At 65.6% G+C, this 42,988-nt stretch carries 36 protein-coding genes, 4 pseudogenes and 1 riboswitch (1 of these 41 only partly in view); of the genes and pseudogenes, 24 read left to right on the forward strand and 16 right to left on the reverse strand.

The features are described 5' to 3' along the window. The 16 genes and pseudogenes from ALC15_RS31355 to ALC15_RS31435 form a co-directional block, all read left to right on the forward strand. Nucleotides 1-3,629, forward strand: partial view of a beta strand repeat-containing protein gene (locus ALC15_RS31355; protein WP_430649210.1) — the 3' portion only. It extends 7 nt beyond the left edge of the window; 3,629 of the gene's 3,636 nt are visible here — the last part of the coding sequence; the start codon falls outside the window, past its left edge; the stop codon is at nt 3,627-3,629. Next, nucleotides 3,626-4,204 (forward strand): invasion associated locus B family protein, encoded by a 579-nt coding sequence (locus ALC15_RS31360; RefSeq protein WP_095732478.1) that lies wholly within the window; start codon nt 3,626-3,628, stop codon nt 4,202-4,204. Before ALC15_RS31355 ends, ALC15_RS31360 begins: the two co-directional genes overlap by 4 nt. A gap of 79 nt (nt 4,205-4,283) precedes the next feature. Further along, nucleotides 4,284-4,976 (forward strand): hypothetical protein, encoded by a 693-nt coding sequence (locus ALC15_RS31365; RefSeq protein WP_128089635.1) that lies wholly within the window; start codon nt 4,284-4,286, stop codon nt 4,974-4,976. A 167-nt stretch (nt 4,977-5,143) separates the two neighbouring features. After that, on the forward strand, nt 5,144-6,016 hold the full coding sequence (locus ALC15_RS31370) for an AraC family transcriptional regulator (RefSeq protein ID WP_050630633.1): 873 nt from the start codon (nt 5,144-5,146) through the stop codon (nt 6,014-6,016). Nucleotides 6,017-6,135: 119 nt separating this feature from the next. Further along, a complete protein-coding gene (locus tag ALC15_RS31375; RefSeq protein ID WP_050630634.1) occupies nt 6,136-7,332 on the forward strand; it encodes a CaiB/BaiF CoA transferase family protein in 1,197 nt (398 codons plus the stop codon). A 64-nt stretch (nt 7,333-7,396) separates the two neighbouring features. Further along, a complete protein-coding gene (locus tag ALC15_RS31380; RefSeq protein WP_050630635.1) occupies nt 7,397-8,137 on the forward strand; it encodes an SDR family NAD(P)-dependent oxidoreductase in 741 nt (246 codons plus the stop codon). 4 nt (nt 8,138-8,141) lie between these two features. Next, a complete protein-coding gene (locus ALC15_RS31385; protein WP_050630636.1) occupies nt 8,142-8,786 on the forward strand; it encodes a glutathione S-transferase family protein in 645 nt (214 codons plus the stop codon). Nucleotides 8,787-9,084: 298 nt separating this feature from the next. Continuing rightward, nucleotides 9,085-9,195, forward strand: a riboswitch (guanidine-I (ykkC/yxkD leader). A gap of 78 nt (nt 9,196-9,273) precedes the next feature. Further along, nucleotides 9,274-10,344 (forward strand): annotated as a pseudogene (locus ALC15_RS31395) (putative urea ABC transporter substrate-binding protein). A 34-nt stretch (nt 10,345-10,378) separates the two neighbouring features. Continuing rightward, entirely contained in the window at nt 10,379-11,197 is an 819-nt protein-coding gene (locus ALC15_RS31400) for an ABC transporter permease (RefSeq protein ID WP_050630638.1), read from the forward strand. Beyond that, complete coding sequence (locus ALC15_RS31405; protein WP_050630639.1) at nt 11,194-12,027, forward strand: ABC transporter ATP-binding protein; 834 nt, start codon at nt 11,194-11,196, stop codon at nt 12,025-12,027. Before ALC15_RS31400 ends, ALC15_RS31405 begins: the two co-directional genes overlap by 4 nt. Next, complete coding sequence (locus ALC15_RS31410; RefSeq protein WP_050630640.1) at nt 12,024-12,869, forward strand: urea amidolyase associated protein UAAP1; 846 nt, start codon at nt 12,024-12,026, stop codon at nt 12,867-12,869. Before ALC15_RS31405 ends, ALC15_RS31410 begins: the two co-directional genes overlap by 4 nt. Next, nucleotides 12,866-13,504 (forward strand): urea amidolyase associated protein UAAP2, encoded by a 639-nt coding sequence (locus ALC15_RS31415; RefSeq protein WP_050630641.1) that lies wholly within the window; start codon nt 12,866-12,868, stop codon nt 13,502-13,504. Before ALC15_RS31410 ends, ALC15_RS31415 begins: the two co-directional genes overlap by 4 nt. Nucleotides 13,505-13,507: 3 nt before the next feature. Further along, a complete protein-coding gene (uca, locus tag ALC15_RS31420; protein WP_050630642.1) occupies nt 13,508-17,050 on the forward strand; it encodes an urea carboxylase in 3,543 nt (1,180 codons plus the stop codon). Between the two features lie 252 nt (nt 17,051-17,302). Continuing rightward, a pseudogene (locus ALC15_RS31425) lies at nt 17,303-18,347 on the forward strand (chemotaxis protein CheB). Next, a complete protein-coding gene (locus ALC15_RS42325; protein WP_050630643.1) occupies nt 18,344-18,571 on the forward strand; it encodes a hypothetical protein in 228 nt (75 codons plus the stop codon). The pseudogene ALC15_RS31425 and the gene ALC15_RS42325 overlap by 4 nt, the downstream one beginning before the upstream one ends. A gap of 197 nt (nt 18,572-18,768) precedes the next feature. Continuing rightward, nucleotides 18,769-21,320, forward strand: a pseudogene (locus ALC15_RS31435) (CheR family methyltransferase); the annotation flags it as partial. Between the two features lie 14 nt (nt 21,321-21,334). On the opposite strand, the gene ALC15_RS46655 reads toward ALC15_RS31435, so the two are convergent. The 10 genes from ALC15_RS46655 to ALC15_RS31485 all read right to left on the reverse strand — a co-directional run bounded on the left by ALC15_RS46655 (nt 21,335) and on the right by ALC15_RS31485 (nt 30,912). After that, nucleotides 21,335-21,673 (reverse strand): hypothetical protein, encoded by a 339-nt coding sequence (locus tag ALC15_RS46655; protein WP_244486336.1) that lies wholly within the window; start codon nt 21,671-21,673, stop codon nt 21,335-21,337. 376 nt (nt 21,674-22,049) lie between these two features. Then, entirely contained in the window at nt 22,050-22,580 is a 531-nt protein-coding gene (locus tag ALC15_RS31445; RefSeq protein ID WP_050630645.1) for a hypothetical protein, read from the reverse strand. A gap of 190 nt (nt 22,581-22,770) precedes the next feature. After that, nucleotides 22,771-23,007 carry a hypothetical protein gene (locus ALC15_RS31450; RefSeq protein ID WP_050630646.1) on the reverse strand — a complete coding sequence of 79 codons (237 nt, stop codon included), beginning with the start codon at nt 23,005-23,007 and terminating at the stop codon, nt 22,771-22,773. A gap of 118 nt (nt 23,008-23,125) precedes the next feature. Beyond that, a complete protein-coding gene (locus tag ALC15_RS31455) occupies nt 23,126-23,821 on the reverse strand; it encodes an ABC transporter ATP-binding protein (protein ID WP_021078467.1) in 696 nt (231 codons plus the stop codon). Continuing rightward, nucleotides 23,821-24,570, reverse strand: coding sequence for an ABC transporter ATP-binding protein (locus ALC15_RS31460; protein ID WP_050423451.1), 750 nt, complete (start codon nt 24,568-24,570; stop codon nt 23,821-23,823). Before ALC15_RS31460 ends, ALC15_RS31455 begins: the two co-directional genes overlap by 1 nt. Further along, nucleotides 24,567-25,859: a branched-chain amino acid ABC transporter permease gene (locus ALC15_RS31465; protein WP_050630647.1), complete on the reverse strand. Its 1,293-nt coding sequence runs from the start codon at nt 25,857-25,859 to the stop codon at nt 24,567-24,569. Before ALC15_RS31465 ends, ALC15_RS31460 begins: the two co-directional genes overlap by 4 nt. Further along, the gene (locus ALC15_RS31470) at nt 25,856-26,803 is read right to left on the reverse strand and encodes a branched-chain amino acid ABC transporter permease (RefSeq protein ID WP_050630648.1); all 948 of its coding nucleotides are present in this window, start codon (nt 26,801-26,803) and stop codon (nt 25,856-25,858) included. Before ALC15_RS31470 ends, ALC15_RS31465 begins: the two co-directional genes overlap by 4 nt. 137 nt (nt 26,804-26,940) lie before the next feature. Then, a complete protein-coding gene (locus ALC15_RS31475) occupies nt 26,941-28,179 on the reverse strand; it encodes a branched-chain amino acid ABC transporter substrate-binding protein (protein WP_050630649.1) in 1,239 nt (412 codons plus the stop codon). Nucleotides 28,180-28,479: 300 nt separating this feature from the next. Continuing rightward, on the reverse strand, nt 28,480-29,703 hold the full coding sequence (locus ALC15_RS31480) for a TetR/AcrR family transcriptional regulator (RefSeq protein WP_162240527.1): 1,224 nt from the start codon (nt 29,701-29,703) through the stop codon (nt 28,480-28,482). Between the two features lie 141 nt (nt 29,704-29,844). Further along, nucleotides 29,845-30,912, reverse strand: coding sequence for an alpha/beta hydrolase family protein (locus ALC15_RS31485; RefSeq protein WP_128089636.1), 1,068 nt, complete (start codon nt 30,910-30,912; stop codon nt 29,845-29,847). 94 nt (nt 30,913-31,006) lie between these two features. On the opposite strand from ALC15_RS31485, the gene ALC15_RS31490 reads away from it, so the two are divergent. The 3 genes from ALC15_RS31490 to ALC15_RS31500 all read left to right on the forward strand — a co-directional run bounded on the left by ALC15_RS31490 (nt 31,007) and on the right by ALC15_RS31500 (nt 33,339). Continuing rightward, nucleotides 31,007-31,816, forward strand: coding sequence for a LytTR family DNA-binding domain-containing protein (locus ALC15_RS31490; protein WP_050630651.1), 810 nt, complete (start codon nt 31,007-31,009; stop codon nt 31,814-31,816). A 125-nt stretch (nt 31,817-31,941) separates the two neighbouring features. After that, a complete protein-coding gene (locus ALC15_RS31495; RefSeq protein WP_050630652.1) occupies nt 31,942-33,006 on the forward strand; it encodes a ketopantoate reductase family protein in 1,065 nt (354 codons plus the stop codon). Between the two features lie 138 nt (nt 33,007-33,144). Beyond that, a complete protein-coding gene (locus tag ALC15_RS31500) occupies nt 33,145-33,339 on the forward strand; it encodes a hypothetical protein (RefSeq protein ID WP_050630653.1) in 195 nt (64 codons plus the stop codon). A gap of 93 nt (nt 33,340-33,432) precedes the next feature. On the opposite strand, the gene rnk is transcribed toward ALC15_RS31500, so the two are convergent. From rnk to ALC15_RS31515, 3 genes are all read right to left on the reverse strand, one after another. Continuing rightward, nucleotides 33,433-33,930 carry a nucleoside diphosphate kinase regulator gene (gene rnk / locus ALC15_RS31505; protein ID WP_244486337.1) on the reverse strand — a complete coding sequence of 166 codons (498 nt, stop codon included), beginning with the start codon at nt 33,928-33,930 and terminating at the stop codon, nt 33,433-33,435. 286 nt (nt 33,931-34,216) lie between these two features. Further along, nucleotides 34,217-34,747, reverse strand: coding sequence for a chromate transporter (locus ALC15_RS31510; protein ID WP_050630654.1), 531 nt, complete (start codon nt 34,745-34,747; stop codon nt 34,217-34,219). Further along, a complete protein-coding gene (locus tag ALC15_RS31515) occupies nt 34,744-35,310 on the reverse strand; it encodes a chromate transporter (RefSeq protein ID WP_050630655.1) in 567 nt (188 codons plus the stop codon). Before ALC15_RS31515 ends, ALC15_RS31510 begins: the two co-directional genes overlap by 4 nt. A 117-nt stretch (nt 35,311-35,427) precedes the next feature. Here ALC15_RS31515 and ALC15_RS31520 point away from each other — a divergent pair. Continuing rightward, a pseudogene (locus tag ALC15_RS31520) lies at nt 35,428-36,341 on the forward strand (LysR family transcriptional regulator). Between the two features lie 36 nt (nt 36,342-36,377). Here the strand turns inward: ALC15_RS31520 and ALC15_RS31525 are convergent. Next, nucleotides 36,378-37,382 (reverse strand): hypothetical protein, encoded by a 1,005-nt coding sequence (locus ALC15_RS31525; RefSeq protein ID WP_157860956.1) that lies wholly within the window; start codon nt 37,380-37,382, stop codon nt 36,378-36,380. A gap of 162 nt (nt 37,383-37,544) precedes the next feature. Here ALC15_RS31525 and ALC15_RS31530 point away from each other — a divergent pair, with 162 nt between their 5' ends. Further along, a complete protein-coding gene (locus ALC15_RS31530) occupies nt 37,545-38,093 on the forward strand; it encodes a carboxymuconolactone decarboxylase family protein (protein WP_050630657.1) in 549 nt (182 codons plus the stop codon). A 38-nt stretch (nt 38,094-38,131) separates the two neighbouring features. On the opposite strand, the gene ALC15_RS31535 is transcribed toward ALC15_RS31530, so the two are convergent. Further along, nucleotides 38,132-39,082 (reverse strand): GlxA family transcriptional regulator, encoded by a 951-nt coding sequence (locus ALC15_RS31535; protein ID WP_430649211.1) that lies wholly within the window; start codon nt 39,080-39,082, stop codon nt 38,132-38,134. A gap of 98 nt (nt 39,083-39,180) precedes the next feature. On the opposite strand from ALC15_RS31535, the gene ALC15_RS31540 reads away from it, so the two are divergent. Further along, complete coding sequence (locus ALC15_RS31540) at nt 39,181-39,906, forward strand: DJ-1/PfpI family protein (protein WP_050630658.1); 726 nt, start codon at nt 39,181-39,183, stop codon at nt 39,904-39,906. On the opposite strand, the gene ALC15_RS31545 is transcribed toward ALC15_RS31540, so the two are convergent. Further along, nucleotides 39,903-40,382 carry a hypothetical protein gene (locus ALC15_RS31545; RefSeq protein WP_050630659.1) on the reverse strand — a complete coding sequence of 160 codons (480 nt, stop codon included), beginning with the start codon at nt 40,380-40,382 and terminating at the stop codon, nt 39,903-39,905. The genes ALC15_RS31540 and ALC15_RS31545 overlap by 4 nt on opposite strands. A 234-nt stretch (nt 40,383-40,616) precedes the next feature. Here ALC15_RS31545 and ALC15_RS31550 point away from each other — a divergent pair, with 234 nt between their 5' ends. Together ALC15_RS31550 and ALC15_RS31555 are read left to right on the forward strand one after the other, a co-directional pair. Further along, the gene (locus tag ALC15_RS31550) at nt 40,617-41,681 is read left to right on the forward strand and encodes an amidohydrolase family protein (protein WP_050630660.1); all 1,065 of its coding nucleotides are present in this window, start codon (nt 40,617-40,619) and stop codon (nt 41,679-41,681) included. Between the two features lie 68 nt (nt 41,682-41,749). Further along, on the forward strand, nt 41,750-42,862 hold the full coding sequence (locus tag ALC15_RS31555) for an amidohydrolase family protein (protein ID WP_050630661.1): 1,113 nt from the start codon (nt 41,750-41,752) through the stop codon (nt 42,860-42,862). Nucleotides 42,863-42,988 lie beyond the last annotated feature (126 nt).

Here is a 42,988-nt window from a genome sequence, read left to right on the forward strand (position 1 = left end):
AGGCCACCGGCACCAGCTCGCTGGCCGCTGGCAACCTCGCAAAAGCGAGCGCGGATTTCAGCGTTGCATTGGGCAATCAGGCGCAGGCGCTGAGCACCGGGGGCTCGGTCGCGATTGGATCAGGCGCCATCGTCAACAGTGCGGCGACAGGCGGCATCGCGATCGGCAACAATGCGGCATCCGCCGGTATCAATTCGCTCGCGACCGGCGTTGGGGCAAGCGCCGCCGGCACAAGTTCGCTGGCGATCGGCACCGCCTCAAATGCGAGTGCCGCCGCCAGCACTGCGGTCGGCAACACGGCCGTTGCCAGCGGCCAAAATGCCTCCTCATTCGGATCTGGAGCGAAGGCGACGGGAGACAATTCTCTCGCGGCCGGCGTCAGCGCCAGCGCCAGCGGAATCGGCAGCACCGCGCTCGGCATCGGCGCCAATGCGTCGGCCACGAGCGCCATCGCTGTCGGTAACAATGCGGCGGCCAGCTCCTCCAATGCGGTCGCCCTGGGCACCAATTCGACGGCCTCCGGCGGGCAGGCCGTCTCGATCGGCGCGAACAACACCGCTTACGGCAACGGCGCGGTTTCGATCGGCGATCCCAGCTATGCCAGCGGCACCGGCGCATTCACCGGCGGCGCCAATAACATCGCCAACAGCGACGGCACGGCCAGCGCCACCGCCGCCAACCAAGCCAACGGTGCGGTCGCGATCGGCAACAACAACAAGGCGATCGGGCAGGGCTCGGTGGCGCTCGGCAACGGCTCCACCGCGGGTGCCGCCGGTCTTGCCGGCAATATCGCATTGGGCGATGGCGCCACGGCGGCGGCAAAATCCGGCGATGTCGCGCTCGGCTCCGGCAGCGTCACCGCTGCCGCGGTCGGCACGCCAAATGCCGTCGTCAACGGCATCACGTTTGGCAACTTCGCCGGCACCACGCCCGGGTCCACGATCAGCGTCGGCGCGGTCGGCGCCGAGCGCACCATCACCAACGTCGCGGCAGGCCGGGTCACGCAGACCTCGACCGATGCCATCAACGGCTCGCAGCTCTATAGCGTCGCCAATACGCTCTCGAGCCAGATCACAGCCGGCGCGATCCACGACTACAGCGTCAACAGCACGACGCCGGGAACGGACACCAACTACAACAACGCCGGAGCCACCGGCGCCAACGCGCTCGCGGCTGGCGTCAGTGCGAGTGCCGCCGGCGTGAGCAGTGTCGCGGTTGGCACTGGCGCCGCGGCACGGGCATCATCCGACACGGCAATCGGTTCGGGCGCGCTTGCCTCGTCGCTCAGCAATCAGCCGCTGACCGGCGCGATTGCCGTCGGTGCGGGGCAGGCAACGAATGATGGCGCTATCGCGATCGGCGACGCCTTTGGTGGCGGTCCGAAGGCATCCGGTCGCGATTCAATTGCTCTCGGCACTCAGACCACCGCGTCGGGCTCGGCATCCACCGCGGTCGGCGCCAGCGCGACGGCATCGGGCGCCAGCTCGTTTGCCGGCGGTACGTCCGCGACGGCCAGCCAGGCCAATTCGCTTGCGCTCGGCGCCAACGCCACGGCGAGCAACGCCGGCGCTGTCGCGCTCGGCTCCGGCAGCCAGACCGCCGCGGCGGTTCAAACCGCCAGCATCGTCATTGGCGGCAATACCTACGGCTTCGCCGGCACGACACCGCTCTCGACGGTCAGCGTCGGCTCGGTCGGCAACGAGCGCACCATCACCAATGTCGCCGCGGGACGCATCAGCAACGGCTCGACCGACGCCATCAACGGCTCGCAGCTGTTTGCCGCGACGTCCGCGATCGACAGCCTCTCGACCATCGTCAACAACGGCCTGACACATTATTACAGCTACAACGACGGCGGCACCCAGCAGGCCAACTACAACAACAACGGCGCGACCGGCACCAACTCGATGGCAGCCGGCGTCGCAGCATCGGCGACCGCGGCGAACTCCACCGCGCTCGGCTTCAACACCCAGGCCACGGTTGCCGACGGCGTCGCGATCGGCTCGGGGTCGATCTCAAATCGCGCCGTCGCGCCGGCTTCCGGCATCATCGGCGGCACCATCATCCCCTACAACACCACCGATCTCACGCTGCTCGGGGCGGTGTCGGTCGGCAATGCGACGAGCTATCGGCAGATCACCAACGTCGCCGACGGCACCCAGTCGAGCGACGCCGTCACCGTGCGGCAGCTGACCGGCGCGCTGTCGTCGTTCGCGACCACGACCACGAAATACTTCCACGCCAACTCGACGCTCGCCGACTCGCTCGCGGTCGGCAACAACTCGGTCGCGGTCGGACCGCAGACCGTGGTCAATGGCGACAACGGTATCGGCATGGGATTTGGCGCAACCGTGGCGCAGACCGCGCCCGGCGGCATCGCCATCGGCCAGAACTCGGTGTCCAACTTCGCCGATTCGATTGCGTTCGGCACCAACGCCCAGGCGAGCGGCATCCAGTCGGTGTCGATCGGCGCCGGATCCCAGACCACCAACCCGACCAGTGTCGCGCTCGGCCCGAATGCCAAGGCGACCGCGCAGGCCGGCGACGTCGCGCTCGGCGCCAACTCGACCACACAGGCGGTGGTCAAGACCGCCAACACCACGATCGCCGGCACCACCTACGACTTCGCCGGCACCAATCCAACCTCGACGGTCAGCGTCGGCAGCGCCGGGGCCGAGCGCACCATCACCAACGTCGCCGCGGGCCAGATCAACGCGACCTCGACGGATGCGATAAACGGTTCGCAGCTCTGGGCCACCAACACCTCGCTCGCCGCGCTCTACACCACGGTCAACAACATCTCGACCGGCGGTGGCGGCGTGAAATATTTCCACGCCAATTCGACCGCGGCGGATTCCATCGCGACCGGCGCGGAGAGTGTCGCGATCGGGCCGAAGTCGGTCGCAAGCGGGGCGAACGCGATCTCGATGGGCAACGGCTCGGCCGCTTCGGGCGACAATTCGGTCGCGATCGGCGCCGGCGCCAAGGCGACTTCTGCCAACTCGCTCGCGCTCGGCGCGAACGCGACCACCACGGCCAATCTGAGCGATGCGGCCTACACGCCGGTGGTCGGCAAGAGCGTCGCGGGGGTCGCGACCGGCGAAGTGTCGGTCGGCTCGTCCGGCGCCGAGCGCCGCGTCACCAATGTCGCTGCCGGCTCGGCCGCGACCGATGCGGTCAATGTCAGCCAGCTCCAGGCGGTTGCCTCGAGCTCGATCCGTTACGACACCGATGCTTCCGGCAACACCACGAACAAGGTGACGCTGAACAGCGGCAACGGCGGGCCGGTAACCATCAGCAACGTCGCGGCGGGCGTCGCCGGAACCGATGCGGTCAATGTCAACCAGCTCAACAGTGCGTTCCAGCAGCTTAACGGCCAGATCGGCGAGGTGCGGCAGGACGCCTGGCGCGCGGCGGCGATCGGCATGGCGGCGGCATCGCTGCGCTATGACGACCGGCCCGGCAAGATCAGCGCGTCGGCCGGCGGTGGCGTCTGGCGCAGCCAGGGCGCGCTCGCCTTCGGCATCGGCTACACCAGCGAGAACGGCCGGCTGCGCACCAACGCCGCGGCGACGACCGCCGGTGGCGACTGGGGTGTCAGCGCCGGCTTGAGCCTGACGCTCAATTGACCCTGACCTCGACGAGGCGGCTGGCGTGTCTGGCGTTGGCGATCTGGCTCGCGGCGGCGGCAGGCGCGGCCGCGCAGTCGGCGTCGCCTCCCGCCTACACCGTGAAGCCGTCGGACGTCATGGTGCCGGAAGGCGAGACGCTCGGCGAGTTCAGGCGGATGATCCAGCCGTTCAAGAACTGGACCTTGATCTGCGACGAGAGCCTGAAATCGAAGCGCCGGGTCTGCAACGTCACGCAGTCGATCGTCAACGCGCAAGGCGCGGTCGCCTTCAACTGGTCGCTGATCGCGACCGCCGACGGCAAGCCGCTGATGGCGATGCGGATTCCGGCAGTCGCCGGGGTCGGCGCGCAGATCGAGCTTGCGATGGGCGACAGCCCCGACCGCATCGTCGCGCAGACCGATCGCTGCGACACCAATTTCTGCTTCGCCACGATCGCGATCGGCAACGTGCTGCGGCGGCACATCCGCGCGGCGACGCCGTGCCTCGTGTCCTATCCGCTTCCGCAGGGCGGGCCGATCACGCTGGAGGCGCCGCTGGACGGATTGTCCGGCGTGCTGGCGAAACTCAAATGAAGCGAGATCGGACATGCGGATGTGGAATTCCCGGATCCGGCTCGAGACTGAAGCGCAAAGTGAAAAGGACGGATGGCCGATGCGGCGCACCCTTGGATTGATCTTTGTTGCGGTCGTCGTGGCCGCGCTCGGTGCCGCCGGCGTCGTGGTCTATGCGCAGCAGGCGCAGCCGGTACCATTGCAGCCGGCTGCACCGGCTCCGGCCAAGAAGCCCGCCGCAGCCAAGCCGCAGCCGCATAAGTCGCGTGCGCCGGAAGCGCAGACACCGCCCGCTGCCGCCGCAGCAGTTCCGCCGCAGCAGGCGGGGCAGCAACCGACGGTGTTCGATGATCAGGCGCGGCAGGCCAACATCGTGACCTGCGCCAATCTGTTCGGGACGCTCGGCCGTGGAATTGCGATGAACTCCACCTACACCGCGCAGTCACAATGGGACGCCAAGGCCGGCAATGCCCATTCGGTGCAGTCGTTGGTCGCGCTCGCACCGAACCAAGCCCCGCAGGGCAATCAGGCCCCGCAGGGCAGTGCCAGCCAACAGGCCGCCGGGGTTGTGTTTGCCGCGCCGGTCGGGTCGTCCTGCGAGGGCAATCTGGTGCGGGTGACACCGCGGACCGAGAGCTGCCCGACGGTTGCCGCCGAACTCGCCAAGCTCAACGGGCAGAACGGCGCGCTCGGGGAACTCGCGACGTCGGCGTTGCCGAACGGCGCGCAGGTGGTGCTGATTCCGTTCGGCAATGCCTGCGTCGCCGTGACCGCGCTGCGGATCGCGGGGTAGTTCGGCGCGAGCTGCGCCTCCTCGCATACAGCCCTCCTTGGCCAGGCTCCTCTGCAGCTGCCCGCTAACATCTTGGCGATCAGCCGAGAAAGGGCTGGATTTCCTGCTCCGGATCGTCAATTCTGATTTGGAACTTACCATCCGTGCCGAACGCGGAGGAGATGTCCATGGAGGAAGCGCGTCGGGGCCAGTTTGTGCGCCAGGTCGGCGGTGAGCTTGTGTCGTCCGTCATCGCGCGGTCGAAGCCGATCAGGGTCGAGCTGCTCAGCCGAACCTCGCGCCCCCGCATGAACTGGCACTTCCGCCAGCCCGAGCTGACCCTGTTCTGGTTCCGCAACGGCTGCTCGCGGTTGCGGGCCACGATCGACGGCCGGCCCGTCGAGTACGATTTTTCCGAGGCGGCAAATCTCGCGCTGTTTCCCGCCGGCACCGAGATCGAGGGCGAATGGTCGGTCGGGCCCGCATTCGACTATGTCGTCGTGTTCCTCGATCCAACGTTCGTGCAGAGCCGCCTGAACGGCGTCATCGAACGGCCGGCGATTGCGTTCGGGCACGCCCAGCTCTGCCGCGGCCTTGCCGAACTCAGCGAGGAAGCCGCGACGCCCGACAACCTGTTCGACCTGTTCGCCGAGGGCTGGGCCAGCCAGGCGCTGGCCCACATGGCGCGGCTGTCGTGCGGCGCGGCACCGCCGAAGCCGCTGAGCCGCGGCGGATTGCCGGCGCTGAAGCTGCGGAAGATCGAGGAGTTCGTCCGCGACAATCTCGGCGAGACGATCTCGCTGTCGGCGCTGTCGGATGTCGCAGGCTTGAGCAAGCGGCATTTCCTGCGCGCCTTCCAGGAGAGCACCGGCACCAGCCCGCACCGCTATGTGCTCGGTCTGCGCATTGAATCGGCCAAGCGCCGCCTCGGCGAGACCGACGAGAGCCTCACCAGCATCGCGCTGGCGTCGGGCTTCAGCCACGCCCAGCATTTCTCGTCGGCGTTCCGGCAGGCGACGGGCGTAAGCCCATCCACATTCCGGCAGCAGCGCCGCGCCTGAGTTTCGGCGCTTTTCTGCAAGTCGCGGCGATTTCCCGCAAGCGGGCGCGGATGCGCTGGCGTAAGCCGAAGTTGCGCGCGGGGCTGGTCGCCTCAGCACATCTGAGAAGGAAACCAAGCATGCCAGGGCCATTGGCGGGAGTTCGCGTACTTGATCTGACCGGTGTCGTTTCTGGCCCGTTCGCGACGATGTTCCTGGCCGATCAGGGCGCGGATGTCCTGAAGGTCGAACCGATTGGCGGCGACATCACCCGCCGCAGCCGGGCCAATGTCGACAAGACCGGCGAGTTCTCGGCATTATTCATCTCGTCGAACCGCGGCAAGCGGTCGCTCTCGATCGACATGAAGACCGATGCCGGCCGGGACGTGCTGGGCAAGCTGGTGCTGCAGGCCGACGTGCTGGTGCAGAATTTCCGGCCAGGCACGATGGAACGTCTCGGGCTCGGTCCGGACGAGGTGCGCAGCAAGAATCCGCGGTTGATCTATGTCTCGATCAGCGGCGTCGGCGAGGACGGGCCTTATGCCAAGAAGCGCGTCTATGACCCGATCGTTCAGGCGCTGTCGGGCTTCTGCGATATCCAGGCGCAGCCGGTGACCAACCGTCCGCAGATGATCCGGACCATCGTGGCCGACAAGACGACGGCGGTCTATGCCGCGCAGGCAATCACGGCGGCGCTGTACGCCCGGGAAAAATCCGGCAGCGGCCAGCATATCCAGGTGGCGATGCTCGACGCGATGGTCGCCTATCTCTGGCCGGAGGGCATGATGCAATACACCGTGGTCGGCCGGGAGCAGACCACCTCGGATCCGAACGATCGTCCCGATCTCGTGTTTCAGACCTCGGACGGCTATCTCACCTGCGGGACGATCTCCGATTCGGAATGGCAGGGCTTCTGCAAGGCGACCGGCGATCCCGCGCTTGCCGCCGACGAGCGTTTCGCCACGCCGGCGTCGCGCTCGGTCAATGCGACCGCGCGCATCAACAAGATGCAGGACTATATCGGCAAGCACACCACCGCCGAATGGCTGACACGGCTCGATGCGGCCGACGTGCCCTGCGCGCCGATCCTGCGGCGCGGCGAGATCATCGCCAACGAGCAGGTGGTTGCGCGCGGGCTGATCGCCGAGCTGGAGCAGCCCGGGGTCGGCACCGTGCGGCAGCCGAAGCCTGCGGCGCGGTTCGAGGTCGATGCCGCCGCGATCGGCGGCCCGGCCCCGCGCATCGGCCAGCATACAAGGCAGGTGCTGTCCGACCTCGGATATGGCGAAGCCGCCATCGCGGAGATGATCGCGCAGAAAGCCGTGCGCGCGGTCTGAGCGACCGCACCGCGCAACGTATCCATTCCCGAACTGAACAACCGCCGTCGGTGGGAGATGTCCTATGGCCGAGATGAACAAGACTGCTTTGCTGGTTGGCGCGGGCGATGCGATCGGCGCCGCGGTGGCGCGGCGGTTCGCCGCCGGCGGCTACTCCGTCTGCATCGCACGGCGTGACCCGGCGAAATCGAGCGCGCTGGTCGCGGAGCTGACCGGCGCCGGAAGCAAGGTGCACGCGTTCGCCGTCGACGCGCGGCGCGAGACCGAGGTGCAGGAGCTTTGCGAGCGGGTCGAGCGCGAGATCGGGCCGATCGAGGTCTGCCTGTTCAATGCGGGCTCGAACGTGAAGAAAGACCTGCACGAGACCAGCGAGAAGCTGTTCTTCAAGGCCTGGGAGCTCGCCTGCATGGCCGGATTCCTGGTCGGACGCGAGGCGACGCGGCATATGCTGCGGCATGGTCGCGGCACCATGCTGTTCACCGGCGCAACCGCGAGCGTGCGCGGCAGCAGCGGCTTTGCGGCATTCGCATCCGCCAAGTTCGGCCTGCGCGCGGTCGCCCAGGCGATGGCGCGCGAGCTCGGACCGCAGAACATCCATGTCGCGCATCTGCTGATCGATGCCGGCGTCGACAGTCCGGCCATTCACCAGCGGATGGCCGATCGGGGTATCGGGGCATCAGAGATCCCGCCGGATTCCCTGACGAAGACGTCCTCCATCGCCGAGGCCTACTGGTTCGTGCACCAGCAAAGCCGCGACGGCTGGAGCCACGAGCTCGACCTGCGGCCGTCGGTCGAGAAATGGTGATGCCATGCCGGAAACGCTGACGCTGTGGGGCGTGGGGACATCGCGGACGATCCGGGCCCATTGGGCATTGCATGAACTGGGCCTGGACTATCGCTGCCGGCCGATCCTGCCGCGCTCGGGCGAGACCAAGACTCCCGAATACACGGAGCTGAACCCGCGCCAGAAGATACCGCTGCTGCAGGATGGTGACTTCACGATCGGGGAGAGCGCCGCGATCGTCGCCTATCTGGCACGCACCTATTCCAATCCCGATGTTGCGTTGGTGCCGGTCGCGGCGCGCGATTTCGCGCGCTGGCTGGAATGGTGCTTCTTCATCGTGGCCGAGCTGGACTCGACCAGCCTCTACGTGATGCGCCGCCACGGCCTCCAGGGTCTTGCGCATATCTACGGCCACGCGCCCGACGTGGTCGGCAAGGCCGCGGAATATTTCCGCCAGCAGCTCAGGCACGTGGAAGTGGCGCTGTCCGATGGCCGCCAATATCTGATGGGCGATCAATTCACCAGCGCGGACATCCTGCTGACGACCTGCCTGGTGTGGGCCATCGATTACGGCGTCGGGGTCTGCGATGTCGCGACGCCCTATCTCGACCGGGTCACTGCGCGGCCGGCCTACAAGGAGAGCGTCGCGGTCAACACCGTGAAGAACTGACCGGTCCTACGGCCTGTCTGCTCCGCCGATATCGCATGTCGGTGTTAGGCCGTAACGGCCGTGCAGCCCGCGCCAGAGGCCGGCGCACAGGACACCCAAGAGCTTGCGCATCGAACATCCCCCTCGACGGTCGCAGTGATGTCATCGTGCTGATGTCGCCGGCAAAATGACAGAGCCATTTCTGGGCACGCCTGCGTAGTTTTTGAGCAGAGCGTCATTGCGGTCGTGCCAAGCGCACCGGAAAATCTCATGAGATTCAAATACCGGTGCCGTGGCACGCCTCCTGCATCAAAGGCCCTGAGTTGGCCGCTAGGGTTCCGATCTTGCCAGGCAAGATGCTGGTCCGAGAGCAGCCGCTTGCGGGGGAGACATCCCCGCAGGTGCACGGCGGGATAAAAGCCCGGGAGACCTCGTTAGCCAAGGGATTGGCGGAGCGATGGTCTTTTCGCCAGTCCCTTTTTGTGAAGTTTCGCAAGAGGGATCGGCAATGAACAAGTTCTCTTTCTTCCTTCGCTCTGTTGTCGTCGGCTGCGCAATTGCGCTCGCGGCCGCGCCCGCCGCCGACGCTGCCCCGAAGAAGAATTTCAAGGTCGCCTGGTCGATCTATGTCGGGTGGATGCCGTGGGGCTATGCGGCCGACACCGGCATCGTCAAGAAGTGGGCTGACAAATACGGCATCACGATCGAGGTCAAGCAGTTCAACGATTACGTCGAATCGATCAACCAATACACCGCCGGCGGCTATGATGCCGTTACCATCACCAACATGGATGCGCTGTCGATTCCGGCGGCTGGCGGCGTCGACACGACCGCGGTCGTGATGGGTGACTTCTCCAACGGCAATGACGCCGTGATCCTGAAGAACAAGTCCGACCTCGCCGCGATCAAGGGACAGACCGTCAATCTGGTCGAGTTCTCGGTGTCGCATTATCTGCTGGCACGCGCGCTCGAGACCAGCAAGCTGAGCGAGAAGGACGTCAAGGTCGTCAACACCTCGGATGCCGACATCGCCGCCGCCTACAAGACGCCTGATGTCAATGCGGTCGTGACCTGGAATCCGATCGTGACCGAAATCCTCGGATCGCCCGACGCCAAGAAGGTGTTCGATTCCTCGCAGATCCCCGGCGAGATCATGGACCTGATGGTGGTGAACACCGCGGTTGCCAAGGACAATCCGGATTTCGCCAAGGCGTTGGTCGGCATCTGGTACGAGACGCTGTCCAGGATGACCGCGAACGATCCCGCCGCGAAGGCCGCCAAGGAGGCGATGGCCAAGCTCCGGCACCGACCTCGCCGGCTTCGACAGCCAGCTCTCGACCACCAAACTGTTCGACAAGGCAACCGACGCCGAAGCCTTCACGCGCAGCAAGACCGTCGGAGCGACCATGGATCGGGTCCGCAAGTTCCTGTTCGAGAAGGACCTGCTCGGCAAGGGCGCTAAATCGGCCGACGCGTCGGCATCGAGCTCGCCGACAAGTCGGTGCTGGGCGACAAGGCGAACGTCAAGCTGCGCTTCGACCCGACCTATATGGCCGAAGCCGCCAAAGGCAAGCTCTGACGCGCTCAACGCCGTCCTCAGACAGGAGCCGACGATGCGACTTGTGAACATACGGCCGGGACGGCAGACGCGATTCTATCTGCTCGCGCTGCCGTTCCTGTTGGTCGCAATCGCCTACTTCGCCGGCTCCAGCGCGCGGCTCGCGCAGAACCCGAACGACAAGCTGCTGCCGGCGCTGCCGAGCATGGTGCAGGCGGTCAAGCAGATGGCGTTCGAGGTCGACCCGCGCACCGGCAGCTATCTGATGGCGTCCGACACCGTCGCCAGCCTCGGGCGGCTGGGGTCGGCGCTGGCGATCTCGACGGTGGCCGCGCTGGTGCTCGGCATCGTGATCGGGCTGCTGCCGGGCGCCAATGCATTGCTAGGGCCGTTCGTGTCGGTGACCTCGATGGTGCCGCCGCTGGCATTGTTGCCGATCCTGTTCATCGTGATGGGGCTAGGGGAGAATTCCAAGATCGCGCTGATCGTGATCGGCACGCTGCCCTGCATGGTCCGCGACCTTGCCATGAAGGTGCAGGAGCTGCCGCGCGAGCAGATCGTCAAGGCGCAGACGCTCGGCGCCTCGACCTGGCAGATCGCGCTGCGCGTCGCGATGCCGCAAACCCTGCCGCGGCTGATCGACGTGCTGCGGCTGCAGCTCGGCCCGGCGTGGCTGTTCCTGATCGCGGCCGAGGCGATCGCCTCGGATTCCGGGCTCGGCTACCGGATCTTCCTGGTGCGCCGCTATCTCGCGATGGACGTCATCATCCCCTACGTCGCCTGGATCACGCTGCTGGCGTTCCTGATCGATGTCGGCCTGCGCGTCCTGCAACGCAAGGCGTTTCCCTGGTTTGCCTCGGTGAGGGCGGAATGAGCGCGATCCGGTTTGACGACGTCTGGAAGGAATACGGCGACCACATCGTGCTCGAGCGCATCACGATGGAGGTCGAGCCGCGCGCCTTCATCGCGCTGGTCGGCCCGTCCGGTTGCGGCAAGACTACGCTGCTGCGGATGCTGCTCGGAGAGGAGCAGCCGACGCGCGGCCAAATCCTGGTTGACGGCAAACCGTTGCCGGGCGAGCCAGACGCCGACCGCGGCGTGGTGTTCCAGCGCTACTCGGTGTTTCCGCATCTCACCGTGCTGCAGAACGTCATGCTCGGCCGCGAGTTGCGCGACGCCAGGTTCACCGGCCGGTTGTTCGGCGCTGCGCGGCGCGCCGCCGCCGACGATGCCATGAGTCTGCTCGCCGAAGTCGGCCTCGCCGGTCAGGAGAGCAAATACCCGTCGGCGCTGTCGGGCGGCATGCAGCAGCGCCTCGCGCTGGCGCAGGCGATCATGCGCGGTCCGAAGATTCTCTTGCTCGACGAGCCATTCGGCGCACTCGATCCGGGTATCCGCGCCGATATCCATGTCCTGATGAAGCGGCTGTGGAACGAGACCCACCTGACGGTCGTGATGGTGACGCATGATCTCAGCGAAGCATTCGGGCTCGCGACGCGTGTGATCGCGCTGGAGCGTTCGCGCAACCGGCCCGAGGAGCGCGAGCGCTACGGCGCCACGGTGTCGCGCGATCTCGAGATTTTCCCGCGCCGCAGCGCCGAGCCGCGCGCGATCGTTCAATCAGCTCCGGCCGGGACGACCCGGTCAGGCAAGGAGCATCAGCCGGGACGGCCCGGCGCTCTCGTCTTGAAGGAGCAACCATGATCCTCACAGAGGAACAGAAGGCCGAGGTCGCGGCGCACACGCGGCGCTACAACGAGCTGAAGGCAGCGGGGCAGGAGCATGCGCCGCGCGCGCTGCCGGTGCCGACGTCGCGGGACGCCGCGCCGATCGCTGCCGACGCGATCATTCACCGGGAGGTTATTCCGGCCGGCTGGTACTGGACCGCGCGGCTCAACCGTGGCGATGCGCTGCGCATCGTCAACACGGCGGGGACATCCACGGTCAGCCTGCTGGCCTGGAATGCGTCCGATCCCAGTGAACGGCTGAACCACGCCGACACCATCAAGGTGCAGTGGGCGGCGCGGCTGCAGAAGGGACGCGTCCTGCTGTCCGACATGGGGCGGGCGCTGCTCGGCATCACCGAGGACACCAGCGCCGCACATGATGCTGTGGTCGGCGGCTCGACCACTGCCACCAACCAGGCGAAATACGGCGACGGAAATTTTCGCAACACGCGCGACAACTTCATTCTCGCAGCAAGCAAGCTCGGGCTCGACCGCCGCGACGTGCATCCCTGCGTCAGCTTCTTTGCGCCGGTCGCGATCGACGCGGATGGAAGATTTGTCTGGTCGGCGCCGCGCCGCGCCAAGGGCGACTTCGTCGATCTGCGCGCCGAGATGGATCTGTTGATCGCGCTGTCGAACTGTCCGCATCCGCTCGATCCCGCTTCGAGGTACCCGCAGGCGAGCGTGGAGATCGTGCGCTATCGCGCCAAGGGGCCTGCGGCCGATGATCTGTGTCGCACCGCGACTGCGGAGGCAATCCGCGCCTTCGAGAACAATGCACTGTACTTCGGCGAGACCAGCGAAGGAGCGATGCAATGACCGTGCAATCCGCTCAGGCCAACGGCCGTATTGTTCTCGACGTTGAGATTGCCGCGCGAAAGCCGTGGTCGGCGATCATCCGCAAGGGGCAGACCCTGCGCATCACCGATACCCATGGCCAGCAGGCGGTCGATACGCTGTTCTATTGCGCCAGCGATTTCGGCGAGCGCTACAGCGGGCAGGATACGCTGCGCGCGCAGGGCTCGGCCTATGTCGGGCTCGGCACACGGATCATGTCCAATGAAGGCCGCGTGATGCTGCGCGTCACGGCGGACAGTTGCGGCCTGCATGATACGTCGGCAGGTGCCTGTTCCTGCGAGAGCAACACCGTGCGGTTCGGGCACCAGACCCGCTACCAGCACGCCTGCCGCGAGAACTTCGTGATCGAGGCCGCGAAATACGGGTTGTCGAAGCGCGACATCGTGCCGAACCTGAACTTCTTCATGAACGTGCCGATCGACCCCGCCGGCAATTTCACCGTGGTCGACGGTGTCTCGAAGCCCGGCGACGCCATCGAGCTGGTCGCCGAGATGGACGTGCTGTGCCTGATCTCGAACTGCCCGCAGATCAACAATCCCTGCAACGGCTTCTTCCCGACGCCGGTGCAAGTCACGATCTTCGAGCCGGAGGCGTGAGGCATGTTCAGCAAGGTCCTGATTGCCAACCGCGGCGAGATCGCCGGGCGGATCGGCAGAACATTGCGCCATATGGGCATCGCTTCGGTCGCGGTCTATTCCGATGCCGACCGCTTCACCCGGCCGGTGCTCGAGGCTGACGAGGCCGTGCGCATCGGCCCGGCGCCCGCCGCCGAGAGCTATCTCGACGTCGATGCGATCATGGCGGCGTGCCTCGCGACCGGTGCGCAGGCGGTGCATCCCGGCTACGGCTTCCTGTCGGAGAACCGCCGCTTTGCGGAGCGGCTCGCCGAGCACGGCATCAGCTTCATCGGGCCGCGGCCGGAGCATCTCGACGCTTTCGGTCTCAAGCACAAGGCACGTGAGATCGCCGAGCGGAGCGGCGTGCCGCTGCTGCCGGGCTCTGGCCTGCTGGAGACCATCGACGAGGCGGTGCGCGAGGCTGAGCGGATCGGCTTTCCGGTGATGCTGAAGAGCACGGCGGGCGGCGGCGGCATCGGCATGCAGCTCTGCCACGATATGGCGACACTGCGCGAAAGATTCGAATCGGTACAGCGCACGGCGCGAGCGAGTTTTGGCGATGCGAGGGTCTATCTCGAGCGCTTCGTCGCCCAGGCGCGCCACATCGAGGTGCAGATCTTCGGCAACGGCAAGGGCGACGTGATCGCGCTCGGCGAGCGCGACTGCTCCTTGCAGCGGCGCAACCAGAAGGTCTTTGAGGAGACGCCCGCGCCGGGGCTCACCGCGGAGACCCGCCGACGGCTGCATGCGGCCGCGGTGGCGCTCGGCAAAGCCGTTGCTTACGAATCCGCCGGCACCGTGGAATTCATCTACGACGTCGCGCGCGAGGATTTCTACTTCCTCGAGGTCAATACCCGCCTCCAGGTCGAGCATCCCATCACCGAGCAGGTCACGGGCGTCGACCTGGTCGAATGGATGATCCGGCAGGCGGCAGGCGAGGACGTGCTGGGGCATGCGGGCACGCTGACGCCGAAGGGCGCGGCGATCGAGGTGCGGCTCTATGCCGAGAATCCGGGCGCCGGCTTTCGCCCGAGCGCGGGCCGGTTGACGCAGGTGACGTTCTCGCCGGACGCGCGGATCGACGGCTGGATCGAGACCGGCAGCGAAGTGACGCCGTTCTACGATCCGATGCTGGCCAAGATCATCGTTGCCGCCGAGACGCGCGAGGCCGCGATCGCAAAGCTGACGCAGGCGCTCGGGGATACGGTCGTCGCCGGCATCGAGACCAATCTCGACTATCTGCGTGCGATCGCCACGTCCGACGCGTTCCGCAGCGGGCAGGTCGCGACCAGCGTGCTGGGCGCATTCGCCTATCGTCCGCGCACCATCGATGTCGTCGCGCCCGGCGCGCAGAGCGGGGTGCAGGAATTGCCAGGCCGGCTGCACCTCTGGCATGTCGGCGTGCCGCCGAGCGGTCCGATGGACGAGCGGTCGTTTCGCCTTGCCAACCGCGTGGTCGGAAACCCGGAAACAACGACCGCGCTGGAGCTGACCGTCAACGGACCAACCTTGCGCTTCAACTCCGATGCGATCGTCGCGCTCGCTGGTGCCCGCATGAAGGCATCGCTCGATGGTGCCGAGATTGCCTACGACGAGCCGGTCGCGGTACGTGCCGGCCAGACACTGGTCATCGGCAGCATCAAGGGGCCGGGGCAGCGCAGCTATCTCGCCGTGCGCGGCGGCATCGACGTGCCCGAGATCCTTGGCTCGCGTGCGGTGTTCGCGCTCGGTGCCTTCGGCGGCCATGCGACGGGCGCGCTGAAGGCCGGCGACGTCCTGCATTTCGGTGCCGAGACGCGGGGCCTTGCTGCGCCTCGCCGCGCAACGGAGGACGAGCGACCGCAGCTCACGTCGGCGTGGCAGATCGGCGTGGTCTATGGCCCGCATGGCGCACCGGATTTTTTCCTCGAGGAGGACATCGAGACGCTGTTCGCGTCTGATTACGAGGTGCACTTCAACAGCGCGCGCACCGGCGTGCGGCTGATCGGGCCGAAGCCGCGCTGGGCGCGTGCCGATGGCGGCGAGGCCGGGCTGCATCCGTCCAATATCCATGACAACGCCTATGCGGTCGGCTCGATCGATTTCACCGGCGACATGCCGATCATTCTCGGGCCCGACGGGCCGAGCCTCGGCGGCTTCGTCTGCCCGGCGGTGGTCGCGCGCGACGAGCTCTGGAAGGTCGGACAGCTTCGACCCGGCGACACCGTTCGCTTCGTTCCGGTGAAACGCGACGATCCGGTGGCCGGGCCCACGGTGCTGCGCGCGCCCGAGCTCGGTTCGGCGATCGTCGGCCGCAACGAAGACGGCCCGATCCCGGTGGTGTACCGCCGCGCCGGCGACGACAATCTCTTGGTTGAGTATGGCCCGATGGAGCTCGACATCGCGCTGCGGCTGCGCGTGCATGTGCTGGCGCAGGCGCTGGAAGAAGCCAAGCTCGGTGGCCTGATCGATCTGACGCCCGGCATCCGCTCGCTCCAGATTCACTACGACGGCACGGCGCTGTCGCGCGGAAAACTGCTCGACGTGCTGCGCAGGATCGAGCGCGAATTGCCAGCTGTCGACGCGATGCGGGTGCCGAGCCGCACCGTGCATCTGCCGCTGTCATGGCGCGATCCGCAGGCCGAGCTCGCGATGCGCAAATATCAGGAGCTGGTGCGCGCGGATGCGCCGTGGTGTCCGTCGAACGTCGAGTTCATCCGCCGCATCAACGGGCTCGGTAGCGAGGACGATGTCCGCCGCATCGTGTTCGATGCCGACTATTTCGTGCTCGGTCTCGGCGACGTCTATCTCGGTGCGCCGGTGGCGACGCCGCTCGACCCGAGGCATCGGCTGGTGACCACGAAATACAATCCGGCGCGGACCTGGACGCCGGAGAACGCGGTCGGGATCGGCGGCGCCTATATGTGCATCTACGGCATGGAAGGGCCGGGCGGCTATCAGCTGTTCGGCCGCACCATCCAGGTCTGGAACAGCTGGCGCACGACGAAAGTGTTCGAGCCGGGTCATCCCTGGCTGCTGCGGTTCTTCGACAAGATCCGCTTCTTCCCGGTCGATGCCGACGAACTGCTCGACGCCCGCGCCGCGTTCCCGCACGGCCAGTACGACATCAGGATCGAGCAGGACGAATTCTCCTACGCCGACTATGCGAAGCAGTTGGCCGCGACGCAGCCGTCGATCGCTGCGTTCAAGGCGACGCAGCAGGCCGCGTTCGATGCCGAACGCCAGCGCTGGCGCGAGATGAAGCTCGACGAAGCGCCGGCGGAATCGATCGAGACTGCCGCAGTTGCGACCGGAATTCCCGACGGCCAGGTCGGCGCGTTCTCGGAAGTGCCGGGCAACATCTGGAAGATCCTGGTCGAGGAGGGCGCCGAGGTCGCGGCCGGCGACGTGCTGGCCATCATCGAGTCCATGAAGATGGAGATCTCGGTGCTCTCGCCCGCCGCGGGCCGCATCGCGTCGGTCCCGGTGAAGCCGGGGCAGACGTTGCGGTCGGGCGATGTCGTGGCGTTGATACGGCCAGGGTAAGACACGATCGGGAATAGCGCGGAACGGTTCTCCGAGAGGATCACGCGCAAACACGCGAGGTCCGCGAACTCTGCCATCGCTCGCGCCGGCCGCGGCTGGCGGTGAACGCGATCGGCATGCTGCGCGTTCGCAACTCGGCAGCCGGCGAGGAGACGGGCTTTCAAAATCCGCCCGGTGCGATGTGATCGCAAGGCTGGAACATAGTGCGCAAGTGCGCTTTGTTCCGGATGACGTCTGCAAAGGCAGGTTCCCATGCCCAATCGCGACATCATCGTGATCGGCGGCTCGGCAGGGGCGGTACCGGCGTTGAAGGACATCCTCCGACGGTTGCCGGCTGATCTTCCGGCCGCAATCTGCATCGTATTGCACATCCCGGCCCAGGGCGTCGGCATCCTCTCCACAGTCGCAACCGCCGCCGGCCAGCTACCGGTCCGGCGGGCAGAAAGCGGCATGGCGATCGAGAACGGCCACGTCTATCTGGCCGTACCGGATCACCATCTCTTGATTGACGATGGGCACCTCGTGCTTGGCCGCGGACCGCGCGAGAACCTGACCCGGCCGGCAATCGACCCGTTGTTTCGCTCGGCCGCACTGCACTACGGCCCCCGCGTGATCGGTGTCGTGCTCAGCGGCATGTTGTCCGACGGCGCGGCAGGCCTCGGCGCGATCAAGCGGTGCGGCGGGATCGCGCTGGTTCAGGACCCGCAGGACGCCATGTCCGGCGAAATGCCGCTCCGGGCGCTGGAGGCGACCACGGTCGATCTCTGCATGCCCGGCGCCCGGATGGGCGATGTGTTGCCAAATCTGGTTCGGGAGCGGCCGGGCGCGGTCCTGCCGATCCCGCCCCAAATCGCGCTTGAAGTGAAGATCGCGGCGGGCGAACGGATCAGCAGCGATGCGCTGGCCGATGTTGCCGATCCCGCGCCGTTGACTTGCCCGGCATGCGGGAGCGTGCTTTCCGGGTCCGACATGGGACACGTTGTTCGATTCCGCCATCAGCTCGGCGCCCATACCGCCGACATAGCCTCCAAGCAACCGGAGGACAGCACGGACGAGGCGCTTCGGTTCGCGCTTCGCATCATCGAGCAGCACGCCGAACGCGTAAATCGAAGCGGGTGGCCGACGATTGCGCGAATGTACGACGCGCGCCGGCGAATATCGCGAATATGCCGACACGATTCGCCGCGTCATGCTAGGATCGGCTGCTCCGGAGCACCGGACGCTGAAGGAGCCGCGATGGACGACGCCGATTGTGCGAACTGGGCGCATCAGTTGCGGTCCGAGCGACGGCTCTTGACCAAGGCGGAATTCGATATCGAGCAGGGCAGGCGGCGTCTTCGCAAACAGCAAGACCTGCTGGAAAGGCTGCAACGAGCCGGCCACGACACCAGGCAGGCCGAGCATCTGGCCGGTTCGCTCGAACGGACTCTGGTCGAATGGGAGCGTCACCGCGGCCTGATTGAACAGCGGATTGACTATCTCGAGCGGCACGTGGCGCCCCACGAATCGCGGGCAGGATAGTCAGCGCGCTGGCATGCCGCGAAGCAACGGCCGTCGGCCGGGCTGATACGCCATTGGCGTCCCCGATCTCGATGGCGACCACCGCCTAACCCGGATTCCCAAGGGGGCGGGATCAATTTCTTGCGTTGGGTCGGGAACAAACTCTGGTATCACTATTGCTGGCGAGACGCCGCAGGAGAATGAGAGTCAGAGCACTTATGGATGAAAAAACGGAAGGCGGAGGAGACAACCGCCAATCCAAGGCACCGCTGATTATAGGGATTGGTGCCTCCGGCGGCGCGCTGGATAGTATCGAGCGCTTTTTCTCCAGGTTAAGTCTGCATCCGGACCAGGCCATCGTGCTTGCGTTGCAACATCGGGACGGTGACGACACGGCCCTGCGCGACGTGGTGCAACGATCGCTGGGAGCCACGCTGTCCGAAATCAATGACGGCCAGCTCGCCGAGGGAGGCACGATCTACCTTTGTCCGCCGGACATGATCACAACGGTCCACGGCGACCGGCTGCTGGTCCGGCGCACCGAGCAGACGCGCGGCGAGCGGGCGACCATCGACAGCTTCCTGATCTCGCTGGCTGAGGAGCGGGCCGAGCTGTCCATCGGCATCGTGCTTGCGGGCACCGGCGCTGACGGCACGCTGGGGGTCGCCACCCTGAAGCATCACGGCGGCCTGGCAATCGCCGAACGCATCGGCGATGGCGCCGATGGCCAATCCGGACCGCATGAGGAAGACAGCTCGGCCGCGGCGATCGCCGATTTTGTGCTGCCGCCCGAGGAGATCGCCGAGCACGTCGCCGTCTACGCCCGCCATCTGCGCCGCCTCGAGGAGAAGCTGGGCTTCGACGAGGTGCTGGCCGGGGCGGCAACTTCGCTGGCGCGCATTGCCGACATCCTTCGCAGCAAGACCGGCAACGACTTCCACGGCTACAAGCAGAAGACCTTCCTGCGCCGCGTCCAACGCCGCATGCAGGTGGTGCAGATCGGCGACATCTCTGACTATGTCGATTTCCTGAGAAACGACAAGGACGAGGCGCAGCACCTGTTCAACGACCTCCTGATCGGCGTGACGGAATTCTTTCGCGACAAGAAAGAGTTCGATGTCCTCGAAAAACAGATCATCCCGAAGATCTTTGAGGGGAGGAGCGCGGGCCAGCAGGTCCGCGTCTGGGTGCTCGGGTGCTCTACGGGCGAGGAGGCCTATTCCATCGGTATTCTGCTGCGCGAACATATGGCGCATCTCGACTCGACACCTCAGGTGCAGATATTCGCGACCGACATCGATGGACGTGCGCTGGCCACTGCGCGGGTCGGGCGCTATCGCACCAGTATCGAGGGCGACATATCGCCGGAAAGGTTGGCGCGCTGGTTCGTGCGTGAAGGCGAAACCTATTGCGTCGTCAAAGAGCTGCGCGAGATGTGCATCTTCTCCCAGCACAATCTGATCAAGGACGCGCCGTTCTCGAAGATCGATCTGGTCTCCTGCCGCAATCTCCTGATCTATCTCAACACCGAACTGCAGAACCGCGTGATCCCGCTGTTCCACTTCGCGCTGCTGCCGGAACGGTTCCTGTTCCTCGGCAACTCCGAGAACGTCACGCGGCATCTCAATCTGTTTGCACCGGTCGACCGCCGCGCGCGCATTTTCAGGAGGCTGGAGACCGGGACACGGCTGCCGCCGGAATTCCCCATCACGACGGCGGCCGGGCGGACTGCGGTCGACGTGCCGCCGTTGCGCTCCCCTGGCCCGGATATCGGGCTCGAGCGCCGCGCCCAGCGCATCACCGAACGCCACGCGCCGGCCTATGTGATCACCGACGAAAATTTCCACATCCTGCATTTCTCAGGCCGCACCGGCCGCTATATCGAGCCGACGGCAGGCACGGCGTCGCTCGACTTGCTGCAACTGGTCCATCGCGATCTCAGGCTCGAGCTGCGCGCCGCGCTCGGCCGTGCAGCCGAAACCAATGAAGCGGAGCATGCCGAACAGGTCGAACTCGGCGCCAACGGACATCGCATACCGGTCGATATCACGGTCGAGCCGATGCAGGACGGCCCCAACGGCCGCCGCAATTTCGTCGTCCTGTTCAAAGACGGGCCGATCCGACCCGTCGACCGCACCGATGGCAAGCCCAACGTTCGGGTCAGGAGCGAACATGTCGAGCGGCTGGAAAGCGAACTACGCGCCACTCGTGAGCGGCTGCAAGCCACGATCGAGGAGCTCGAAAGCACCAACGAGGAGCTGAAGTCCTCCAACGAAGAGTATCAGTCCCTCAATGAGGAATTGCAATCCGCCAACGAAGAACTGGAGACTTCGCGGGAGGAGTTGCAATCCGTCAACGAAGAGCTGACCACCGTCAACGGCGAGCTGGCGCTCCGCGTGCAGGATCTCACCCGGGCTTCCAGCGACCTGAGAAATTTCCTCGAGAGCACGCAGATTGCAACCGTGTTCCTCGACAATGATCTGAAGGTGATGAACTTCACGCCGGCGATCACCCAGTTGCTGCATCTGGTCGAGACCGACGTCGCCGGCCGATCGCCCACATCAAGGCGCGCATCCCGATCGAGGATCTCTATGATGACGCACGGCGTGTGCTACGGACGCTGGCGAGTGCCGAGCGCGAGCTGATCGCGCCCGACGGCGGCACCCGCTACGCCGTGCGCATTCTGCCCTACCGAAGCATCGACAATTTCATCGCCGGTGTCGTGATCACGTTCGTCGACGTCACGGCGATCGCGCGGTTGGAGGATCGTTAGCCGACCCGATCTCAAAGCGAGTTGTCGTTCAGGCGGTGGCGCATCTGCAAACATGCGCTTTCGACCAGGCTCGCGATCGCCTCGAAATGGTCTAGCAGCCGTTCGGCCTGGATTCGTTCGCTGGTACCGGGGACGAATGCATCGGTTAGGCGTCGTTGCCGGTCCGCATTCTCGCGGCAGGTTGTCGCTCTGCTTTCGGCAAACTCGAGGTGCTCTTGTTCGCGACCCAACTTGTTCTCTTCGTCGAGCAGCAGCTTGGTGATCGTCGATCGGGTGCCGGCCGGAACGTCCGGTCCCTTCAACAGGTCCAGATAGTGATCGATGTTCGCACGTGCGATGAACCCATCCATGTAGGTGCCTCCAGCAAGTCGCAGTCCCGACCGGCGAGGCCCGGCCGGAACGGAATGAACAACCCCACGACCATCCGTCGAATGCGAAGAGGAATGGCCACCCAGGACGCGCTCGACCTCCGCTAGGAGATGGCGCAGATCATCGGTCGAAAACGCCCGGAGAGCCTGCTGGACTCGTTTCCGAAGGCTTCCGATATCCCCGTTGTCTTCTCCCATTAGGCCCGCCGGCGGAAATGAGCGCGGAGCGCAGGGTTCCAATCCTAACACAGCGTGGTAGGGCGCTGGACCCTACTATCGCAGCAAATTCCCGTAATAATACGGGGGCGGATCGAGGGGCCGGGCCCCGCGGCCCGCGCCAAGCCAAAGCTCCGCACGCTCACTGGCCCTCATCCGGTCCGAGACGAGAGACCGCGCGCTTGACGATGGGTGGAAGGGGATAGTTCAAGATCGCCCGGGACAGCCGTAAACGCTCTTCGGTTCGAGCAAGCATCGTGCGCGTAAATTGGTTGCCGCGTTGCAGGTGGACTTGGCGCTCGGTGAGCCACTCCCGGGCGGCTTCTATCGGCGTCTGGTTGATGCGCGCAGCAAAAGCCGATTGGGGATTTTCCGATAGCACCGGTCCGGCCGCGTCCTGAAGAGCGGGTCGATGGCGTCCGTTCGTCCGTCCGATCGCGCGCAGGCGTTCGCGCCGGGTCGTCGCGCACAGCTTGCCGGCGGTGACCGCAAATCCATGATCGGCGATCCAGCAATCGATCGCGGGCCTTGAGACACTGATGTCGTGCTGGGGCGGTTCGGCCGGCGGCGGATGCCTGGAGATGACAGCAAGCCGGGCCTTGATCGCGGTTTCGGTTCGCCCGAGCGCGTCGGCCAGCAATCGTGGATGGATTCCGAAGGCCCGCAGCTTCAAGAGCTCTCGGTCCTCATCGCCGGACCATCGGGTGAATTTCCTGCTCTTTGAAATCGGCTTTCCCCGCACAGAGATCGGCCGTCAACAAAGTGACACCGCCCATATTTAAACCTGAGCCGACCCGTCGCGGTCAAGTCCGAGTTGTTCTTCCATGACGTGTTCGGAAGACCACGGCTGCGAAGGATACCGTCTATTCGGGCGGTGCGGCGATTTCGGCGCGTTTGATCAACTTTCGAAACAATATCCGCCCGTCGACAAAACTCGCCACGCAGTCGTGGCTCTTCGCAAAATTGCGAAGTCGTCTCACAGCCACATCGTTCTCACCGAATAGCCGTTCGTAGTCATGCCGCATTATCGCGTGGACGGCCCCTTCCAGAAGGCCACCCAGGCGTTCTTCAAGCTCGGGAAGTGTGAAATTCCGGCGCATCCGACAACCCTTTCGGCATCCGGATACGGATATCCGGTGGTCGGGAATGCGTGTTGATGTGGGTCAATCGGCCCGGCGCCCGCGAAGCAAAGCTCCTGATCGGGTCGCGTCGCCCGCCTCACACCTCGAGCCATTCCTCGCGAATGGCGGCGTTGTTCTTCAGCTGCTCCGGGGTGCCTTCGAACACCACGCGGCCATGGCCCATGATGTAGACCCGGTTCGAGATCTTCATCGCGATCGACAGCTTCTGCTCAACCAGCAGGATGGCGACGCCGGCCTTCGCGATCCGCGCGATCAGCTCGCCGACCTGCTGCACGATCAGCGGCGCCAGGCCTTCGGTCGGCTCGTCGATCATCATCAGCTCGGGATCGCCGAGCAGGGTGCGGCAGGTGGTCAGCATCTGCTTCTCGCCGCCCGACAGCACGCCGGCCGGCGTGTCGGCGCGGCGGGCGAGGTTCGGGAACATGTCGAGCATCTCCTGCAGCCGCCACTTGCCGGGGCGGCGCGGATCCTTGATGCCGAGGATCAGGTTCTGGCGAACCGTCAGGCTCGGGAAGATGTCGCGATGCTCGGGCACATAGCCGAGCCCGAGGCGGGCGATCTTGTGGCTCGGCAGGCCCGCGATGTCCTGGCCCTTGAAGCGGATGGTGCCCTGCGGCGGCACTTCGCCCATGATCGCCTTGACGGTGGTCGAGCGGCCGACGCCGTTGCGGCCGAGCAGGCTGACCACCTCGCCGGCGGCGATGTCGAGATCGACGCCCTGCAGGATGTGGCTCTTGCCGTAATAGGCGTGAAGATTCCTGACCTCGAGCATCAGTCGACCTCCTCGCCGAGATAGGCTTCCTTGACCTTCGGATTGCCGCGGATCTCCTCGGGCGTGCCGGAGGCGATGATGTGGCCGTAGACCAAAACCGAAATGCGGTCGGCGAGGCCGAACACCACGCTCATATCGTGCTCGACGATGACGAGCGTGCGGCCTTCGGTGAGGCGGCGGATCAGCGCGACCGCGCGCTCGGTCTCCGCATGGCTCATGCCCGCGGTCGGCTCGTCCAGCATGATGACGCTGGCGCCGCCGGCGATCGTGATGCCGATCTCGAGCTCGCGCTGCTCGGCATAGGTGAGCAGGCCCGCCGGCACGTCGCGGCGATGGCTGAGATGGATGTCGTCGAGGATCTGCGCGGTGCGCTGCTTCACCTCGGGCAGACTGTCGACGTTCTTCCAGAACGCGTAGCGATGTCCGGTCGCCCACAGCACGGCGCAGCGCACGTTCTCCCATACCGTCATGCGGGCGAACACGTTGGTGACCTGGAACGAGCGCGACAGCCCGCGCCGGTTGATCTCGAATGGCCGCAGGCCCGAGGTCACTTCGCCGTTGAGGCGGATCTCGCCCGAGGTCGGCTTGATGTGGCCAGAGATCAGGTTGAACGTCGTCGACTTGCCGGCGCCGTTCGGCCCGATGATGGCGTGACGCTCGCCCTTGGCGACGCTCAGATTGAGGTCGCGGATGATCTGGACATTGCCGAAGCTCTTCTCGACGGCGTTGACTTGAATGGCAGCGGTCATGCCAGATACCCCCGATCACGGGCCACCGTCGCGGCGCGATCCCAGGCTTCCGCGACGCGCCGCCAGGTGATGCGCGCAACCAGGAAGCCGCCGACCACCAGAACCGCGGCAGCCGCCCAGGTCGTTGGCGCCGTGGCAACAAACGGGATGCCGAGCAGATTGATCACGTCGCCGCCCGAGAAGCGCGCGACCGTCTCGATGGTCAGGATGATGCCGAGCGCAAACGCCAGCGTCGGGATCGCCGCGACCAGGTAGGACGGGATCACCGTGCCGAGCGTTCCGGCGCGGATCAGCGGACGGTGCTTCATCAGAATGCCCGCGATGCCGCCCGGCGCGAACATCACGATGCCGATGAAGATGACGCCGAAATAGAGCTGCCAGACCGAGGTGACGCTGGTCAGCCCGAGTTGCAGATAGGTCACCAGGATGGCGCCGAGGATCGGGCCGAAGAAATAGGCGGTGCCGCCGATGAAGGCGGAGAACAGCACGAGGCCCGATTGCGTCGCGCCGAGATAGGCGGAGTTGGCGATCTCGAAATTGATCGCGGTCAGGCCGCCGGCGATGCCGGCGAAGAAGCCGGCGAACATGTAGGCGAGATAGCGCACCACATGCGGATCGTAACCGATGAACTCAACGCGCTCCGGATTGTCGCGCACCGCGTTGCAGATGCGGCCCAAGGGCGTGCGGGTCAGCGCGTACATCGCGATCGCCGAAATCAGCACCCAGAACGCGATCAGGTAGTAGACCTGGATCTGCGGCCCGAAGGTCCAGCCGAACATCGGCATCAACGAAGTGCGGTCGGTGGTGATGCCGGATTCGCCGCCGAACACGCTGCGCAGGATCAGCGACGACGAGGCCACCAGCTCGCCGATGCCGAGCGAGATCATCGCAAACACGGTGCCGGCGCGCTTGGTCATGACCCAGCCGACCAGGAGCGCGAATGCCATGCCGCCGATGCCGCCGATCAGCGGGATCACCGGCAGCGGGATCGGCCAGTTGTGGTTCGCCACCGCGTTCATGACGTGCACGGCGAGGAAGCCGCCGAGGCCGTATTGCACGGCGTGACCGAACGACAGCAGGCCGGTCTGGCCGAGCAGGATATTGTAGGACAGCGCGAAGATGATCGCGATGCCGATCAGGCAGAACGAGGTCAGCGAGCCGCCGGAGGAGAAGATCAGCGGCAGCACGACGAGCGCTACGGCTGCGAGCACCCAGACGCCATAGAAGCCGAGGGCGCCGCCGGACTCCTGCTTGGCCGCGGCGAGGGTGGGCGTGGGAGCGTTCGTCATGATTCGCGCGTCCCGAGCAGGCCCATCGGGCGGAAAATCAGCACCAGCACCAGCAGCAAGTAAGGCAGGATCGGCGCGATCTGCGCGATCGTGACGTTCCAGATGTCGGTGAGCGGCGAGGGGCCGAGGCTCGGATCGAGCGGGCCGAACACGCTGGCGAGCGAGCCGTTCAGCGCCACCGCAAAGGTCTGGATCAGCCCGATCAGCAGCGAGGCGATGAAGGCGCCGGGCAGCGAGCCGAGGCCGCCGAACACGATGACGACGAACAGAATCGGCCCGAGCAGCGCCGCCATGTCGGACTGCGTCACCAGCGAGGGACCGGCGATGACGCCGGCAAGACCGGCGAGCCCGCTGCCGACACCGAACACCAGCATGAAGACGCGGCCGACATTGTGGCCGAGATGGCCGACCATGCTCGGATGGGTCAGCGCGGCCTGCACGATGAGGCCGACCCGGGTCCGCTTCAGCGTCACCAGCAGCGCGATGAAGATCACGACCGAGACCACCAGCATGAAGATCTTGTAGGCGGGGTAGTTGGTCGAGAACACGGTGAAGGCCGGAAAGTCGAGCGCCGCCGGGACCCGATAGTCCACCGGGCTCTTGCCCCAGATCATCGAGACGATCTCTTCGATCGCGAAAGCCAAACCGAAGGTCAAAAGCAGCTCGGCGACATGGCCGTGCTTGTGGGTGTTGCGCAGGCCGTAGCGCTCGACGCCCATGCCGACCACGCCGACCAATAGCGGCGCGATCACCAGCGCCGGCCAGAAGCCGATCCAGCGCGTGAGCTGAAAGCCGAAGAACGCGCCCAGCATGTAGAAGCTCGCATGCGCGAAGTTGAGCACGCCCATCATACTGAAGATGACGGTGAGTCCGCTGGACAGCAGAAACAACAGCATGCCGAACAGGACGCCGTTAAGCGTCGAGATGACGATGAGCTCAGCCACGGCGCACTCGCATGAGACTGGAACGGTTCACGTGATCAAAGACCTGTCGGTGAAATGAACTCCGGCGCCACCATGCGGCCGGATGACGAACGCCTCCGCAACCCGGCGGTCGCGGAGGCGCATTCCAAGGCGGTCGATCAGGGCCGCTTCATGTTGCAGGTGGTCGGAAGCATCGTCTGGGCGGTATCGATCTTGGAGACGATGTGCCAGCCCCAACCGGTGTTTTCCTCGTCGAACGGCTCCTTGGTCTTGTCGGCCAGCGAGCCGAACGAGGAGATGTAGATCGGCTGGAAGAACTGGTGGTCGTCCTTGCGCATGAAGCCCTCGCCGCCGTCGAACACGTCGAACTTCATGCCTTCGAGCGCGGCCGCGACCTTCACCGGGTCGATCGAGTTGGCCTTTTCCGCTGCTGCCTTGAACATCCGCATCTCATTGACCGCGCGCGGATACCACACGGAAATGCCGGTCTTGGCGCGGAAGTCCTTCTCGAAATCCATCGCCGCCTTGTTGCCGGAGTTCGGCACGCCTTCGCTGATCTGGAACACCTGGCCCTCGAGGCCAGTCTGCTTGATCGCGGTCGGTCCGCCGGCGCCGCCGGCATAATAGGTGTACCAGTTGACCTTGAGGCCGGCATCGGCAGCTGCCTTCAGCAGCAGCGCGAAGTCCTGACCCCAGTTGCCGGTCACGACGGTGTCGGCACCCGACGCCTTGATCTTGGCGATATAGGGCGAGAAGTCGGTGACCTTCAGCATCGGGTGCAGCTCGTCGCCGACGACCTGGATATCCGGCCGCTTTTCGCCCAGCATCTTGCGCGCGGCAGTGCGCACCGACTGGCCGAACGAGTAATCCATGTTGATCAGGTAGACCTTCTTGATGGTCGGCTGGCCCTTCATGTAGTTGGTCAGCGCTTCCATCTTGATGTCCGAGTTCGCATCCCAGCGGAAATGCCAGTAGCTGCACTTCTCGTTGGTCATGCTCGGATCGACCGCGGCGTAGTTGAAGTAGAGCACTTCCTTGCCGGGGTTGCGCGAATTGTGCTTGGTGACGAAATCTTCCAGCGCAGCGCCGACCGACGAGCCGTTGCCCTGGGTGATGTAGTGGACGCCGGCGTCGACCGCCTTCTGCGCCTGCACTAGGCTTTCCTGCGGGTTGGTCTTGTTGTCGAGCGGAACGATCTCGACCTTGTGGCCGAGGATGCCGCCCTTGGCGTTCAACTCGTCGGCGAGGTACTGGAACGTCTTCAGACCGCCTTCGCCAACGCTGGCGCCGCCGCCGGAGAGCGGATCGATATAGCCGATCTTGATGGATTCCTGCGCGGACGCCGCGCCTCCCAACACCGTCAGTGCTGCCGTGGCAGCAACGATCAGCCTACGCATCCTGCTTTCTCCCTTTGCTCATGTTTCTTGATCTTCAGCGATCGAAGCCGTCTCATAACCTCAATTGCCGAGCCTTCGCAACTTTCGCTTTGAATACTGCGTCAAGTTTTAGCAGGCGGTATTATGATGTTATAGGCTATAAACCCTTCGAGAGGCCGCGGGATCCGGCAAGGATTTGAACCGCAAGTAAACTTTTGAATGAGGCGTTCCCGGTTCGCGATCGGGAGCCGACGTCGTTCGGGGCCCCTAAGGCGAGCCCGCGTCCGCAAGCATTATAGCGGCAGGATACGAATTGGCGATTCAAGCCGGATGCCGGCGCTGCTTGAGGCCCGACAGGAATAGTCGCGCGAAATGATCTGCGACCTGCGCCGGAGGCCAGTCACGCCTGGTCTTGAACCAGATCGGATACCAATGGACCATTCCGGTTAGAATACGCTCGGCGAAATATGTATCGATGCGGCGGATGCGACCCTCGTCGATCCAGCTCTGGTAGCTGCTCTGGCTTTGCCGGATCGAGGCCAGGACCTGTCCGACATAGGCTTTCCGGTCAGCGTCGTTGAGATAGTTGATGTTGTGGTAGGTCGCCTTCGGGCCGCAGGGCGTGTCGTGCAGCATCAGCAGCAGGCGGATCCTCTGCACGGTGTGCTCGAACGCTCCAAGGCTGTGCTCTTGCAGGTGCTCGCGAATGGCGATCTCGCCGGCGAGCCCGCGCCGCAGGCAGGCCAGCAGCAGGTTTTCCTTTTCACTGAAGTGATAGTAGATCCCGGCGCGGGTGATGCCCGCATCCGCGGCGATGCTCTCGAGCGACGTGCCCGACGCGCCCCTGCGGTTGAAGCTGTCGGAGGCGATCGACAGCATCCTGTCGAACTTGGCGGCCCGCTTGTTCAAGCTCGCGCGAGCCTCCAGGAACGGCGCAAGGCTGAGCGGTTCGGGCATCTCGGGAACCGCGATCTCGCGCCGGTACACGCCGTGCGTGATGATGTCGTCGATGGCATCGATCGCCTGCTGGCGCGTGTAGTAGTCGCGTTCGGACAGCCAGAACGGCACCCAGTCCAGCATGGAGATCAGCGCCACCGCCGTGAGCAGCGGCTCGTCGCAGGCGATTGAGCCGTCCGCCACGCCCCGCTGCAGGATATCCGCCAGCCGCGCGGCGTTCTGCCAGCGCTTGGCATGGACTTCGCTGCCGTAGGGCGCGGCGAGCGCGTCGATATCGGTGAACAGGATCATGCGCTGGCCTTCGGGCCGCAGCCTGCCGCGCACGAAGCGCCTGACGATCTCGAGCCCGTCGATGCCGGGCTCCGCCGCTGCCTCCATCTCGCGCCTGTAGATGGCGAGGCCGCGCAGATAGCAATGAAAGATCAGGTCTTCCTTGTCGCGAAAGTGATGATAGAGCGCGCCCGGCACGGCCTGTACTGTCGCCGCAACCTGTTCCATCGTGACATTGGCATAGGAGTGGCGGGCAAACAGCCGGGATGCAGCGACCAGAATCGCTTCAGCTCGATCTGTCAGCGCAGCAACTTGCAAGCTCCGATGCCCCTTCCGATTGCGGGATGCCGATCCGGACGGGAGATAATCCTCTCGGCACGGAACTTTCAATCGCCGATTTGGTCCGACGAAAGTCCCGTTGCGTGAGCGCGATGGCGGCATCGTCTGCCGCGTCGCAGTCTACTCCTGCGCAAATGCCTTGTCGAAGAAGGCGGGCAATTCGTTGCGCAACTGCGCGAGCAGCGCCTCGCGATCGAAGCCGGGCGGATCGGCCGCGGCGTCGCCATCCAGGGTTTCGATCGGCGTGCCGGGGCGATCCATGAATGCGAAGTGCCATGCGTTGGGGATCATGTGAAACTCGGCGTGCGGCACATTCTGTGCGATCCACTCGGCATGGAAGCGCGGCACCAGCCAGCGGTCGCGTTCGGCTGCGTAGACCGCGGTCGGTAGCTTGATGGCGGCGAGCGATGCGGCGGTGAAGAACACGCCGGCCGGTGCCATCGCGATTACTGCGCGCACCCGCGGATCGGTTGCGTCCGGCAGCAATGTCGTGGCCGGCGGTGACTTGGAGCTGCCCCCCATGCTGCAGAACAGTGGATCGTCCTTGCGATCGGTCTCGCAATGCGCGCCGATGCGGGACAGGTCGACCTGGCCGCCGGCCAGTGCGATCACGGTGTAGCCGCCGGCGGAGTGTCCGACTGCCCCGATCCGCGGACCTTGCGCATCGGTCGCGATCTTGTCCTTCCACTCGGGGTCGGCCAGCAGCGCATCGATCACCCGTGATACCTGGCGCGGCCGTTCGGTGAAGAACGTCCCCGGCGGCTGCTGCCAGATCGAATGATCCTGCCAATTGTCGCCGGGATGCCGCAGGGCCGCGACCAGGTAGCCGTGCCGGGCCAGTGCCTCCGCCAGGCTGGAGTGCCCGATTTCGGAGCCGCCCGTTCCGTGGCTGACGATGATCAGGCCCTTGAATTTTGGATCCGGCGGCGCCCCGATCGCCGCCCGGACTGTGAACGAGCCCATCGGGATGGCGCGGGCCGGTGTTTGGGTGGGGTAATAAAGTGCGACAGGAATTGCCGCCGGATTGGAGGGGGAGACCGGGATCGTAATCTGGCGCCAGCCCGCCTCGGTGGCCTCGGCCGCGGAGGGCGGCACCAGCACCGGGAGGGCCAGCAGGCCAAGACAGGACAGGCCAAGACAGGACCAGAGCCGCCGCAGGCGAGCCGCCGGAACCAACGAAAATTTCATGAGTGCGTCCTCGAATGATCGACCGTTGGGCTGCTATAGGAGGAGGCGGTCTCGGGTCCACGTCCACTTCGTGAACGGCATTTCTTATACGCCAATGACCATCACCGAATTTTTCCGCCAGGATTCAATGGCCCTGCCGCGGCGCCACGCCGCGCTGCTGCTGCCGGTGGTGACCGGCATCGCGCTCGCGATCGTGGGCGCGTTCGGCACCTATGTCGGTATGAGCTTGCTGACGCGGCTGCTGCACTTCGTTACGGGGGCGCTGCTGATCACCGCGCTGGTCATCGCTGTCACGGCGTTGGTGCGACGCTATCTGTTCTCCGGTGCCGAGCCGCTCTGGGCCGCCATCGGCGTCGCGGTGGCGGTTGCGCCGATCGGCGGTTGGATCGTCCACCAGTTGTTATGGCTGCTGGCGCCCCGAGTGCTTCCCTTTGTGACCTATCGCGACCTCGCCCTGCAGGTGTTGTCCATCAACCTGTTCCTCGGCCCGCTGATCTGGGCCATCCGGCGGATGCCTGCCGAAGCCACTGATCTTGCCATCGACCCGGCACAGCCGGCGTCTCCGCCGGACACATGCTGCTCGTTTCGGTCGAAATTGCCGTTTGCGGTCCGCAACGCGGCCGTCCTGTCCCTGAGTGCGGAGGACCATTATGTCCGCGTGCGCACTGATCGCGGCGAGGCCCTGATCCTGATCAATCTGGCCGATGCCGTCGCAGCCCTGGGGCCGGAGACCGGGGTGCGGATCCATCGGTCGCACTGGGTCGCCCACGCCGCGATCCGGGGGCTGGCGCGTCAGTCCGGCCGGCTTGGCGTCCGGCTCGACCACGATCTCGTCCTGCCGGTGAGCCGCGCCGGGCAGAAATTGCTGCGTAATCAGGCGGATAGAGTACCTAGCGACGCCTGATCCGGGAAAGCCGCGTCATCGTGGCCAAGGCGCTTGGCCGGATCGCCGGAACATCGTAAGACAAGTATCTGGTATACCACGGGCCGCCGGCAAGAAGTCCGGGAGTGGTCTTTGAAAGAGGAAACATGGCACGCAACATTCTGATCCTTGGCGCTTCCTACGGCTCCCTGCTGGGGACCAAGCTTCTGATGGCGGGGCACAACGTGTCCCTGGTGTGCCGCAAGAACACCGCCGACCTGATCAACCGCGAAGGCACCGAGGTGCGGATCAAGCTGCGCGACGAGAAGGAGCACCGCTCGATCTTCTCGCGCGACCTGCCGGGCAAGCTCGACGCCGTGACGCCGGCCGACGTCGATGTCTCGCGTTACGACATGGTCGGCCTTGCGATGCAGGAGCCGCAATACACCAACCACACGGTGCGCGTGCTGATGATCAAGATCGCGGCCGCGAAGCTGCCGTGCCTGTCGATCATGAACATGCCGCCGCTGCCCTATCTGAAACGGATCCCCGCGCTCGCCGGCATGGACCTCGAGGAGGCCTACACCAACGCGCAGGTCTGGGAGCGCTTCGAGCCGGGCCTCGTCACGCTGTGCTCGCCGGATCCGCAGGCGTTCCGTCCGCCGGAGGAGAAGGCCAACGTGCTGCATGTCGGCCTGCCGACCAACTTCAAGGCCTCCGTGTTCGCCGACGACAAGCACAACAAGGTGCTGCGCGAGCTCGAGGCCGACATCGACGCGGTGACGCTCGATGGCCAGGACGTGCCGGTGAAGCTGAAAGTGTTCGACTCGCTGTTCGTGCCGCTCGCCAAATGGTCGATGCTGCTGACCGGCAATTATCGCTGCATCACGCCGACTGAGCCGCAATCGATCCGCGACGCCGTGCACGGCGACCTCAGCCGCTCGCAGGCGATCTATGACCATGTCGACGGCATCGCGCGCAAGCTCGGCGCCGACCCGGCGGACCAGGTGCCGTTCGCGAAATACGCCAAGGCGGCGGAAAGCCTGCTCAAGCCGTCATCGGCGGCCCGCGCGGTCGCCGCCGGCGCGCCGTTTATCGAGCGCGTCGACCTCCTGGTGAAGCTGATCTCGCATCAGCTCGGCACGCCCAGCGCCGAGATCGACCGCACGGTCGAGACCGTCGATCAGAAACTGAACGAGAAGATCGTGCAGGGCGGCTCCGGCGCGGAGTGACGCACGTCGATGGCGGGGGCGGCAAGCGCCCTCGCCATGCATCGGCGATCGGCAAAGCATCTAATCCCGGCTCGCGAACGCATGGCTGGGCCCATCCAATTGGGCTAGGCTCGCGTAGTTGCGGTTGGGAGCCACGACATGCCGAACAAATCGCTTCCTCTCCTTGCAATCTACGGCGACCTCGACCGCGCGCGCGACATCCTGCGTGCGTGGCAGCCGCTCGACCATCTCTCGCCCGCCGACGCCGAGCTTGTCGTGAAAGCGATTGCCGAAGGCATCGCGCGCGGACGCCGGCACGGGCTCGAAATGGGGCAGTGCCACCTCGCGGCGTGAGTTGCGGTCACCGAGCACTTCCTTGGCGCTCGCATGCAGCGACCTGCACTCGTGGTGAGCACACTCGTCATCCTTGTGAGGTGAGCACATCAGTCAGGCTCCCTCTCCCGCAAGGGGGAGGGAGCCCGTCCGCCGGTGGCTGCCTCGCGCGGAAGGTGGAAGGTTTGCGCCGTCAGCCTGATGCGTCACGGCCAAGATCGTCACTGACCGCGTCTGGTGGCTAGGGGTCTGGAAATCGATCGTTTGGCCGACCGACAACCCGATCAATGCGGCGCCGACCGGCGTCAGCACCGAGATGCGGCGGAGCGCGATGTCGGCTTCGTGCGGATACACCAGCACGACTTCCCTGACGTCGCCGGTCTCGTCGTCGCGATATCGCACGCGCGAGCCCATGCGGACCACGTCGTGCAGGTCGGCATCGTCGGCGACGAGCCGGGCGCGGTCGGTCTCGCGCGCGAGGAACTGGGCCACGCGCGGGAACACTGCCATGCTGGAATCGGCCAGCGCGCTGAGGCGGTGCGCCTCGCTCGCGGCGATGACGATCGGCGGCAATGCCGCGGCGGTAAAGCTGTTTGGAATGCTCTGGGGCATGTCGGTTTGACCTTGCGGTTGATCGAAGGCGCAACAGCGCCGGCGCGCGAATGCGGCGCGCGGCACGACGGACTGAAATGATGTTGAAGACGTCTAGGGAATCCGGACGGCGCGCGATCGCCGGCCGGCTAATTGCCTGCGTGCAGACGTCCGGCGCGCAATCCAAGGCGCGCAATGCGGGTGTCGATGCTCAGCGTGTCGATCATGGCAGCATCAACATAGCCGCTCGTGCCGTCGCATCCATTGCGGCGAAAGCGCGCACGCGCGCGCTGCCGCTGAACGGGCGTCAGGGCTGGCCGATGCCGGTGAGGCCGAGCACGGCGCCTGCGGCGAGCGCAAGCAGCGGATGGATGCGCGTCGTCGTGGTGGCGATCGCGACGCCGGCCGCGATCAGGATCGTGCCCCAGCTCGAGGTCGAGGCGTGAGTGATGACGACGGCACTGGCGGTGACGAGGCCGGCGGTGACCGGCACCAGCCCGGCCTGCACCGTGCGCCGCCAGGGCCGGTCCTTGAAGCGCTCCCAGAGCCGCAGCGCGAAGCCGGTGACCAGCGACGATGGTCCGAACTTGGCGAGCGAGGTCACCAGCACGCCGGAGAAGCCAGCAACATGCCAGCCGACCAGCGGCACCACCATCATGTTCGGCCCTGGCGCGGCCTGCGCCAGCGCGAACAGCGCGCTGAATTCCTGCGCGGTCATCCAGTGATGGATGTCGACCACCTGGCGCTGCATCTCGGGCAGGATGGTGTTGCCGCCGCCGAAGGCCAGCAGCGAGAGCTCGGCGAATATCAGCGCGAGCGTGACGAGGGTTGCGGTCATGACGCCTGCCTCGCGCGCAGGACAATGCTGAGCGGTGCGAGCGTCAATAACGTCGGCAGCAGCGGCAGCCGGAATATCGCGATCGCCAGCACGCCGAGCGCGACGATGAACAGGCCGGTGACATCGCGCCGCAACGGCCAGGCGATCTTGATCGCGGTGGAGATCAGTAGCCCGGCCGCAGCGGCGGCGAGGCCGCCGAACAGATGACGCACCACCGGATCGTCGGCGAAGCGGCCATAGATCACACCGAGGCAGATCACGACCGCGGTCGGCACCGCGATCAGGCCGAGGATCGAAGCCAGCGCGCCGGGAATGCCGCGAAACTTCAGCCCGACCGCGACCGACATGTTGATGATGTTGCCGCCGGGCAGGAACTGGCACAGCCCGAGCAGGTCGGTGAACTCCGCGCCGGTGAGCCAGCCGCGCTTTTCCACCATCATGTGGCGCGCCAAGGGCAGCACGCCGCCGAAGCCGGTCAGTCCGAGGATGAAGAAGCCCGTGAACAACTCGCCGATGTCGGGCGCCTCGTGCTTGGTGGTGAGGGTGGCGGGGGCTGCATCCATCGGCGCGTCGGCTCCGTTTCTTGTCGTGTTCGACCCGAACCTAGTTTGCGATGCTCCAAATATCAAATATATGGATCATTGAATTATCATATCCATTGCATATGGATCGCTCCGATGATCGAGCTGCGCCATCTCCGCTATGCCGTCGCGGTCGCCGAGGAAGGCCATATCACCCGCGCTGCCGCCCGCCTCGGCATCCAGCAACCGCCGCTGAGCCAGCAGATCCGCGCGCTGGAGGCCGCGATCGGCGCGCCGCTGTTTCGCCGGCAGCGCGCGGGGTTGAACTGACGGCCGCCGGCCGCGCCTTCGTGGAGAAGGCGCGCGTGATCCTCCGCGACACCGAACTCGCCGTGGAAGCCGCGCGCCGCGCCAGCCGCGGCCAGGAAGGCCAGCTTGCGATCGGCTTCACCTCGTCGGCCGCCTTCCATCCCTTCGTCACCGGTGTGATGCGCGAAATGCGCGAGCGCGCGCCGGCGATCAAATTGTCGCTGGAAGAGGCCTCGACCGGCGAATTGATCGAAGCCGTCGAGGCGGACCGGCTCGATGCGGCGTTCGTGCGTTCGCCGAGCGAGCGGCTGGAGAATCTCACGATCACGCATCTACTCGACGAGGAGATGCTGGTCGCGTTGCCCGATCATCATCCGCGTGCCCGCAAGGACACGCGGCGGCGGATTTCGCTGGCTTCGCTCGCCGACGAGCCGCTGATCCTCTACCGCCGCCCGACCGGGCCGGGCCTCTATGACAGCATCATCGCCGCCTGCCGCGCGGCGGGCTTCAGCCCGAAGGTCGCGCAGGAGGCGACGCGGATGGTGTCGACGCTCAGCCTCGTCGCCGCCGGGCTCGGCATTTCGATCGTGCCGGAATCGATGGCGCGGCTGGAGACCGCAGGCGTCTCCTATCTCCGCCTCGACCGCGCCACAGGCCTGGTCGCACCGTTGGCGTTGGCGCGCAAGAAGGGCCCCGCCGGCGGCACGCTCGGCCGCCTGCTCGCCATCGTGACGCGGCGGGTCAAGGACCGCGCGGGAGCGTAAAGTCTGGTGCGGTTTGTCGGCGCTGGCGGCGAGGGCTCACGGCCTCACGAAGTAGCATGCCAACGGCGCCAGCATCGCAAGAGGCACGGGGGCGATCAATGCCGCCGCGATGCCGCCGGTGCGATGGAGCGCGAGGACATGGTCTCGCGGCGCGGCCGCATCCGCCGGATCTCGCGTCATCAGCACGACGAAAATCGCGGTGATGGCGCCCCAGATCGCGCCGGCGCCGAAGCGGCCGGCCAGCACCTGAAGGCGACGGGACCACGGCTGGCCATTGAGGGCCCACTGCTCCAGGGACGGCGGGTCGTTGGTCATGTGATAGATTTGCGCGACGGTCGCGGAGACGGCGGTGGCGACAACCGATGCGCCGAGAAACGTCAACGTCGTCCTGCGCCGTCCGGATGCGACGCCGAGCAAGCAGGCCGGAATCAGTGAAGTCAGCACGCTGATCACGATCGTCGAGACCAGGAACGATCCCCATGGCAGGTCGAGAATGCGCGACACGGTCAGAGTGTGGTGTATGCGCTCGATCACCGCAGCTCTCTGCAGCCGGAACTCGGCCTCGAAGCCGATCGCAAGCGGCCCTCGAATAGAGGCGTGCAAGGCCGTTCCGAGCCACAACGCGTATGACAGCAGCGTGCCCAGAAACCAGACCGTGATACTCAGCCTCGGCAGCACGCGCTTGAGCACGATTCCCTGCACCAGCGGTGGGGCCAACGTGGCAAACACGGCGGCGGCCAGAAGGCCATTCAGGATCAGCGTCCGGTGCTCGGCGCTCCGCAAGACCTCCTTGCCCATGGTCGTTGCCGACAACACGGTGAAGACGGGGATCGACGCGGAGACGAACACCCAGGCGAACCAGGTTGGCCAGGTTACGGGCTGCACGCGCGAAGGGGCGGATTCTGTTGTCGGGTTCATGTCGCCATTCGGAATCGAAGAGATTGAGCGAGCAGAACGTCGGCGACAGGGCGACCTGTCGCAACGGTCAATCCCCGCAAGCTTAGGCACTCGGCCGATGGCGCTGTGCCGATTTGTGCGCATTTGTGCGCACCCGTGCGGATGGCGCGGAATGTGGGGAGTTTGGCGAACGCTGGCGTCGGCGTGCGTCTAGATAGCCTGCATCGAACCGGGTTGCTCGCATGTCGAGCGCAACAGCTCAGCGCCCGAAACCATCAGGGTTCAATCAACACAGAGGCCGTTCCCATGACACGTTTTCCTGTCCATACGTTCGATACCGCCCCCGAAGCCTCGAAGCCGACCTTGTGCGAGGTCGAGGCGCGGTTCGGCATGATCCCCAACCTTGCGGCCGCGATGGCGACGTCGCCGGTGCTGATCCAGAGCTTTCTCCACATCTTCGACAAGGTTCACGGCGGCAGCTTCTCCGAGCCGCAGATCCAGACCGTGCTGCTCACCGACGCGGTGACCAATGGCTGCAGCTGGGCGGTCGCGCTGCATTCCGCGCTCGGTCTGCAGGCCGGCCTTGATCAGGCCGACGTCGAGGCGATGCGGGCCGGGCGTTCGCCCGCCAACAAGCAGCTCGGCGCGCTCTCGACCTTGGCGCGGACGCTGATCGAGAAGCGCGGGCGGCTCGATGAGCAGGACAAGGAGAAATTCCTGGCGGCCGGGTTCAGCAAGCAATTGCTGCTCGAGGTGATCACCATCGTGGCAGCGTCGACCATCACCAACTACACCGGCAGCGTGACCAATCCGCCGCTGGAGGCAGGCCTGCAGGCGCATGCCTGGAATGGCTAAGGTCTATTCCTGCGCGCCGGCCGCAAGGCCGGCGCCCTCTAGCCCGCAAACCTCGCGCGGTAGTCCTGCGGAGTGGTCGTCAGCAATCGCAGGAAGCTGCGGCGCATGGTCTCCTCGGAGCCGAAGCCGCAGCGCTGGGCGATGCGCTTGATCGGTAGCCGCGTCTCTGACAGCAGATGCCTTGCGCCCTCGACCCGCAGCCGCTCGATCGCGCGGGCCGGCGTCAGCCCGGTCGCCTCGGCGTAGTGCCGGCTGAAGCTGCGCTCGCTCATGCCGGCCTGTTTCGCCAGCGTGGGCAGCGATAGGTCGTCGGCCAGATGGTTGCCGATCCAGTCATGCAGCGCGCTGAACCTGTCGTCGGCGGTTTGCAGGGACAGGACCTCGCTGAATTGTGCCTGCCCGCCCGGACGCTTGAGAAAGACCACGAGATAGCGGGCGACGGCAAGCGCTGTCGCGCGGCCGAGATCGTCCTCCACCAGTGCCAATGCGAGATCGATGCCCGACGTGACGCCCGCCGATGTCCAGAACGTGCCGTCGCGCACGAAGATCGGATCGGACTCGACGCGGACCTCGGGAAAGCGCGCGGCGAGCTCTTCCCAGAATCCCCAATGCGTCACGGCGCGACGGCCGTCGAGCGCGCCTGACGCGGCGAGCAGGAACGCGCCGGTGCACACCGATGCGGTGCGGCGGGCGTCTCCGCTGCGCTTGCGCACCCAATCCACCAGGATGCGATCGGATGCAGCGGCGTTGACGCCGTCGCCGCCTGGAATCACCAGCGTGTCGACCGCGGTACCGATGGCGGGCAGCGGATGCACCGCCAAGCCAACGCCGGCAGATGCCTCGACCGTCGGGCCGTCCTTGGCAACGACGCGGACGTCATAGGGCTCGGCGTTGCCTGCCTTGGCCGTCAGCGCGTTGGCGGACGCGAACACCTGCAACGGTCCGGTGACGTCAAGCAGCTGCACTGCCGGATAGGCCAGCACTTCGATCACGCGCCGGTTGTTTGGCGGAGAATGTGGGGGCTTTGGCGTCATCGCCGAAACCTGCCGCGCTAGTTTTGCTTTGTCCATAGTGCAAGGAGAGCCCAATGATTGCTCATGAAGTCCACTTGCGGATCGGATCGCTGCTGTTCGAAGGCGTCGATCAAATCGACTTGACCGGTCCTTTCGAAGTGCTGTCGCGGATTCCGAATTCGACCTACCGCATCTACGCCAGGACCATGGAGCCGGTGCGCGACCTCAAGGGGTTGCGGCTGACGCCGGATGCCACGCTGGCCGAGGCGCCACCGCTCGATGTGCTGCATGTGCCGGGCGGCTTCGGCCAGGAAGCCCTGATGGAGGACGCGGAGGTGCTCGGCTGGATCCGCCAGCAGGCGGCGGGGGCCTGCCGCATCTTCTCGGTCTGCACCGGCGCGTTGCTGTGCGGCGCGGCCGGCCTGTTGAAGGGACGCACCGCGACCACCCATTGGGCGTCGCTGCATCTGCTGCCGTATTTCGGCGCCACGCCTGTGAACGAGCGCGTGGTGGTCGACGGCAGCTTTGTGTTTGCCGCCGGGGTCACGGCCGGCATCGACGGTGCGTTGCGATTGGCGGCCGAATTGCGCGGCGACGACGCTGCGCGGGCGATCCAGCTCTACATGGCCTACGCGCCGGAGCCGCCATTCAACAGCGGCACGCCGGAGACCGCGCCGCCCGAGATCCTGCAACGGACGCGAGAGGCGACGCGCGCGATCACGGCGCAGCGCGAAGCAACCGCGCGCCGCATGGCCGCTAGGCTAGGCGTCGTCGTGCAGGAGCCCGAGCGTGCAGGCTAGTTGCCCGGCTCGAAGCTGCAGTCGGCGCCGCCGCCGGCCTTGTCCTTGATCACCTTGGGATCGAGCGTGCAGGACAGTTTCGACAGCGCCTCGTAGATCGTGCCGGCGGCGCCGTCGCCGGGTACGCCGGCGAGCGCAATGGTGGCGTAGATCGCGTTGGCTGTGCTGCCTTTCACGGTGTGGGTCCGGCCGCCGAAGGTCAGCGCGCAGGAGCGCGAGGTGATGTCGACATTGCTGGCGCGGCAGACAACCTTGTCCGCGGTGACGGTGATCTTCCTGGTGACGTGGACATTGCTGTCGCCGTTGAAGAACGCGGCGACCGCCTTCTTCTTCCTGGCCGGCAGCGGCGAATAGGGCGCCACCACGCCGGCGAGTGCTAGCGCGACCGAGCCGGACGTGGTCGCGGGCGCAGCCCACGCGGCGTGCGAAGCCAGCGACAGCGAGCATGCAAGGATCGTCAGTCGGCCCAGTCTCATTCCCATCTCCTGTCGCTGCGCTTTCCGCGGCGCGGAATCGCTAGCATATCCCGCCGCCCGGATGGGTGACGCCGTTCACATGCGCCTCCGCAACTTCGCGTGAGGGGCGGTGCGCGCATGGGGCAGGGCGGACCCGCGTGGACCGGCTTGCACGATCGCGCCATCGGCGTCACAGTCCGATCTGCGGCAGCGATGCCGCCAACAACGAAGACCAAGACAGTTTCGAGGAACGCCATGGCGGCCACGCGCATCGACTGCGACATCCATCCCGCGGTGGGAGGAACGCGCACCACGCTGCTGTCCTATCTGAGCGATCACTGGAAGGAACAGGTGGTCAGCCGCGCCATCGACGGGCTCGACCTCAATTCCTATCCCCCGTCGATGCCGCTGTCCGGACGTGCCGACTGGCGGCCGGCCGACGGCAGCAAGCCCGGCAGCGACCTTGCCATGGTGCAGCGCGGCGCGTTCGACCAGCTCGGCGCCAGCCACGCCATCTGCAACGTCGTCTATGGCGCGCAGGCGGTGTTCGATTCCTACATGGCCGCCGACTTCTGCCGCGCGATCAACGACTGGATCGCCGCCGAGTGGCTCGCCAAGGACAAGCGGCTGCGCGCCTCGATCGTGGTGCCGATCCAGGCGCCGGATCTCGCCGTCGAGGAGATCGAGCGCCGCGCAGGCGATAACCGCTTCGTCTCGGTGCTGGTGCCCTCGCAGAACGAGACGCTGCTCGGCCGGAGGCATTACTGGCCGATCTATCAGGCCGCCGAGAAATACAAGCTGCCGATCGCGATCCACGCCGGCAGTGCCTATCGCGGTGCGCCGAGCTCGATCGGCTGGCCGTCCTACCGCTACGAATATTATCTCGCCGAGGCGCAGGCGTTCCAGGCGCAGACCTTGAGCCTGATCTATGAGGGCGTGTTCGGGAAGTATCCAGGACTGACCGTGGTGCTGATGGAGTCGGGCGTCAGCTGGCTGCCGGCGTTCATGTGGCGCGCCAACAAGACCTGGCGCGGTGTGCGCGTCGAGGTGCCCTGGGTGGAGCGCGAGCCGGCGGCGATCATCCGCGAGCATTTCCGCGTCACCATGCAGCCGTTCGACGCGCCGATGGATGCAACAAGCGTTGCCGACATCATCGACCAGATCGGCTCCGACAAGATGTTCCTGTTCGCGTCCGACTATCCGCACTGGCAGTTCGACGGCGACGATCCGGTCCCGCCGCATCTGCCCGCAGGCCTTGTCAAACAGATGTGCGAAGACAACCCGCTGGAAACCTTTCCGCGTCTCAAGCTGAATTCGTAGCGCATGATCCGGAAAAGTGGGAACCGGTTTTCCGAAGAGATCATGCGCCAAATAACAAGGAGGATCGCATGAGTGATGTCATCGACCGCCCGATGCTCGACCAGGAGAAGACCGCCGCGACGCGGCTGAAGATCATCGATTGCGACATCCATCCCAGCATCCACGCGCATAGCGACCTCAACGAATTCCTGCCGAAGCGCTGGCAGCAGCATCTGAAGGAATACGGCAGCCATCTGCGCACGCCCTATATCGGCACCACGCCGTATCCGCGCTCCTCGCCCTTGATCGCGCGGCGCGATGCCTGGCCGCCGACCGGCGGCGTGCCGGGCTCCGACCTCGATTTCATGCGCAAGCAGCATCTCGATCCCTTCGATGTCGAGTTCGGCATCCTGCAGGTGCTCGACCTGTTCATCTTCTCGCAGCAGAATCTGGAGTTCGGCGCCGCGATCCAGCGCGCGATCAACGACTGGCAGCTCGCGTTCTGGGCGCATCGCGATCCCAGGCTGAAGGCCTCGATCCTGGTCGGGCAGGACGGCTCAGACCTCGGCCTTGCCGAGATCGAGCGCTGCGCCAAATCAGGCGAATACATCCAGATCAACGTCTCACCGCGCGCTAACGAGCCGCTCGGCCGTCGCCGCTACTGGCCGATCTATGAGCGCGCGCAAGAGCTCGATCTGCCGCTCGGGATCCATGTCGGTGGCTATGGCGGGCACGCGCCGACCGGCGGCGGCTGGCCGTCCTATTATTGCGAGGAGCATCAGTCGAACGCGCACACCGTGGCCTCGAACCTCACGAGCCTCGTGCTGGAAGGCGTGCCCGAGCGCTTCCCGAAATTGAAGATCGTGTTCATCGAGGGCGGCTTCGGCTGGATCCCGGCGACGATGTGGCGGATGGACCAGCACTTCGAGCGCTTCCGCAGCGAGGTACCGCATCTGAAGCGCAGGCCGAGCGAGTATGTGAAGCAGAATTTCTGGTTCACCACCCAGCCGATCGACGAGCCCGATGAGGCGAAGCACCTGCGTCAGCTGATCGAATGGGTCGGCATCGACCGTCTGCTGTTCTCGTCGGACTATCCGCATTGGGACTATGACGACGCGCGCTACGCCTTCAAGACGCCGCTGACCGACGCCGAGCGGCGCAAGATCTTCAACAGCAACGCCCGCGCGGTTTACAAGTTCTAGGAAGATGACGTTGCTTGCGATCCAGCCGTGGACTCCACTTCACCTCGCCCCGCGTGCGGGGAGAGGTCGGATTGCATCGTCAGATGTATTCCGGGTGAGGGGGAGCCTCCGCGCGCGCAACTCTTT

Source organism: Bradyrhizobium viridifuturi (genome assembly GCF_001238275.1).
Taxonomy (GTDB): Bacteria; Pseudomonadota; Alphaproteobacteria; order Rhizobiales; family Xanthobacteraceae; genus Bradyrhizobium; species Bradyrhizobium viridifuturi.

Coding starts and splice junctions, on each gene's coding strand:
- ALC15_RS31510 (WP_050630654.1), bottom strand. CDS start 34,747: ATGACCGCAACCCTCGTCACGCTCGCGCTGATATTCGCCGAGCTCTCG.
- ALC15_RS31450 (WP_050630646.1), bottom strand. CDS start 23,007: ATGCGCCGGAATTTCACACTTCCCGAGCTTGAAGAACGCCTGGGTGGC.
- ALC15_RS31415 (WP_050630641.1), top strand. CDS start 12,866: ATGACCGTGCAATCCGCTCAGGCCAACGGCCGTATTGTTCTCGACGTT.
- ALC15_RS31405 (WP_050630639.1), top strand. CDS start 11,194: ATGAGCGCGATCCGGTTTGACGACGTCTGGAAGGAATACGGCGACCAC.
- ALC15_RS31400 (WP_050630638.1), top strand. CDS start 10,379: ATGCGACTTGTGAACATACGGCCGGGACGGCAGACGCGATTCTATCTG.
- ALC15_RS31525 (WP_157860956.1), bottom strand. CDS start 37,382: ATGCGCACAAATCGGCACAGCGCCATCGGCCGAGTGCCTAAGCTTGCG.
- uca (WP_050630642.1), top strand. CDS start 13,508: ATGTTCAGCAAGGTCCTGATTGCCAACCGCGGCGAGATCGCCGGGCGG.
- ALC15_RS31375 (WP_050630634.1), top strand. CDS start 6,136: ATGCCAGGGCCATTGGCGGGAGTTCGCGTACTTGATCTGACCGGTGTC.
- ALC15_RS31380 (WP_050630635.1), top strand. CDS start 7,397: ATGGCCGAGATGAACAAGACTGCTTTGCTGGTTGGCGCGGGCGATGCG.
- ALC15_RS31555 (WP_050630661.1), top strand. CDS start 41,750: ATGAGTGATGTCATCGACCGCCCGATGCTCGACCAGGAGAAGACCGCC.
- ALC15_RS31465 (WP_050630647.1), bottom strand. CDS start 25,859: ATGACGAACGCTCCCACGCCCACCCTCGCCGCGGCCAAGCAGGAGTCC.
- ALC15_RS31460 (WP_050423451.1), bottom strand. CDS start 24,570: ATGACCGCTGCCATTCAAGTCAACGCCGTCGAGAAGAGCTTCGGCAAT.
- ALC15_RS31370 (WP_050630633.1), top strand. CDS start 5,144: ATGGAGGAAGCGCGTCGGGGCCAGTTTGTGCGCCAGGTCGGCGGTGAG.
- ALC15_RS31475 (WP_050630649.1), bottom strand. CDS start 28,179: ATGCGTAGGCTGATCGTTGCTGCCACGGCAGCACTGACGGTGTTGGGA.
- ALC15_RS31530 (WP_050630657.1), top strand. CDS start 37,545: ATGACACGTTTTCCTGTCCATACGTTCGATACCGCCCCCGAAGCCTCG.
- ALC15_RS31545 (WP_050630659.1), bottom strand. CDS start 40,382: ATGAGACTGGGCCGACTGACGATCCTTGCATGCTCGCTGTCGCTGGCT.
- ALC15_RS31385 (WP_050630636.1), top strand. CDS start 8,142: ATGCCGGAAACGCTGACGCTGTGGGGCGTGGGGACATCGCGGACGATC.
- ALC15_RS31550 (WP_050630660.1), top strand. CDS start 40,617: ATGGCGGCCACGCGCATCGACTGCGACATCCATCCCGCGGTGGGAGGA.
- ALC15_RS31540 (WP_050630658.1), top strand. CDS start 39,181: ATGATTGCTCATGAAGTCCACTTGCGGATCGGATCGCTGCTGTTCGAA.
- ALC15_RS31495 (WP_050630652.1), top strand. CDS start 31,942: ATGGCACGCAACATTCTGATCCTTGGCGCTTCCTACGGCTCCCTGCTG.
- ALC15_RS31500 (WP_050630653.1), top strand. CDS start 33,145: ATGCCGAACAAATCGCTTCCTCTCCTTGCAATCTACGGCGACCTCGAC.
- ALC15_RS31515 (WP_050630655.1), bottom strand. CDS start 35,310: ATGGATGCAGCCCCCGCCACCCTCACCACCAAGCACGAGGCGCCCGAC.
- ALC15_RS31485 (WP_128089636.1), bottom strand. CDS start 30,912: ATGAAATTTTCGTTGGTTCCGGCGGCTCGCCTGCGGCGGCTCTGGTCC.
- rnk (WP_244486337.1), bottom strand. CDS start 33,930: ATGCCCCAGAGCATTCCAAACAGCTTTACCGCCGCGGCATTGCCGCCG.
- ALC15_RS31410 (WP_050630640.1), top strand. CDS start 12,024: ATGATCCTCACAGAGGAACAGAAGGCCGAGGTCGCGGCGCACACGCGG.
- ALC15_RS31490 (WP_050630651.1), top strand. CDS start 31,007: ATGACCATCACCGAATTTTTCCGCCAGGATTCAATGGCCCTGCCGCGG.
- ALC15_RS31365 (WP_128089635.1), top strand. CDS start 4,284: ATGCGGCGCACCCTTGGATTGATCTTTGTTGCGGTCGTCGTGGCCGCG.
- ALC15_RS46655 (WP_244486336.1), bottom strand. CDS start 21,673: ATGGATGGGTTCATCGCACGTGCGAACATCGATCACTATCTGGACCTG.
- ALC15_RS31455 (WP_021078467.1), bottom strand. CDS start 23,821: ATGCTCGAGGTCAGGAATCTTCACGCCTATTACGGCAAGAGCCACATC.